This is a genomic window from Methyloversatilis thermotolerans (assembly GCF_000372885.1).
In the GTDB taxonomy this organism is placed as follows: domain Bacteria; phylum Pseudomonadota; class Gammaproteobacteria; order Burkholderiales; family Rhodocyclaceae; genus Methyloversatilis; species Methyloversatilis thermotolerans.
Genome location: NZ_KB889967.1, coordinates 3678954 through 3736624, shown reverse-complemented (window position 1 = coordinate 3736624; position 57671 = coordinate 3678954). Strand labels below are relative to the sequence as shown.

Annotated in this window: 45 protein-coding genes (2 of these 45 cut by a window edge); 17 read left to right on the top strand and 28 right to left on the bottom strand. The window is 66.5% G+C overall.

The genetic code is table 11. The features are described 5' to 3' along the window. The 4 genes in view from A3Q7_RS20050 to A3Q7_RS0116985 are tightly spaced (at most 14 nt apart) and all read right to left on the bottom strand, a layout consistent with a single transcriptional unit that may run on beyond the window. Positions 1-2057, bottom strand: partial view of a putative bifunctional diguanylate cyclase/phosphodiesterase gene (locus A3Q7_RS20050; RefSeq protein ID WP_018413115.1) — the 5' portion only. It extends 34 nt beyond the left edge of the window; the window shows 2057 of its 2091 coding nt (coding positions 1-2057); the start codon lies at positions 2055-2057; its stop codon lies beyond the left edge, outside the window. Beyond that, the gene (locus A3Q7_RS0116995; protein ID WP_232418100.1) at positions 2054-4840 is read right to left on the bottom strand and encodes a response regulator; all 2787 of its coding nucleotides are present in this window, start codon (positions 4838-4840) and stop codon (positions 2054-2056) included. The genes A3Q7_RS20050 and A3Q7_RS0116995 overlap by 4 nt, the downstream gene beginning before the upstream one ends. Positions 4841-4854: 14 nt before the next feature. Continuing rightward, positions 4855-5394, bottom strand: coding sequence for a YfiR family protein (locus A3Q7_RS0116990; RefSeq protein ID WP_018413113.1), 540 nt, complete (start codon positions 5392-5394; stop codon positions 4855-4857). 1 nt (position 5395) lies between these two features. Then, entirely contained in the window at positions 5396-7402 is a 2007-nt protein-coding gene (locus A3Q7_RS0116985) for a TonB-dependent receptor plug domain-containing protein (protein ID WP_018413112.1), read from the bottom strand. Between the two features lie 366 nt (positions 7403-7768). Between A3Q7_RS0116985 and A3Q7_RS0116980 the strand changes: the two genes are divergently transcribed. The 4 genes from A3Q7_RS0116980 (at position 7769) to A3Q7_RS0116965 (ending at position 11930) form a co-directional block, all read left to right on the top strand. Beyond that, complete coding sequence (locus A3Q7_RS0116980) at positions 7769-9832, top strand: M3 family metallopeptidase (RefSeq protein ID WP_018413111.1); 2064 nt, start codon at positions 7769-7771, stop codon at positions 9830-9832. Positions 9833-9842: 10 nt separating this feature from the next. Next, positions 9843-10403 carry a DUF4124 domain-containing protein gene (locus A3Q7_RS0116975; protein WP_018413110.1) on the top strand — a complete coding sequence of 187 codons (561 nt, stop codon included), beginning with the start codon at positions 9843-9845 and terminating at the stop codon, positions 10401-10403. A 109-nt stretch (positions 10404-10512) separates the two neighbouring features. After that, positions 10513-11271 carry an exodeoxyribonuclease III gene (gene xth, locus A3Q7_RS0116970; protein ID WP_018413109.1) on the top strand — a complete coding sequence of 253 codons (759 nt, stop codon included), beginning with the start codon at positions 10513-10515 and terminating at the stop codon, positions 11269-11271. Beyond that, positions 11268-11930: a Crp/Fnr family transcriptional regulator gene (locus A3Q7_RS0116965; protein ID WP_018413108.1), complete on the top strand. Its 663-nt coding sequence runs from the start codon at positions 11268-11270 to the stop codon at positions 11928-11930. The genes xth and A3Q7_RS0116965 overlap by 4 nt, the downstream gene beginning before the upstream one ends. A gap of 339 nt (positions 11931-12269) precedes the next feature. On the opposite strand, the gene A3Q7_RS20040 is transcribed toward A3Q7_RS0116965, so the two are convergent. From A3Q7_RS20040 to A3Q7_RS20030, 4 genes are read right to left on the bottom strand one after another with little or no spacing between them, the layout of a single operon-like run. After that, the gene (locus tag A3Q7_RS20040; protein WP_018413105.1) at positions 12270-12524 is read right to left on the bottom strand and encodes a hypothetical protein; all 255 of its coding nucleotides are present in this window, start codon (positions 12522-12524) and stop codon (positions 12270-12272) included. A gap of 17 nt (positions 12525-12541) precedes the next feature. Continuing rightward, a complete protein-coding gene (locus A3Q7_RS0116950) occupies positions 12542-17473 on the bottom strand; it encodes a filamentous hemagglutinin N-terminal domain-containing protein (protein ID WP_157278219.1) in 4932 nt (1643 codons plus the stop codon). Further along, positions 17470-18180: a peptidylprolyl isomerase gene (locus tag A3Q7_RS20035; protein WP_018413103.1), complete on the bottom strand. Its 711-nt coding sequence runs from the start codon at positions 18178-18180 to the stop codon at positions 17470-17472. Before A3Q7_RS20035 ends, A3Q7_RS0116950 begins: the two co-directional genes overlap by 4 nt. 9 nt (positions 18181-18189) lie before the next feature. Continuing rightward, positions 18190-19806 carry a ShlB/FhaC/HecB family hemolysin secretion/activation protein gene (locus tag A3Q7_RS20030; RefSeq protein ID WP_018413102.1) on the bottom strand — a complete coding sequence of 539 codons (1617 nt, stop codon included), beginning with the start codon at positions 19804-19806 and terminating at the stop codon, positions 18190-18192. Between the two features lie 159 nt (positions 19807-19965). Here A3Q7_RS20030 and A3Q7_RS0116935 point away from each other — a divergent pair, with 159 nt between their 5' ends. Beyond that, positions 19966-20163, top strand: coding sequence for a YgaP family membrane protein (locus A3Q7_RS0116935; protein WP_018413101.1), 198 nt, complete (start codon positions 19966-19968; stop codon positions 20161-20163). Positions 20164-20189: 26 nt separating this feature from the next. On the opposite strand, the gene rsmA is transcribed toward A3Q7_RS0116935, so the two are convergent. The 4 genes from rsmA to A3Q7_RS0116915 are packed head-to-tail and all read right to left on the bottom strand — an operon-like array spanning position 20190 to position 26150. Continuing rightward, the gene (rsmA, locus tag A3Q7_RS0116930) at positions 20190-20978 is read right to left on the bottom strand and encodes a 16S rRNA (adenine(1518)-N(6)/adenine(1519)-N(6))-dimethyltransferase RsmA (protein WP_018413100.1); all 789 of its coding nucleotides are present in this window, start codon (positions 20976-20978) and stop codon (positions 20190-20192) included. 13 nt (positions 20979-20991) lie between these two features. After that, positions 20992-21987 (bottom strand): 4-hydroxythreonine-4-phosphate dehydrogenase PdxA, encoded by a 996-nt coding sequence (pdxA, locus tag A3Q7_RS0116925; RefSeq protein ID WP_018413099.1) that lies wholly within the window; start codon positions 21985-21987, stop codon positions 20992-20994. After that, positions 21984-23315 (bottom strand): peptidylprolyl isomerase, encoded by a 1332-nt coding sequence (locus tag A3Q7_RS0116920; RefSeq protein ID WP_018413098.1) that lies wholly within the window; start codon positions 23313-23315, stop codon positions 21984-21986. The genes pdxA and A3Q7_RS0116920 overlap by 4 nt, the downstream gene beginning before the upstream one ends. A 3-nt stretch (positions 23316-23318) precedes the next feature. Further along, the gene (locus A3Q7_RS0116915; protein ID WP_018413097.1) at positions 23319-26150 is read right to left on the bottom strand and encodes an LPS-assembly protein LptD; all 2832 of its coding nucleotides are present in this window, start codon (positions 26148-26150) and stop codon (positions 23319-23321) included. 171 nt (positions 26151-26321) lie between these two features. Between A3Q7_RS0116915 and A3Q7_RS0116910 the strand changes: the two genes are divergently transcribed. After that, positions 26322-27326, top strand: coding sequence for an aminoglycoside phosphotransferase family protein (locus tag A3Q7_RS0116910; RefSeq protein WP_018413096.1), 1005 nt, complete (start codon positions 26322-26324; stop codon positions 27324-27326). An 11-nt stretch (positions 27327-27337) separates the two neighbouring features. After that, positions 27338-28036: an N-acetylmuramate alpha-1-phosphate uridylyltransferase MurU gene (gene murU / locus A3Q7_RS0116905; RefSeq protein WP_018413095.1), complete on the top strand. Its 699-nt coding sequence runs from the start codon at positions 27338-27340 to the stop codon at positions 28034-28036. Here the strand turns inward: murU and A3Q7_RS0116900 are convergent, their stop codons facing one another. From A3Q7_RS0116900 to A3Q7_RS20025, 7 genes are all read right to left on the bottom strand, one after another. Continuing rightward, positions 28037-29515 (bottom strand): sensor histidine kinase, encoded by a 1479-nt coding sequence (locus tag A3Q7_RS0116900; protein WP_018413094.1) that lies wholly within the window; start codon positions 29513-29515, stop codon positions 28037-28039. Next, positions 29515-30189, bottom strand: coding sequence for a response regulator (locus A3Q7_RS0116895; RefSeq protein ID WP_018413093.1), 675 nt, complete (start codon positions 30187-30189; stop codon positions 29515-29517). Before A3Q7_RS0116895 ends, A3Q7_RS0116900 begins: the two co-directional genes overlap by 1 nt. A 101-nt stretch (positions 30190-30290) precedes the next feature. Further along, a complete protein-coding gene (locus A3Q7_RS0116890; protein WP_018413092.1) occupies positions 30291-30935 on the bottom strand; it encodes a tetratricopeptide repeat protein in 645 nt (214 codons plus the stop codon). Further along, positions 30932-31744, bottom strand: a complete 813-nt coding sequence (locus A3Q7_RS0116885) for an SDR family oxidoreductase (protein WP_018413091.1) — start codon at positions 31742-31744, stop codon at positions 30932-30934. The genes A3Q7_RS0116890 and A3Q7_RS0116885 overlap by 4 nt, the downstream gene beginning before the upstream one ends. Beyond that, positions 31741-32409 carry a TenA family transcriptional regulator gene (locus A3Q7_RS0116880; protein ID WP_018413090.1) on the bottom strand — a complete coding sequence of 223 codons (669 nt, stop codon included), beginning with the start codon at positions 32407-32409 and terminating at the stop codon, positions 31741-31743. The genes A3Q7_RS0116885 and A3Q7_RS0116880 overlap by 4 nt, the downstream gene beginning before the upstream one ends. A 3-nt stretch (positions 32410-32412) precedes the next feature. Beyond that, a complete protein-coding gene (locus A3Q7_RS0116875; protein WP_018413089.1) occupies positions 32413-33873 on the bottom strand; it encodes an AMP-binding protein in 1461 nt (486 codons plus the stop codon). Further along, complete coding sequence (locus A3Q7_RS20025; RefSeq protein WP_018413088.1) at positions 33873-34550, bottom strand: thermostable hemolysin; 678 nt, start codon at positions 34548-34550, stop codon at positions 33873-33875. Before A3Q7_RS20025 ends, A3Q7_RS0116875 begins: the two co-directional genes overlap by 1 nt. 191 nt (positions 34551-34741) lie before the next feature. On the opposite strand from A3Q7_RS20025, the gene A3Q7_RS0116865 reads away from it, so the two are divergent. The 7 genes from A3Q7_RS0116865 (at position 34742) to hemF (ending at position 43098) form a co-directional block, all read left to right on the top strand. Continuing rightward, positions 34742-36055 (top strand): aminopeptidase P N-terminal domain-containing protein, encoded by a 1314-nt coding sequence (locus A3Q7_RS0116865; RefSeq protein WP_018413087.1) that lies wholly within the window; start codon positions 34742-34744, stop codon positions 36053-36055. Beyond that, a complete protein-coding gene (locus A3Q7_RS0116860; RefSeq protein ID WP_018413086.1) occupies positions 36052-37218 on the top strand; it encodes an FAD-dependent oxidoreductase in 1167 nt (388 codons plus the stop codon). The genes A3Q7_RS0116865 and A3Q7_RS0116860 overlap by 4 nt, the downstream gene beginning before the upstream one ends. 142 nt (positions 37219-37360) lie before the next feature. Further along, the gene (gene dusB, locus A3Q7_RS0116855) at positions 37361-38395 is read left to right on the top strand and encodes a tRNA dihydrouridine synthase DusB (RefSeq protein WP_018413085.1); all 1035 of its coding nucleotides are present in this window, start codon (positions 37361-37363) and stop codon (positions 38393-38395) included. Between the two features lie 52 nt (positions 38396-38447). Beyond that, complete coding sequence (locus A3Q7_RS0116850) at positions 38448-38684, top strand: Fis family transcriptional regulator (protein ID WP_018413084.1); 237 nt, start codon at positions 38448-38450, stop codon at positions 38682-38684. 50 nt (positions 38685-38734) lie between these two features. Further along, positions 38735-40324, top strand: a complete 1590-nt coding sequence (gene purH, locus A3Q7_RS0116845) for a bifunctional phosphoribosylaminoimidazolecarboxamide formyltransferase/IMP cyclohydrolase (protein ID WP_018413083.1) — start codon at positions 38735-38737, stop codon at positions 40322-40324. A gap of 588 nt (positions 40325-40912) precedes the next feature. Next, complete coding sequence (gene purD / locus A3Q7_RS0116840) at positions 40913-42175, top strand: phosphoribosylamine--glycine ligase (RefSeq protein ID WP_018413082.1); 1263 nt, start codon at positions 40913-40915, stop codon at positions 42173-42175. Beyond that, positions 42172-43098, top strand: coding sequence for an oxygen-dependent coproporphyrinogen oxidase (gene hemF / locus A3Q7_RS0116835; protein WP_018413081.1), 927 nt, complete (start codon positions 42172-42174; stop codon positions 43096-43098). Before purD ends, hemF begins: the two co-directional genes overlap by 4 nt. 487 nt (positions 43099-43585) lie before the next feature. On the opposite strand, the gene A3Q7_RS0116830 is transcribed toward hemF, so the two are convergent. From A3Q7_RS0116830 to hemC, 7 genes are all read right to left on the bottom strand, one after another. After that, complete coding sequence (locus A3Q7_RS0116830) at positions 43586-44209, bottom strand: OmpW/AlkL family protein (protein ID WP_018413080.1); 624 nt, start codon at positions 44207-44209, stop codon at positions 43586-43588. Positions 44210-44372: 163 nt separating this feature from the next. After that, on the bottom strand, positions 44373-45386 hold the full coding sequence (locus tag A3Q7_RS0116825; protein WP_018413079.1) for a M48 family metallopeptidase: 1014 nt from the start codon (positions 45384-45386) through the stop codon (positions 44373-44375). Continuing rightward, positions 45367-46455, bottom strand: coding sequence for a YjgN family protein (locus tag A3Q7_RS0116820; protein ID WP_018413078.1), 1089 nt, complete (start codon positions 46453-46455; stop codon positions 45367-45369). Before A3Q7_RS0116820 ends, A3Q7_RS0116825 begins: the two co-directional genes overlap by 20 nt. Before the next feature lie 75 nt (positions 46456-46530). After that, the gene (locus tag A3Q7_RS0116815; protein ID WP_018413077.1) at positions 46531-47694 is read right to left on the bottom strand and encodes a heme biosynthesis HemY N-terminal domain-containing protein; all 1164 of its coding nucleotides are present in this window, start codon (positions 47692-47694) and stop codon (positions 46531-46533) included. Then, a complete protein-coding gene (locus tag A3Q7_RS0116810) occupies positions 47694-48782 on the bottom strand; it encodes a uroporphyrinogen-III C-methyltransferase (protein WP_157278454.1) in 1089 nt (362 codons plus the stop codon). Before A3Q7_RS0116810 ends, A3Q7_RS0116815 begins: the two co-directional genes overlap by 1 nt. 19 nt (positions 48783-48801) lie before the next feature. Next, on the bottom strand, positions 48802-49596 hold the full coding sequence (locus tag A3Q7_RS0116805) for a uroporphyrinogen-III synthase (RefSeq protein WP_018413075.1): 795 nt from the start codon (positions 49594-49596) through the stop codon (positions 48802-48804). Further along, the gene (gene hemC, locus A3Q7_RS0116800) at positions 49593-50603 is read right to left on the bottom strand and encodes a hydroxymethylbilane synthase (protein WP_018413074.1); all 1011 of its coding nucleotides are present in this window, start codon (positions 50601-50603) and stop codon (positions 49593-49595) included. The genes A3Q7_RS0116805 and hemC overlap by 4 nt, the downstream gene beginning before the upstream one ends. 166 nt (positions 50604-50769) lie before the next feature. Here hemC and ppc point away from each other — a divergent pair, with 166 nt between their 5' ends. Then, complete coding sequence (gene ppc / locus A3Q7_RS0116795; protein ID WP_077231411.1) at positions 50770-53553, top strand: phosphoenolpyruvate carboxylase; 2784 nt, start codon at positions 50770-50772, stop codon at positions 53551-53553. 204 nt (positions 53554-53757) lie between these two features. Here ppc and A3Q7_RS0116790 read toward each other — a convergent pair whose 3' ends face one another. Together A3Q7_RS0116790 and A3Q7_RS0116785 are read right to left on the bottom strand one after the other, a co-directional pair. After that, complete coding sequence (locus A3Q7_RS0116790; protein ID WP_018413072.1) at positions 53758-54516, bottom strand: LytR/AlgR family response regulator transcription factor; 759 nt, start codon at positions 54514-54516, stop codon at positions 53758-53760. Next, a complete protein-coding gene (locus tag A3Q7_RS0116785) occupies positions 54513-55514 on the bottom strand; it encodes a sensor histidine kinase (protein ID WP_018413071.1) in 1002 nt (333 codons plus the stop codon). The genes A3Q7_RS0116790 and A3Q7_RS0116785 overlap by 4 nt, the downstream gene beginning before the upstream one ends. 77 nt (positions 55515-55591) lie before the next feature. On the opposite strand from A3Q7_RS0116785, the gene argH reads away from it, so the two are divergent. Both argH and A3Q7_RS0116775 read left to right on the top strand, forming a co-directional pair. Continuing rightward, a complete protein-coding gene (argH, locus tag A3Q7_RS0116780; RefSeq protein WP_018413070.1) occupies positions 55592-57025 on the top strand; it encodes an argininosuccinate lyase in 1434 nt (477 codons plus the stop codon). 74 nt (positions 57026-57099) lie between these two features. Further along, positions 57100-57671 carry the start of a protein kinase domain-containing protein gene (locus A3Q7_RS0116775; protein WP_018413069.1) on the top strand. Its footprint extends 721 nt past the window's final position, so only the first 572 of its 1293 coding nucleotides appear in the window; its start codon is at positions 57100-57102; its stop codon lies beyond the right edge, outside the window.

The following is a 57671-nucleotide window of genomic DNA, read 5'->3' as shown; positions in this document are numbered from 1 at the left end:
AAGGCAGGGCCTGGCAGCGGCTTCGAAAACAGATAACCCTGCATCAGTCCGCAGTCGTGGCCCGCCAGGAAGTCCCGCTGCTGCGCGGTCTCCACACCTTCGGCCACCACTCCCAGGTCAAGCGCCCTGGCCAGCGCGAGAATGGCTTCGACGATGGACGCACTGCTCGCGTCGTCGGGCAGATCGCGCACGAAGCTGCGATCGATCTTCAGCAGGTCGATCGGATACTGCTTGAGCGTGGACAGCGACGAATAACCGGTGCCGAAATCGTCGATCGACAGCTTCAGCCCCATCGCCTTCAGCGCTTCGAGGGTGAGCTTGGCCTCCTCGGGCTCCTGCATGATGGCGCTCTCGGTCAGCTCGATATGAAGGTATTGCGGCGGGATACCGGTCGATTCGAGCGCATGGGCAATGGAAGTCAGCAGCGAATCGGAGCGGAAGTTGTGCGCGGACAGATTGACCGCGACCGGTACCGCCGGCACGCCATCGGCGAGCCACTTCGCGATATGCCGGCAGGCGTCGAGCACCACCCATTCGCCGAGCGGACCGATCAGCCCGGTTTCCTCAGCCACGGGAATGAACTGCACGGGGGAAACCATGCCGCGCTCGGGATGCAGCCAGCGCAGCAATGCCTCGGCCGACACGATGCGCCCCGAGGCGGCATCGACCTGCGGCTGATAGTGCAGTTCGAACTGTCCCGATTCGAGCGCACGCGCCAGATCCTGTTCCAGCGACAGCCTCTCCACCGCCTGCAACTGCATGGCCTCGGTAAAGAACTCGTAGGTGTTGCGTCCCCGTTGCTTGGCGGCATACATCGCCATGTCGGCATGTCGCAACAGCGTTTCCGGATCGCCGCCGTTGTCCGGAAAGATGGCGATGCCAACCGATGCGGTCACCACAAGCTCGATATGAGCCACCTGCAGCGGACGGCTCAGTTCGGCGCAGATGCGCGCCGCCACGCGCGCGGCATCGTCCGGCCGCGCCAACTCGGTGAGCAGCACGGTGAATTCATCGCCACCGAGCCGTGCAACGACCTCTTCGTGCGCGCTTTCCTCGCGGGCGATCACATCGGCCGAGCGCAGCGATGAGGTGAGCCGGCTGGCCACCTCGCGCAGAATCTGGTCGCCCAGGGTATGTCCGAAACTGTCGTTGATGCGCTTGAGACGGTCGAGATCCAGGTAGAGCAGCGCGCAACGCTTGCCGGATCGACCGGAGCGGGCAATCGTGTGGTCCAGCATTTCGCGGAACATCTGCCGGTTTGCCAGCCCGGTCAGACTGTCGTGATACGCCAGGAAGCGCATGCGCCGCTCGGCCTGTTCGCGCTCGGTCACATCCTGCGTCACGCCTTCGATGCGCACCACCCGCCCGAACTCGTCTCGCACCGGCAGCGCCTGCTCGTACAGCGTGACCGCATTTCCGTCGCTGCGCTGCACGCGAAAGCTCATCTGGTAGGGCTCGCCCTCCCGCGCGCGCTCCATCGCCTCGCGCAGATGCTGGCGTTCCGGACTCATGACGCGCGACAGCAGGCCGAAGGGCACCGACTGGGCGGACGGACTCACGTCGCCCCACAGTTCCAGGCAGATCGGGCTGCGCTCGCAGCGATCCTCCTCGACATACCAGATCCAGCCGCCCAGGCGCGCCACGCGCTGGGCCACGGCAAGCCGGCGCTCCGACGTTTCCAGGTCGGCCAGGGTGGCCGACGATCGCAAGGCGTACCGCACTCGATAGACGAGCAGCGTCCAGTTCAGCGGCTTGGTGACGAAATCCGTGGCACCGAGCGAATAGGCGCTGTCGATGGAATCGGTGTCGTCCATGCCGGTGAGCATGATGACCGGCACCGATCCACCGCGCGGGTTCTCGCGGATGCGGCGGCATACCTCGAACCCGTCGAGGCCACCGAGACTGACGTCGAGCAGCACCAGCGAAAAAGCATAGTTGTCGAACAGGGCCAGCGCCTGTTCGCCATCCGCCGCCTCCATGACCTCGAAGCCGGCGGCAACCAGCGCCTCGGTCGCCAGCAGGCGCACCATCACGTCATCATCGACCAGCAGTATCAACCGTCCGCTCCCTGAGTCTGCCCGGCATTCTCTGCGTTCGTCTCCGTACGCAGCGCGTCGAGCGCCTCGCAAGTGTGCTGCAGTGCACGCTCCAGTCCAACTTGAAGCACCTCATCGAATTCGCAGCGTCCCTGTCGGGCCGCCAGCTCTATGCGCTTCGCCAGTTCGTATACACGGCGCGCACCGAGCGATCCACTCGCACTCTTCAGACGGTGCGCGGCGGCACCCAGTGCCGCCGCGTCCGACCGCCCGGCGGCCATCTTCATCGCATGAAGCCCGTCCGCAGATTCGCTGCGGAACAACTGCACCATGCGGCCGAGCAGGCCGGATCCCGCCTTGCGGATGCCCGGGACGCTGAAAAGCTGATTGGCGTCAATCAGTGCAATGTCGGCTCCAGACGCCCGCTCCGCACGCTCTGCGGGCGTCGCTGCCGGTACGTCGGCGGCGTGCCGGACATACTTGTCCATCATCTGTCGCAAAGCCCTGAGGGGCAGCGGCTTGGGCAGATAGTCCGTCATGCCCGCCTCGACGCAGCGCTCGCGATCACCGCTGAGCGCATTGGCGGTAAGCGCGATGATGGGCATGGGCGGTCGCCCCTCCAGGCGCTCCATGTCGCGTATGCGCCGGGTCGCCTGATAACCGTCCATCACCGGCATCTGGCAATCCATGAGCAACAGATCGAAGTGCGTATGGTCCAGCAGATCGAGCGCCTGCTGGCCGTTTTCGGCCACACAGACGCGACAGCCCAGCTCTCTCAGCATGTCACAGGAAATTTCCCGGTTTACCGGGTGATCCTCGACCAGCAGTACGCACGGTGCCGGCCCTGCGGCCCCGTCGTCACCGCCCTTTTCCGCAGCGTCCGTCTGCCGCGGCTGCGCGACACGGGCGTTGGCCAGCACGGATTGCAGCTCACCGCGCATGACCGGCTTGTGCAGCGCGAGCGCGCCGCGCTCTCCCGGCTCGGCATCGGCCACATCGAGCAGGTGAAGCACCGGCGGCACCTCCCGGTAGCGCGCGCGCAGATAATCGACCAGAGCCGGGGCGCCGCCCTGTGGCAGACGCTCGGCGCACACCACCGCAGCAAAGGGCAGGCCGCTGAACTGGGCGCGCTCAATGGCAAGCAGCGCACCGGCAACCCCGGTTTCCACCCGCACATCCAGATCCAGCTCGGCCAGCATCGAGGACAGTACCTGGGCGTCCCGGGCATGCGGCTCGATCAGCAGCACGCGCGACATCGCCTCGCGCTCGCGCCGCGCCCGGGCCTGCGCGTCCGCGATCTCAAAAGGCAGCAGGAACCAGAAGCGGGAGCCATACGCGGGCACGCTGCAGAAGCCGATCGCCCCGTGCTGGGCGGTCACCAGTTCGCGCGTGATGGCCAGTCCCAGCCCGGTACCGCCGAAGCGGCGCGTGGTGGAACTGTCCGCCTGCGAGAAAGCATGGAAGACGGATTCGGCGGCGCCTTCCGGAATGCCGGTGCCGGTGTCGATCACGCTCACATGCACGATGGAACAACCGGGCCGCGCTGCGCGGTCGGCATCGGCGACCGACACGTCCATCAGTACCTCGCCATGGGTGGTGAACTTCACCGCATTCGACAGCAGATTGACCAGTATCTGTCGCAGGCGGTGCGGATCGCCGATCAAGGCCACGGGCAGCGCCGGATGAATGCGCAGAGACAGCGCAATGCCCTTGTCGCGCGCCGCATCGGCGAACAGCATGACCACGTCCTCCAGTACCTGGCGCGGATAGAACAGCACGCTCTCGAACGCCAGTTTGCCGGCTTCAATCTTCGAGAAGTCGAGCACGTCGTTGATCACGCGCAGCAGCGATTCGGCCGATCCGGCAATGCCCTGGACGTAGCGTCGCTGCCTGTCGTCCAGCCGGGTGCGTTCCAGCAGGCCCGCCATGCCGATGACGCCATTCATGGGGGTACGGATTTCGTGGCTCATGTTGGCGAGGAAACGGCTCTTCGCCTCGTTCGCGGCTTCTGCCAGCTCCTTCGCCGCGCGCAGCTCGCGAGTGCGCAGATCGACTTCGCTTTCCAGCCGGTCGCGATGCGCCTGCACCTCCATGGTCCGCAGATCGATCTCGCGCAGCATTTCGTTGAACCGGTCGGTGAGCTGCCCGATCTCGTCATTGGCCATGCGCGGCACCGTCACGTCATATCGACGTTCGGTCACCACCCGGCGCGCGGATTCCATGAGCGCATGAACCGGGTCGGTGATCTGCCGCAGCATGCGCGTAGACATGCGGAATGCGATCGTGAAGACGATCAGGGTGACGAAGGCATTGAAAAGAAGGGTGGCCACGGCGCTGGCGAACAACGGCCACAGGTCGACATCGATCACGATGACGCCGATGCGCTGACCGTCTTCGACGACGGGACGGGCCACCCACAGCGACGCGGTGCGCATGCTGCTCACCACCGACAGCGCGGCAATATCCCGGAAGGGCGAGGGTGGAACCACGGAGCCGGGCTGATACGAAGCCAGAATGCCGCCGTCGTTGCGCTGTATCCATGCGCTTCTGACCTGGCCGACGCTCGACAGGGCCGACAAGGTGATCGCGGCCGCGTCCGGATCATTGAACGCGAGCGCGGATGCGCTGTTTGCACTGATGATGCGCGCGGTGGCATCGATCTGATCCACCAGCGCCTGGCGTTCGCCATACAAGCCGGTCAGCGAATACAGCGCAAAATTGAGAATCAGCCCGGCACCGACCGACAGCAGCAGGATGCGGCGCAGCTTCTCGGCCAGCGGCAGATCCGCCGGATCGAACAACATTCTCAGCACGGTCTTCATCGCCCCCGCCCCGACAGATTGCGCGCCAGTTTCAGCAACTGCGAGCTTGCCTTCAGATTGGCCCGCTGCAGGGCAGCATTGTTGATTTCAAACTGAAGCCGATCGCCCACCCGCATCATGGCGATCATTCCGCCGGCTTCCGTGAACCCGTCGATGTCGCTGACGGTGAGTACGCCCTGCACAGGCACCCGGCGCAACACCTCCTCCATCCTGTTCGGCTCCATATCGGACAGCACCACGACATTGCAGGCCGCCACATCGTCCGGAACCGACACGCGGCGCAACTGGAAACTGCGTCCGGACACGGGCCGTCCCTCGAACGACAGCAGCGCACTCGCCATCGCATCGCTCCCCAGCGTGCAGGCAACGACAGGCCCGGTGACGCCGGAAGGCCACTCGACGTACTTGGCGAAGTTGAACACGAACGCCGCCTTGAGCTGTTCCTCGGAAACACCGGCGTCCGCCCTCGATTCCCCGACCACGAGGAGAAGCAGGACGGAACCGAGGCAACGCAGAAAGCCCGCCAGCGTCGTCATGTCAGAAGGACCACACGGCTTTCGCGAATGCGCCGCGCTCTATCAGCACAGCGCTTTCCGGCAAGGTTTCGCTCCGGTACTGCAGGCGTCTGGCGTGCAGCAGATTCTGGCCGGTCAGCGAAAGCTCCAGATCCGGTCTCGCGCGCCAGGCAAGCCGGATGTCCGCATCGGTATACCCTCCGGGTCCCCCCGGTTCCACCTCGCTGACCGCGCGCAGCCACACATCGAACTGCCAGCGCGGCGCGAAATTCCAGAGGGAGCGCAATGACAGCCGATGCCGTGCGTCCCCCGCATAGATGAAGATCGAAGCCAGCGCTTCGCTCGGAAGCGACCGCGTCAGGGCGGTCGCACGCGACCAGGTATAGGCCGCATGCAGCGACCAGTCGGCAGCGACACGGTAATCGGCCGCCAGTTCGAGGCCGTGGGCCCGGCTTTCGTCGATCGATCTGAGTGCGTAGGTGGAGACAGCGGTAGGTTGCGGCAAGGACTGCACCTCGTCGCTCAGCACGATGTACTGGGCCTGATGGCGGTAACGGGTCAGATAGGCAACCGCGTCGAGCGACAACGGGCCGCGGCGAAAACGATAGCCCGCCTCGAGCGAGGTCGCGGTCTCGCTGCGCAACGACTCACCACCTCCGGTGCTGCGCACGATGCGTCCGCCGGCGAAAGCCGGGTCGGAGACCGGCCCGATGGCGACCCGCAGATCGCGCATCGCTCGGGAGGGTTCGCGTGTGGTGCGCGATACCGCCGCCCACAGGCTGTGCCCGCCTTCCGGCGTGTACATGAGCCGCAGCGTGGGCTGCAACTGCGCGCTGTCCTGATTGCCGTCCTCGACACGCAGCCCGATCACCATGTTCAGGCGCTCGGGCGTCAAACTGATGTCATCCTGTATGAATACGCTGGCAAGGGTCGATATCCTGCGCGAAGGAAAAATCTCGCCACCGATGAAATTGACCGATGTGTCGTCCGATGCACGCCGGTAACCCGCGCCCCAGATGAGGTCATGACCGCCGGACACGACCTCGCGGCGCTGGAAGTCGATATCGAGTATCTGCCGGTCGTCGTCGACCGGGCCCGCGGGGTTATCCACGCGGAAGGCGGTATCGGTCAGCGACACCTGCAGTGAATACTCGGCACCCGGGCCGGTCACCGCGCCGTAACGTCCCATCAGATGGTTTTCGCGTGTCTCGATGCGGCCTGTCGTCGGGCGCGCTCCGGACACGAAGCGCGAAAAGTCGAACTCGTTGCCCTGCACGCTCTCGCTCATGCCGCCACTGAGCAGCAGGCGGGCGCCCCCGGCAAGCGCGCCTTCCCAGTTGAAACCGGCCACCGAACCACGGCTGCTGTCGAAGCCATCGCTACCGCCCTCTCGCTCGCCCGCGTCGAGCAGGCGTCGCTTGGCCCAGACGCGGCCGTGCTGGCCCTCGCCGGTGGAAAAACCCTGGCGCGCAGCCAGCCATCCGCGCTGTTCGCTCCCGGCCGCGGCGCTCATCAGGCCACCCTGGGTGTCGGCGGGGCGCCGGGTGATGATGTTGATCACGCCATTCATGGCATTGCTGCCCCACAGCGCCCCCCCCGGGCCGCGCACCACTTCGATGCGCTCGATGTCCTCCAGCATCAGGTCGCGATCGGCCCATACCGTGCCGGAAAAGAGCGGCGTGTAGACGCTGCGACCATCTACCCGCACCTGCAGCTTGTTGGCGAAGCGCCCGTTCGCGCCGCGCAGCGACACCGCCCAGGTGTTCGACGCGATGCGTCCGACCTGCGCGCCGGGCACCATCTGCAGCAGTTCGGGGACGGACGCGGCACCACTGCGCGCGATGTCCTCGCGCGAAATGACGAAGGCTGCCGCCGGCGTGTCGCGCAAGGCCTGTACCTTGCGTGCGGCCGTGCTTACCTCGACCTGCAACAGTTCCTCCAGCTCGAGATCGGCCAGATCCGCGGCAGTTGCAGCGGTAGCCACGCCGAAAGCCGCGACCGAAAAAGACAGCGCTATCCGGATTTTCATTACGTTCCGTTCCGCATCCCCCGCCCGGACGTGCTGTCGTCCCTGGCGCCCCGAGGATGGCGTGAACCCGCTCCCTGTGTTGCACCCCTTCCTGGCGCACGGGTTCACGGTGCACCGCCCAACCTTGCTTTCGGCTTCTGCCGCCCCAACTTGAACGCTAAGGTCCGGACATGGTCTGGAAAGCAGCGCGCACCGTCTTTGCGCCGCGCACTGCGTTACGCTTCACCCTGCGCAGCCGGTGTCAGTCGCCGCCACTCGTGGCACTCTGGACCCGGCACGCTCCGGTGACAGGCCACGATGAACGGCGACCCGGTGCAGCAACGACATCCTGCAGCCACGATATCCAATTGCGAGCGACTTACTGCCATGACGAACAATCCCCTGCTCGACTTCTCCTCATTGCCGCGCTTCGACGCCATACAGCCCGATCACGTGGCGCCGGCGATCGCCGAACTGCTGGGCCGTTACCAGACCTTGATCGACGAACTGACCGCTCGGCCCGACACGCCGACCTGGGACGGTTTTGCCGCCCCGATCACCGACATGGGCGAACAGCTCGGCCGCGCCTGGGGCATCGTGGGCCATCTGCACAGCGTGAACGACGTACCGGCCTGGCGCGATGCCTACAACGCCACGCTGCCCGACATCACGCGCTTCTACAGCACGCTGGGCCAGAATCTGGCGCTGTTCGCCAAATACAAGGCACTGCGCGATTCAACCGAATACGGCCGCCTGTCCGCCGCGCGTCAGCGCATTCTGGACAATGAGGTACGGGATTTCCGCCTGTCCGGTGCCGAACTGCCGGAAGACCGCAAGCCGCGTTTCAAGGAAATCCAGGAAGAACTGGCCGCGCTGTCGACCAAGTTCTCGGAAAACCTGCTCGATGCGACCAATGCGTTCGCCGAGTACGTGACCGACGCATCGCTGCTGGCCGGACTGCCGGAGGACAGCATCGAAGCCGCGCGCGAGGCAGCGCAGCGCGACGACCGCGATGGCTGGAAGTTCACGCTGCACATGCCGTCCTATCTGCCGGTCATGCAGTACGCCGACAGTCGCGCGCTGCGCGAGCGCATGTATCGCGCCTACGCCACCCGTGCATCGGAGTTCGGCGAGCCGGCACGCGACAATTCCCCGCTGATAGACCGCATCCTGGCGCTGCGCGCCGAGGAATCGAGGATGCTCGGCTTCGCAAGCTTCGCCGAACTGTCCATGGTGCCCAAGATGGCGGACTCACCGGACCAGGTGATGGACTTCCTGCGCGATCTGGCGCGCCGTGCCCGGCCGCACGCCCAGCGCGACCTGGACGAATTGCGCGCCTTCGCCCGCAACGAATTCGGCCTGGATGACCTGCAGCCGTGGGACATGGCCTGGGTGTCGGAGAAGCTGCGCGTGCAGCGCTATGCCTTCTCGGAACAGGAAGTGAAGCAGTACTTCCCGGAACACAAGGTGCTCGAAGGCCTGTTCCGCGTGGTGGAGGGCCTGTATGGCGTGTCGATCAAGCCGGACAGCGCGCCGGTCTGGCATCCGGATGTGCGCTTCTTCCGCATCGAGCGCGACGGCGAGCGGGGCCGCGAACTGGTCGGCCAGTTCTACCTCGATCTGTATGCCCGCGACACCAAACGCGGCGGCGCCTGGATGGACGAGGCGATCACGCGCCGCAGCGTGGCGGGCGGAGTGCAGACGCCGGTCGCCTATCTGAACTGCAACTTCCCATCGCCGGTCGGTGGCAAGCCGGCCACCTTCACGCACGACGACGTGATCACGCTGTTCCACGAAACCGGCCACGGCCTGCACCATCTGCTTACCCGGGTCGACGACCTGCCGGTGTCCGGCATCCATGGCGTGGAATGGGACGCGGTAGAACTGCCCAGCCAGTTCATGGAGAACTTCTGCTGGGAATGGGACGTGCTGTCCGGCATGACCGCCCACATCGATACCGGCGCGGCGCTGCCGCGCGCGCTGTACGACAAGATGATCGCCGCCAGGAACTTCCAGAGCGGCATGCAGACCCTGCGCCAGATCGAATTCGCGCTGTTCGATCTGCGCCTGCATCACGACTTCTCGCCCGGCCAGGGCAAGAGCATGCTGCAGATGCTGGAAGAAGTGCGCGACGAAGTGGCGGTGGTGCGCCCGCCGGCCTGGAACCGTTTCCCGCACAGCTTCAGCCACATCTTCGCGGGCGGGTATGCCGCAGGCTATTACAGCTACAAATGGGCGGAAGTGTTGTCGGCCGATGCCTTCGAGGCGTTCGAGGAGGCGCGCGGCATTGCCGGCACCGTGCTCGACACCGCGACCGGCCGCCGCTTCTGGGACGAAATCCTGGCCGTGGGCGGCTCGCGCCCGGCGCTCGAATCGTTCAAGGCCTTCCGCGGCCGCGAACCGCGGCCGGACGCGCTGCTGCGCCACAGCGGCATGGTGGAAACCGCCTGAGGACCATCGCATGAAGCTGTGCTCCCTGTTCTGTCTCGTACTTGGCGCTGCACTGTGCGCGGGCACTGCGCATGCCCAGACCTACAAATGGACCGATGCGCAGGGTCGTACGCACTACAGCGACATTCCACCGCCGCCCGATGTGAAGAAGGTGACCGAGAAGAAGCTGCAGCCGAGCGTGGTCGAACAGGGCGCCAGCTACGCCGAACGCGAAGCGATGAAAAAGGCGCCGGTCACCGTGTGGCTGGCGAACGAATGCGACTCGCTGTGCGAATCGGCGCTCGCCCTGCTCAGGGCGCGCGGCATCGCCTACAGCGAGGAGCGCATCACCAGCGAGGAACAGAAGGCCGCGCTGTCGTCGCGCTTCAAGGTGAAGGAAGCGAGGGTGCCCGCCATCGCGGCGGGTGCCGACCAGCTCATGGGCTTCAGTCCGGATGCCTGGAACCGGCTGCTCGACCGCGCCGGCTACCCGGCCAAGGGCACGGCCAAGCCGCGCCCGCCGTCGGCGCCACCCGCAGCGGACGGTCCGGCGGCAACCGGCAAGGACGAGACTACCGACGCAGAGCCATGATTCCGCCACGCCTCACCGGTAGCGGGCTGTTCAGTCGCCGCCCCGGATGGGACAATCGCCGCGCCCCCGAACCCGACCGGCGACGCGCCGGCGCATGCACAATGACGCGATGAAGATTGCCTGCTGGAACGTCAATTCCCTGAAAGTCCGCCTGCCCCATCTCACCGACTGGCTGGCCGCCGAACAGCCGGACGTGGTGTGCCTGCAGGAAACCAAGACCGAGGACGCGAACTACCCGCGTGCGGAACTCGAAGCCGCCGGCTATCACAGCGCAATCAGCGGCCAGAAGACCTATAACGGTGTGGCCATCCTGTCGAAGTCGCCCGCCAGCGATGTGCAGATCGGCATTCCCGGCTTCGACGACGAACAGAAGCGCGTCATCGCCGCCACCGTCGACGGCCTGCGCATCGTGTGCACCTATTTCCCGAACGGCCAGGCGGTGGGTTCGGACAAGTTCGACTACAAGATGCGCTGGCTCGCCGCGCTGACTGGCTGGCTGCGCGACGAACTTGCCCGTCATCCGCAGCTCGCGCTGCTGGGCGACTACAACATTGCGCCGGAGGACCGCGACGCGCATCCGGACTGGAAGGACGACATCCATGTGTCGCCGCAGGAGCGCGCCGCCTTCGCCGGCCTGATCGCGCTGGGTCTGAGCGATGCGTTCCGGCTGTTCGACCAGCCGGAAAAGACCTGGTCCTGGTGGGACTACCGCGCCGGCGCCTTCCGCCGCAACTTCGGCCTGCGCATCGACCACATCCTGCTGTCGGCGTCACTGGCCGCGCGCTGCACCGCCTGCACGGTGGACAAGGCACCGCGCAAGCTCGAGCGGCCGTCGGACCACGCACCGGTCATCGCGACGCTGTCATGAACACCACCACCGACACGCTCACCACGCTGTACCCGCTGCTGTCGGACCTGTCGGAAGCCGCGCGCGAACGCATCGAGAAAGAAGCCCGCCTGATGGAACTGCCGGCGGGCACGCTCATCTTCGACGAACACCAGCCCTGCGTCGGCTTCCCCTTCGTGCTCGACGGCCAGGTGAAGGTGGCCAAGTCGTCGGCCAATGGCCGCGAACTGCCGCTGTACCGGGTGCACACCGGCGAAACCTGTGTCATATCCAGCGCCTGCCTGCTCGGACAGAGCGACTACAACGCGCACGCAGTGGCCGAAACCGCGGTGAGACTGCTGGTCGTGCCGTCCTGGCTGTTCGACGAACTGATGGCCGAACCCGCCTTCCGCCGCTTCGTATTCGGCCTGTTCGCCGACCGCGTGGCCGACCTGATGCAACTGGTCGAAGCCATCGCCTTCCAGCGCCTGGACCAGCGCCTCGCCGCACTGCTGCTCGGTCACGGCAAGACGCTGCACACCACCCACCAGCAACTGGCCGACGAACTGGGCAGCGTGCGCGAAATCGTGAGCCGGCTGCTGAAGAACTTCGCCGAACAGGGACTGGTGGCACTGGGCAGAAACCAGATCGACATCCTCGATCCGGCGGGGCTGAGGGCGCTGGCGATGGACAGGAAGTAAGTGCCGCCATCCTACTCATTCAACAGCTAATGCGTTAGCGGCTATCGAACCGGGCGTCCTCGGGCAGCCCGGTCTTGAAGCGCATCAATAGGCCGATTTCCAGCAGCTTCATTGCGGCCGGACCAGACAGCCGGAACGGGAAGGTCTGCAGCATGACGACAATCGACTCGTATGCGAGCCCGTACTCGCCTGAATCCTCGATCCACTCGCGAAGCTACGTCAGCTGATCGGCAAAACTCTGAAGGTCAGCCGGAAAGGTTCTACCTACGACAGTTTGGGGACTTAACTCAGAGAGGATGGAAACGAGGTTACTTTCGATTAACTGCTGGTCGGCGTTCATCAGGAATCTTCAGATAGGCGATGAACAAACTCACCTAAGCGAAGCCGAAACTCCCCGCTCAATTCAGGATCAAGCACATCCTCCAACTTCGCCATGTCGTTGACGAAGTCGAGCGTCACCTCGAAGCGATTGAATTCGAATCTGCACCGGTCCCTCTGTTTGAGACCACTGTGCTCATCCACTGCGTCAAGAATCAACTTCCGAACATGTGGAGTTGCCTCCTCGCTCAAGAACTTCAAAAGCAGATCGGACATTTGAGCCACCTATTCGTTCAGAATGGAAACGCGGTTTGAATCACCCCGTGACGTATGTGGACGCGGATTCTGGAGGCGGGTTTACCCGCGATATTCGTCCCAATGATCCGATTGAGGTCGTACTCAACGGTGTATGCCCCTTTGCCCTCATCGATCACCGTCCCCGAGCGTAAAGCCGAATCAACATATCTACTGATGTCCATCATCCGCGTGCCATCGGCGAATCTACTGACATTCGAAAATCCTGAGTCAGGACCATGCCGATACATGATGTGCTCTATGCCTGTCATGAGTCCACCATGCCGATAAGTACTCGCGCCCCATCTAGCCTCGATTTTACGTGGCCCTGGGAGAAGGAGCGTTTGGGGCTCGGCAGCATCTGCAACGCGCCCGTCCCCAAATCGCAACAACTTCTGCCCACCAACCTCGACCACCTGCGCGACGAACTGCCCTGCCTTGGTGGTGAGTACGGCGCCGACTACAAGATCCTCGGGGCCCGGTAGCAAAAGTGATGCGCCTGCTGCCCCGAGCACGACTATCTTGTCCGTGTTCTGGGCAGTGATTGCGCTGACGTACTGGCTGCTGCCCGCACTGGAGAACAGGTAGGACTCGGGGTCCGGTGCGTGGATCTGCCGCACGACTTCCTGCCGCAGCGTGCGCGCCATGAGCTGGTCGTAGAGCTGGAGGTTGTGGGCAATGGCGGCGGCGTTCTGCTGGTCGCTCAGCCAGGGGTTTTCCGGGTCGCGATGGTCGGCGTACTGGGCGCCCATGCCCCAGGGCATGGCCTCGTTCATGAGGCTGTAATAGGTCGTGCAGTAGCCGGTGGCGTCGCACGTCGCGCGTGCATCGGCCAGGTCTTGCTTGTTCGCCTGCGACAGGGCTTCAAAATCGGCATCGACCGAGCGTTCGCAGGCCACGTCACCGCTGCAGGCCGTTTTCGCCTTCGCATAGCGTTCCTGCTCGGGATGCTTGAGGAAGTTGTACAGCGTGACGTTCTGCGCCGCGAGGCCACCGGCCAGAGGATCGCCGCCCGCCGCGCCGGCGGCGGTGGCGCCGGTGATGAGTGACAGAGCGGTCAGCAGGGCGTCGCCGCGCTGGGTGCCGCTCAGCGACAGCGCCCGATCCAGTGGCGTCTCGACCATGACGGCAGTCATTGCGCCGATGGCACCGGACATCGGGTCGCCGCCGCGCGCGGCTTCGGCCAGTGCCCCGAGCGCGCCATGCGCAAGCAGATGGCCTACGCTGCCTGCTTCACCGAACACGCCATCGCCGATGCGACCGGCGCCATGGGCACTGGCCTGGCTCAGGACGGAATCGAACAGCGCCGTTTCAAAGCTGCTGCCAGTCACTTCGCCGATCAGCCCGGCGGTGAGCGCACGGGCCGAGCCTATGGCCCACGGATCATTGAACACCGAGCCGGTCCATTGCGCCGCGCCGGCACTCAGCCCGCCGCCGAGGCCGCGATTGAGTACTGCGGAGAAATCGAGGCTGCCTGTGGCGACCAACTGGCCGGCACCGGAAGCGATGCCCTGCGTGATGAAGGCCGATGCGACGGAGTTGCCCAGGCCGGCGGCACCGGTCGTCGACGCGGCGGCAAAGGTGGAACCGGGCGAGGCCAGCCCGCCGATGAAGCTGGACACATCGGCACCGATGAAGGAGGCCACCAGGAAGGAGGTGGCCAGCCCCATCACGTCACCGAAGCCGAAGTCCTTCTTGAAGCGGACCTTGAGGTCGTCGCGCGCGACTTCGCGGATGAAGCGGTCACCCAGTTCGTCCACCAGCGCCTGCTCGAAGGCGGCCGAGAGCCGCGCCCCCTGCTCCATTGTCTGGCCGCTGACGCGGAATTCGCCGGACAGCGATTCGATGCGATCGACATCGATGGCCCAGTGCGCCGCCTGCATGAAGCCGCCCGGCTGTACCTGGCTGCCTTCGATGACGAGCGTGCCGCCATCGACCTTGAATTCCTCGTGGTAGTAGGCCGACCGCTTGCGGTTGAGCAGTTCGCGCGCGGATACCGACAGCGCACCTTCACTGATCACGAAGCCGGTGTTGTCCACCACGTCGGCGACCAGTGCGATGGCGTCGTCGGCAGCGAGAAGGCCGCCCGGGATGATGGCGAGCTGTTCGCGCCACGACGCCGGCAGGTAGAGCCAGGGCCGCAGAGCGCCCTGCTGCTCGACGTACCAGAGCAGGGGTACGTCGATTGCGGCGCGCTGGTCGGCGCTCAGCGACTGGCCGACGGCGACACCGTGCTGCAGCGCGAAGGCAAAGCCATTGGCCGCCAGTTGCTCGCGTTGCCGGGCATCGGGCGATTGACCGGTCAGCGGGTCCCAGCCCAGGCCGGGCAGTATCCAGGCGCGCTGCGTGGTATCCAGCAGCGCATTGCGGATGGCCACCAGTTCCTGCGCCGGCGTCAGCGCGAATGGCGCGCTGCTGGCGAGTTCATCCGGCAGCAGGCGCATCAGGGTGAGCGGGTCGTACTGACCCGATGCCACGCCGGTACCGCCATAGGTGCCGTGAGCGGCGACATCGATGTCGGCCGGCGGCAGCGCGAGCGCCGCCGTGCGATGGTAGTAGTCGGCGACGACATCGAAGCCGTTGCGGATATCCTGCGCGCGCACGACGATTTCGCCCGCATGCAGGGTACCGGTATTGACGAAGCGCGAGCCGGCGAAGCCGTCGTTCAACTGCCGCTGCAGCGCCGCGATCGGGTCGGCCGGTCCGTCGCTGGCAGCCCCCGTCCCGGCGCTGTCGTTCCCGCCCGAAGGCGGCACACCGCCACCGTCCGAGTCGAAGCGCCCGGCCGCCTGGATGATGCCTGGCAGCACACCCAGTTCGACCTCTCCGCTCGCGGTGCGGCGCCAGTCTATCGGCGTCGCGCAGGGCTCGCCCGGGGTTCCGCCGCAGCCCTCGCCGCCGTCGGTCTGGGCATCGCGGTCTATCAGCCAGTACTCGGCCTGCCAGGTCGCGCCATAGCGCCTGTCCTCGTTCACGGTGTCGGGCGACTGCAGCGCGATATCGCCACCGGCCAGCATGCGGGCACCCCGATTCACGATGCGGTTCGCCTGGATCTGCAGATCGCGGCCGGCAGCCAGGGTAGCCGGCAGGCCGGCGCTTTCCATCACCACGCTGCACCGACCGTCGTACTCGGTGCGGCAGCCCGGGTAATACGGGTAGTCGACGGTGAAGCGCGCACTGCTCACCGGCGTTTCATTCGATACCGCAGCCGCCTCGATGCCGATGTCACGCCCCGATTCCATCACTGAGTGGTTGCTGAAGCGCCCGCTCATCAGTACCCGCATGTCGCGCCCGGCGACCAGTACATCGTGGTTGGCGTAGGCGTACTGGCTCCCGCGCTGGCCAGGAAGCGCCGAGCTTTCGAGGTAGGCGGCCAGCGTCGGTCGGTCGAGAAAGAGCTCGAACGACTCGAACAGCCGGAGATCGCGCCCGGCTGCGAAGGTGCGCGGCCCGTCCGTTGTGGCCGGGGCATCGGATGGCGCGGAAATGAACAGGTCCCGACCCGCCCGGACCTCGCCGGCACCGCGCGAGTCCGGTCGCGTGTCCAGCCACAGGAAAACATCGCCCGCCGCGTATATCCGGCCGCTGTTGTCGCGCAACTGGATGAACAGGCTGTCGTCGGAGCGTATCTGTCCGCGATTGTCGGTGCTGCCGAAATACGCCGGCAGCCCCGGTCCCATCATCGGCGTCGCGGCCGGCCCGGCATCCGCGGCTGCCGGCGGATCATCGATGAGGGCGGTCAGATCCATGCTGCCGCCGGAACGGATGGAACCGGCGTTGTCCAGCAGACCGACCCCGCCCGTCCTGAGCCGGCCGGCGGCATCGATCTGCCCGGCGTTGTGCATCGCCGCCCAGCGGTCCCGGTTGTCGGCGAGGAAGGCCAGGGTCATGTCGCGACCGCTGCGCAACGCTGCTTGCTCGCCAACATCGGCCAGTGAAGTCAGCATGCCGAGGTCGCGCGCCGCACTGGCCTCCGCTGCGAGTCGCACGCCTACCGTGCCGAGGGCATACAGCGACAGGTCTTGCCCCGCCTGCACCGGGGCTTCGACCAGCACGCCCTGGCGCGATGCCAGAAGGATGTCGCTCACAGCCTGCAGTGGCGCCGCCGTGCGCACGCCCAGATGGGGTCCGTGCGCCACCATGCGTATGCTGTCGGCGCGCACCGTCTGCCCGATGTCGATCTGATAGACGTACTCGTCGCGAGCGCCGATGGAGTGATCGCCGATCAGGCTGTCGGCATGCACAAGGCCGTAGCCGGCATTGACACGCAGAGCGCCGGCAAGCTCGATGCGACCTTGCGTGCGGACCTGTCCGGCAATCATGTCCAGACGCTCGGCCAGCGCGCTCAGGCCCGACCGGCCGACTTCGATGCGGCCGCCCTCGACACGGAAGTGGAGCTGCCCGTCCAGCCAGTCCGGCCGCCCGGTGGTGAGCTGAACATGCGAAGTGCCGATGAAGCCGCAGCCATCGCAGGTGATGCCATTCGGATTGGCGATGACCAGGCGCGCCGGCGTACCGGCCACCTCCATCGGCCCGAGCAGGGAGGACGGATCGTTGCCGGTGATCTCGTTGATGATGATGCGGGCAGCCTGGCCCTGCAGCCGCGCATTGGCGGCCAGATCGCCGGCGAGTGCACTGCGCGCTGCGGTCGCGGCGTTGTTGAACACCACGCCGCGCGCCTCGACATTGAAGCGCGTCCAGCCGTTGTGTGACACGCCGGCCGCCGAAGGACGCGCGATCTGCACGACGTCCACATCGTTCTGGCGCAGCAGTTCGGCGCGTTGCCCGGCGCCGGCGGAAGCGTCCGGAACCAGGGCCGGGCCGGCGGCGGATGCCGGTATCTGCGCCACGGCCAGCACCCAGGCAAGCACGCGCCGGGTCGCCCGGCTGATCGACGCCGGGCGTGATCGAGTGTGCGGCCCGGCGCTCATTCGCCCGCACTCCGCAGTTCCATTGCCAGCGCTCGGGCACGCGCACGGAGCGACTCGCGGATGTAGAGGTCGCGCAGCAGCTGCGCCACGTCCTCGAACAACGGAACCCGCGTGTCACGGACCTCATCCAGGCGGACGATGATGAGCGCGTCGCCGATGTCCAGCGGCGCGCTCACCTGCCCCGGGTGCATGCCCGGCAGCGCACGCGCAACCGGCAGCGGCAGGCCGGCGGTCCGGCCCTGTGCTGCCGGCAGCGGAAAGCTGAACCACCCCAGCTCTCCCCCGCGCGAAGCCGATGGCGCACGCGAAAGGATGCGCGCCAGCGTGGCGAAGTCCTCACCCGAGCTCAGGCGTCGATGGGCCATGTGCGCCGCTTCCGCATCCGGAGTGAGCAGCATGCTGAGGCGATACTCGTGCGGCCCCATCTGCGCGACGAGGTCCTGATATCGCGCGCGCAGTGCCTGCTCGGTCGGCTCGTCGGGCTTCAGTCGCGATTCCAGCCAGCGCTCGATCGCGGCGTCAGCCTGCACGTCCGCGGACGCGCGTGCCTCCGCCGCGGCGAAGCCCTCGGCGGAGGCGCGATGCAGCAGTACCGCCCTCGCCTTCTGCCGCGCGTCCGCGACGCCAGCTTCGGCCGGCGTCTGTGCCTGTGTGCAGGACAGTCCCAGGTAGAGCACCGCGATGAGGATATGGATTGGATGACGCATGCCGGAACCTCATATCGAGTAGGCGAACATGAAATGGACCGTCCAGCGATCGCGGGGAAACCGGGACGGCTCTGCCAGCGGCGTGCTGAGCACCGCCTCCCACACCGCGCCACCGGCCTGTCCGCGCATGCCGGCGCCGAAGCTGGACAGAAAATCCGCGCGGTTTCCGACCGCGCGGGCGCGCCCTGCGTCGAGGTGGAGGAACGCACGGAGTGCCGCCTCCAGCGGCCCCTGCCATGCCGGCAGACGCAGTTCCGTCCTCACGTTGTAACCACGGTCTCCGGCCAGCAGGGCCTCGTCGAAACCGCGCACCGAATGCATGCCGCCCAGCACGATCTGTTCGGCTGCGGGCAGCGCCACCTCGGCATGCTGTGCATGCAGACGCAGGTCCAGATCGACCCCGCCTCCGCTCAGCGGCAGCGCACAGGCAACGGTCATTGCAAGCTTGCGAAACTGGTTGTGCACGAAGGTGTCGGGAGTGCCTTTTGCATCGTCGTCCGCGCCGAAACCACGAAGGCCGAGCGACAGCGCCGGCTCGATCAGGAACTGTCCGTCACCCCATGCGCCGCTGCGGGTCCAGGCAAGTCGCAGAACGCTGGTGCGGCGCGTTCTCAACGCAAGGTCCTCCAGCGAGCGGGCGATGCGGCTACGCGTGATCGACAGGTCGAAGGCATCGCGCAGCCGGTCGTTCAGGCCGATCACCCGGTTCCAGCCGAAAACCGCCGTGCGCACCGACGTATCGAGCGCCAGTCCGAGTACATCGACGTCGGAATGCGAGGCTGCGTACGTGGCGCTCCAGGTGGAATAGCCGGAGGGCAGCGCGAACGACGCGATGGTGGCCTCGGAGCCGGCGCTGTGCACCCGGGCGAACTGCATGTCCTCGAACAGGCCGAACAGGTCGCTCGCGTGCAGGCCTGCACGCAGTCGGCTGCGGCCGGTTGCCGCATTGCCGAGATTGTCCACGCCCGCTGACGCGCCGACCGAGGCGGCGCCCGACACATCGATGTCGAGCACGCTGTCTCCCGGGCGGGCACCGGGCAGTATCTGCACACTGGCCTGGCGGGTACGCAGGCGATTGATCTGCTGCACCCCCTGTTCCAGCGCCATCTGATCGAGCACATCGCCTTCCCTGACCGGAAAGGCGCGCCCCAGGGCACGCCGGTCGGCGGATTCGGAACGGATTGCCGCAACGCGCCCCGGCACGACGGCAATCTCGATCACCTGCCGCTCCGGATCGACGGTACGCACATGGGCATGCGAGGTGACCAGGCCACGCAACACCAGCGCTGCATCGATGCGACGCAACAGCAGTGACAGCCTCGCCATGCCCAGGTCGATTTCGCGATACGGCGCGAGCAGCGCGCGCATGTCCGCTTCGTCGAGCAAACCGGCGTCATCCAGCACGATGCGGTAGCCGCGCAATACCTCCCCGCTCTCGCTCACCGACGCCGGCGGCACATCCAGAGCCGGTTCGGCTGCGACCGGCGGGACAGGGCTTTCGCGCCGCATGAGTTGCCGCTCGCGCTGCAGTTGCTGCTCGTCGAGCAGACGGTCGGCGGGCTCGCGCGCCGCCGCCGGCGCGATGACGGCCAGTCCGGAAAGCACCAGGGCGAGGGAGCGATGCACGATGAGGTCATCCGCCGCAAAAACCCCGAAACTATTCTTTTGTCATGAACAGATCAAGAGGGGTGGCCGCCCGCAGCGTGTGTAACCTCGGTCACAGACCCCGCGGCGCGCCTTGCGGATGATGATTGCCGTCATCATCCAGCAAGCGAGGGCATCATCATGAAATCCAATGTGGGCGGCATCGACAAGATTCTGCGCATCGTCGTCGGCATCGCGCTGATCGCGCTGGCCGCCATGGGCACCATAGGCGTGTGGGGATATATCGGCGTGGTGCCGCTGCTGACCGGGCTGTTCAATTTCTGCCCGGTCTATCCGCTGCTCGGCATCAATACCTGCGGCGTACGCAAGGACGCCTGAACCGTCCCGCCCTGGCGGCGGGTCGTTCAGCCGCGCGACGCGGCGCGATCGGCGCAGTGGTTGGCGATGCGCACGTAGTCGGCGACTTCGAGGGTTTCGCCGCGGCGTGCCGGGTCGATGCCCAGCGCGTCCCAGTCGGCGGCGTCGAGGTATGCGCGCAAGGTGTTGCGCAGCGTCTTGCGGCGCTGACCGAAGGCGGCCTTGACGATGGCGGACATGAGCAGCGGATCGCGCGCGCCGAGCTGTTCGAGCGGGCGCGGACGCAGATGCACGATGGCCGACATCACCTTGGGTGCGGGCCTGAAGGCGCCGGGCGGCACGTCGAACAGGTGGGCGCATTCGAAGCGGTACTGCAGCATGACCGACAGCCGGCCATACTCGTCGCTGTCCGGTGCGGCGACGATGCGGTCCACCACTTCCTTCTGCAGCATGAAAGTCATGTCGCGGATGCGCTCGGCGTGCTCCGCGAGATGAAAAAGCAGCGGGCTGGAAATGTTGTACGGCAGATTGCCGATCACGCGCAGATCCGGCCCCAGCGCAGCAAAGTCGAACTTCAGCGCGTCGGTTTCGTGAATCTCCAGCCTGGACGCCAGATCGCCCTCGCGCAGCCGCGCGGCAAGGTCGCGGTCGATCTCGACCACGTGCATGCGCGCCAGCCCTTCGCTGACCGGCCGCGTCATCGCCCCCAGACCGGGACCGATTTCGACGATGACCTGATCCGGCTTCGGATCGATGGCCGCCACGATCTTGCGGATGATGTTGCCATCGACCAGGAAGTTCTGGCCGAAGCGCTTGCGCGCGCGATGACCGTCCATCACCGGATATCCATCAGTGCGTCGCCATCGCGATGGCCGCCTCGACCGCCTCTACCAGACTGCCGGCGTCGGCACGACCGGTGCCGGCAAGGTCCAGCGCGGTGCCGTGATCGACCGAGGTGCGGATGATGGGCAGCCCCAGCGTGATATTGATGCCATGGCCAAAGGTGGCGTACTTGAGCACCGGCAGTCCCTGGTCGTGGAACATGGCCAGCACCGCGTCCGCGCCGGCAAGATGGCGCGGCACGAACAGCGTGTCCGCCGGCAGCGGGCCTTCGAGCTGCATGCCCTCGCCGCGCAGTGCGTCGAGCACCGGCGCGATCACGTCGATTTCTTCGCGCCCCATATGCCCGCCTTCACCGGCGTGCGGATTGAGGCCGGCGACGACGATGCGTGGCTGGTCAATGCCGAAGCGCCGCTGCAGATCATGGTGAAGGATGCGCAGCGTGGCGGTCAGCGACTCACGCGTAATGGCCGGGGGCACGGCGGCCAGCGGCAGATGGGTGGTCGCCAGCGCAACGCGCAGCCAGGGTCCGTCACCGGCGGCACCGGTGCGCCCTGCCAGCATCATCACCACCTGCGGCGTGCCGGTGGTATCGGCAAGATATTCGGTATGGCCGGTGAAAGGAATGCCTGCGTCGTTGATCACGCCCTTGTGCAGCGGCGCGGTGACCATGGCGGCGAATTCGCCAGCGAGGCAGCCGTCGCGCGCGCGGTCGAGCAGCGACAGGACGTAAGGCGCATTGAGCGGATCCAGGCGTCCGGCGATCGCCGATCGGGCAAGCGGGACATGCAGCACATCGAGCGTACCGCACTCGGCCGGCTGCCCGGCGCGATACTCGCGCACCCGGAGCGGCACACCCACGCTGCGCGCCCGCTCGGCAATCAGTGCGGCGTCGCCGAGCACCACGATGCGTGCGGCAAACTGCCGCGCGGCAAGTGCCGCACACAACTCAGGTCCGATGCCCGCCGGCTCGCCGCTGGTCAGCGCGATGCAGGGCTGCTTCACCTGTCCTCGGCCACGCGCAGTTCGACATAGGCGCGATCGCGCAACTGGCGGACCCAGTCCTGATAGACCTCCTCCGCCTTGCGTTCGCGCAGCGCCAGTCGCGCGGCAGCGCGCTGCCGCTCCATCGACACATCCTCCACCCGGCGTTCCACCACCTGGATGAGGTGCCAGCCAAAAGGCGTCTGTACCGGATCGCTCACCTTGCCCGGCTGCAGGGCATTCATCGCTCGTTCGAACTCGGGCACCGTATCGCCGGGATAGAGCCAGCCGAGGTCACCGCCTTTGGCGGCCGACAGGTCCTGGGAATTCGAGCGCGCCAGCTCGGCAAAATCGGCGCCATTGTCCAGACGTTCCTTGATCGAGGTCAGTCGTCGGCGAGCCTCGGCATCGTTCAGCACCTCCGAGGTCTTGATCAGGATGTGCCGCGCATGCGTCTGACTGACGCGGGCATCGTCGGCACCGGTTCCGCCGCGCTTGTCGACCAGCTTCACGATGTGGAAACCGGCGGGGCTGCGCAGGATGTCGCTGACCTCGCCGGGCTTCATCGAAGGCATCAGATCGGCGAAGAGCTGGGGCATGCGATCGAGCGGACGCCATCCGAGGCTGCCACCGGACAGCGCGTCCTGGGCGTCCGAGTAGGACGCTGCGACACGCGCGAAATCGTCGCCGCGCCTGAGCTGTTCGAGCGCTGCATCGGCACGCGCCTTCAGCCGCAGCAGCACATCCGGCCCGGCGCCTTCCGGCACCCGCAGCAGGATGTGCGACACATTGTATTCCTCACGCTGTTCCGCCTTGCGCTCCGGATTGGCGATGTAGTGGTCGATCTCGCCTTCGGTCACCACCACCCGGCTGTCCACTTCGCGGTCGCGCAGGCGGGTCAGGATGATTTCCTTCCGGATATCCTCTCGGAACCGGCTCCAGGAAATGCCGTCGCGTTCCACCGCGGAACGCAGTTGTGTCACATTCATGTTGTTGCTTTCGGCGATGCGCCCGAGCGCCGCGTCGAGCACACGGTCATCCACGCGCATCTGCGTCTCGTCCGCATACTGGAGCTGGACCTTCTCGTAGATCATGCGTTCGAGCACCTGGCGCTCGAATTCCTCGCGCGGCGGTGGCGTCACATTGCGCGAACGCAACTGGGCGATGGCCTGATCGGTGCGCGAGCGCAGTTCGTAAAGCGTGATCGCATCGGTATTCACCACTGCGACGATGCGGTCGACCTCGACGGTATCGGTCGGCTCTTCCTGCGCCCCGGCCGGGGCATTGAGGAACAGGGACAGGACGAGCAGCGCGAATGGCCGGGCCAGGAACTTCTGCATGATGGACATCCGTCAGTAGCTTTCGCCGAAGATGGGATCGGCGACACTCTGGTTGATCTGGCCATAGCCAGGAATGCTGCGCTTGAGCGCGTCGAGCGGGTTCGAGCCTATGCTCGAGAAATCGCTCAGTTCGAGCTGGAAGAACAGCGCGGTCCGCGTGCGCGACACATTGGTGGCGATGCGCTGGAATACCACGCGTCCCACCCAGCACCCGCCGTTGTATTCGACACCGGCCAGACCTTCCACCAGGCGTCGTTCGGCGATCGAGTAATTGTGCCGTGCCACGCCATACCACCGGTTGGTGATCGGCCATTGTGCCGACACGTCGATGTCGCGGATGTCGGAAACGCCCGAAGTGGTGGAACGACGGAAGCGGTAGGCCGTATTCAGCACATGCGCCTCGCGCGGATTCCAGCGCGCCGAAACGCTGTAACGCTCGGTCTGCGACAGGTCGGTATTGTACTGGACGGCTGCATCCACCCAGGTATCGGGCAAAAGCTGGCCGGACACGGCTGCGAGCGTGCTGGCAATGCTTCCGGTGCGCCGCTGGCCGCCCGGCAGCGTTACGTCCTGGTTGGCGAAGTAGACGCGCTGCCCCAGAGCGAGACGCGCCTTCTCGGCACCATTCGTGGGGTCGATGAAGCGTGAAATCGCGGCGGCGGTGAGCTGGTTGGCGTCGGCGATGCGGTCCTGGCCCGAGAACACGTTCTCGGAAAAGATCTGCGCGAAATTGAAGTCCGCCAGCGCGGTGTCGAACACCGGAAAATCCGATTGATCCCGATAGGGCGCGTACAGGTAGTACAGACGCGGTTCCAGCGTCTGGACCATGCCCTGACCGAACATGTCCGCCTCACGCTCGAACACGGTGCTGGTATCCAGGCTGACGATGGGCACCGCGCGTGACAACGAGGACCGTTCGCCGGCATTGGCGGTGCCGCGGGTGAGATCGTAATTGGTCAGATGTACACCGATCTTTGGCGTGAAGGACAGAAAGGACGTCTGCATGGGCAGCGAAAGCTGCGGATACACCCAGGTACGACGCCCTTCGTCGCGGCTCACATCGTCGATGCGGAATTCGGTGAAATTGCCGCTCAGCCGGAAGGCCAGGCCGGCAGGCAGATCCGCCCGATAGGCGCTGAGCGTGACCGATGGAATCTGCGAATAGGTGGAAGGACGATTCGCCAGCGCCTGGTATTCCGTTGCGCCTGCAACCAGTGACCACCAGTCGCCGCTGTAGCTCAGGGTGCCGCTCCGCGGCAGATAGCTTACCGACGTGATGGCAAGCCGACTGCCCAGATCGGTGTAGTAGTCGACATCGGAAACCGAATTGACGTCGATGCTCGCGTTCAGGCGGTTGGTGACGCGCTGTTTGTGCTGGAAACTGAACGCATAGCGATCCCGCTCGGCGATGCGGTCGCTGGGCAGGTAATCCAGCCTGAGCTGGCCCGAATAGTCGTAATCGAGATAGCGGAACTCGTTGCTCAACATGAGGCCCCGCGTACCCAGTATGCGGGCGGCGAAGGTCGCGTCCATGTTCGGGGCGATGTTCCAGTAGTAGGGCAGCAGCAGGTCGAAACCGGTCCGGTTGGTGACGCCGAAGGTGGGCGTCAGGAAGCCCGACTTGCGGCGGTTGTTCAACGAGAAATCCAGCCAGGGCGAATACAGCACCGGAACACCCTTGAAAACGATCTTGCCATTGCGACCATCACCGACATCGGAATCGAAATCGAGATTGAGCGTATCCGCCTGCGCATACCAGTCCGGATTGTCCGGACCGCAGGTCGAATAGGTCGCACCTTCCATGCGCACCCGGCTGTCGCTGAGGAATTCCATGATGCTCGCCTCGCCGCGCCCGGTCGTGGTGCGCAGGTTCTCGCCGGTCTGCAGATTGCGCCGTATCGTGTAGCGCGGCTTGTCGAACACCCCTTCGCCGCGCCCGAGCTTGTAGCGCAGCGCCGGACCTTCCACCACATCCTCGCCCCGCACAAGACGGACATTGCCAGTCGCCACCAGTTCATCGGTGGGCGGCTGGTACACCACCTCATCTGCGGTCAGAGACGTTCCCGGCTTGCGCAGTTCGGCCGAGCCGGTCGCGCGCATCACTTCGTCGGTCGTGCCGGTGAGCTCGTCCCCGGCAATCAGGGTCGCGCGCGACCCCGGATTGCGTTCCACGTACTCGGACAGCGTGATCGCCCCACGCAGCACCTGCGACTCGTCATCCTCCTGCACGACCGGTGGCAATGCGCCGCCCTCCTCGGTGCCTGAGGTCGCGGCGACCGCCGAATCCACCACGACCGGTTCAGCGGGCGCAGGAACCTTGCGCCGGGCTACCGGCGGCGTGCCCATCAACGCAGGATCCACCTTGAGCGGCGGCAGATTCCGGGCGGTCGTCACATTGCGATACGGCGGTGCTTCGTCGACCGATCGATCGGTGCCAGCGGCTGCGGTCGAGGCCGGCGCGACAGCACGGGACGCGGGCGCCGCAGCCGGTAGCGCCGCAGCCTTGCCCGGCGCCTTCGCTTCCGCCTTCGTGTCGCCGGACCGTGCCGGCGCAGACTGCGGCGGCGTGACCGGAAAACCCTGGGCGGCCGGCGTGCGGGTCGGCGCCTCGCCAGTTCCGGTATCGGCGGTCTGCCCGGGCACTGCGCTCGCATCCTGCGCCATGCCATCCGCAGCATTCTCGCCCGCCGGTGCGGCGTCCGTCCGAGTCGTGTCCGCCTTCTTCGCAGGCTTCTTCGACTGCGGAAGCAGGGCCGGATCAACCTTCAGGGGCTCCATGGCGTCGGCCGCCTGCGCCGACCAGGACAGGAACAACAGGGAAAGGATGACGGAACGCCGCAGCACGAATGGAAAACGGAACAGGCTAAGGGTTGGACAGGCCCGCGACCGCCACGGAGGATGCCGGGCCGGCGGAGACCGCGTTATAGAATCGCGCATCTTATCAAACGGCACCCGTCCGCCGGCCGGCCGGCGCAACAAATTGCTGCCGCTCCGGCCACCGACCCGCTTTCCGAAATGACCGCCGACGTCCGACTTGCCCTGCTGTCCGAATGGCTGCGCGAGCAGTTTCCCGGTTTCGACCTGGATATCCGCCCGGCCTCGGCCGACGCCAGCTTCCGCCGCTATTTCCGCATCACCCTGCCCGATGGTGCCACGCACATCGCGATGGACGCGCCACCGCCACAGGAGGACTGCCGCCCCTTCGTCGCGGTGCAGACGCTGTTCGCCGGAGCGGGCGCCCACGTCCCTGCGGTGCGGGCGCAGGACCTGCAGCGCGGCTTCCTGCTGCTGTCCGATCTGGGCAGCACCACCTATCTGGACGTGCTGGACGGCGAGAACGCCGCCGCACTCTATTTCGATGCGACAACGGCGCTGGTGGACATCCAGCGCGCCAGCCGTCCCGGTGTGCTCCCCGAGTACGACCGCGACCGGCTGCTCGCCGAAATGGAACTGTTCCCGGTCTGGTACATCGGCCGCCATCTCACGGCGGTAATGAGCGACGCCGAAACGACGGCGCTGTACGAGGTGTTCGACCGCATCCTGGACGTGAACACCGCGGAGCCGCAGGTCTTCGTCCACCGCGACTACCACAGCCGCAACCTGATGGTGACGCATCCGAACCCGGGCGTACTGGATTTCCAGGACGCGGTGTACGGGCCGATCAGCTACGACCTGGCAAGTCTGTTCAAGGACGCCTACATCGCATGGGACGAGGAACGGACGCTGGACTGGCTCATCCGCTACTGGCAGGACGCGCGCCGCGCCGGGCTGCCGGTGCGCGCCAACTTCGCGGATTTTCACCGCGACTATGAATTCATGGGCGCGCAGCGCCATCTGAAAGTGCTGGGCATCTTTGCGCGGCTGTATCACCGCGACGGCAAGGACGGCTATCTGAAGGACATGCCGCGCGTGATGAAGCATCTGCGTGCCACCGCGCAGCGCTATCGCGAACTGGCGCCGCTGGCGCATCTGCTCGACCGGCTGGAAGGCAGCGCGCCCCAGGTCGGCTACACCTTCTAGACTGCATCCGAATGAAGGCGATGATACTGGCCGCCGGACGCGGCGAACGCATGCGGCCGCTGACCGACCGCTGCCCCAAGCCACTGCTGGAGGTCGGGGGCAAGCCGCTCATCGTGTGGCATATCGAGCGATTGCGCGATGCCGGGGTGCGCGAACTGGTGATCAACCATGCCCACCTGGGACAGATGCTGTTGGATGCCCTGGGCGACGGCGCTGGCCTGGGCGTGACCATCGCCTGGTCGCCGGAACCGCCTGGCGCACTCGAAACCGCCGGCGGCATCGCCCACGCGCGTCCGCTGCTCGGGGACGCGCCCTTCATCGTCGTCAATGGCGACATCTGGTGCGACGCCGATTTCAGCACGCTTGCCAACCGCGCGACGGCGCTCGCCCGCGACGGCGATGTCGCGTGGCTGCTGCTGGTGCCGAATCCGGCACACCACCCGGACGGAGATTTCCTGCTCGAAGACGGACGCGTGCTGGATGCGGACGGCAAGCGCCTGACGTTTTCCGGCGTCGCCGCCTACCATCCCGCCCTGTTCGACGGCGTCGATCCGGACCGGCCCGCGAAGCTCGCGCCATTGCTGCGCGACGCGATGCGGCGTGCCCGCGTCGGCGGCGGCGCGCACACGGGTCACTGGCACGACGTCGGTACGCCCGAACGCCTGGTCGAAGTGGACCGGCTGGCGCGGCTGTCGGCACCGGACGGATAATCAGACCGGAAGCCGGTCGGCCAGCGGCATGCGGATGTCCACGTTCAGGCCGCCCCCGGGTGAGGTGCCGAGCAATATCCGTCCGCCGAGCCGCGACACGATTTCGTGCACGATGGCCAAGCCCAGACCGGTGCCGCTGCCGGGTGTGCCGGGGATGCGGAAATAGGGTTCGAACACGCGCTCGCGCATGTCCTCGGGAATGCCGGGTCCATGGTCGCTCACGCTCAGCCAGGCCTCGCCCCCCTCACGCCCCACCGACACCTCGATCGCCGTTCCACGCGGCGCATATCGCTGCGCATTGTCGACCAGATTGCCCACCATGCTGGACAGCGCACTGGCATCGCCGATCAGCGTCAACACGTCGTCGCAGTCGTGCAGGTGCAGCGCATGTCCGCTCGCCGCGCAGGCGGCGGTGCGCTGCTGCACCACGTCGCGCACCACGTCGCGCAAGGACACCGGCGCGTCATTCACCGAGCGCCCGGCACGGCTGTGCGCCAGCATCTGTTCGGCGAGGTGCACGCTGCGCGCCACGCCGTCGAGCAGGCGGTCGAGCGATTGGTCGCGCTTTTCGTCGCTGTCGGCGCGCCGCGCATTCTGCGCATGCACACGCAACGCGGCGAGCGGCGTGCGCAATTCGTGCGCGGCCGAATCGATGAAGCGGCGCTCGCGCTCCAGCATGTCGCGCACGCGCGCGAACAGCGCATTGAGCGCGCGCAGCAGTGGCGCCACCTCGACCGGCACGCGCGACAATTCCAGCGGCCGGTCGTCGTTCGGGCAGCGCGCCGAAATGCGCTCGGCCATTTCCGACAGCGGCGCCAGCGCATAGCCGATCAGCAGGCTGGTCAGAACAAGCAGCAATATCAGTCCGAGCACGAGCGGTGCGCCGGTTGCCCAGGCCAGCTTTGCCGACAGTTCCTCGCGCGCGTCGGTACGCTCGGCAACCTGTATCCACACCTCGCCCGAATGCAGCGCGAACACCCGCCAGCGGCCATCGCTCAGATCGTGATCGCTGAAGCCGGCCAGCATCGGTGCAAAGGGCCGTTCCGGCGCCGACGAGGAGCGCGCCAGCAGGCGCATGCCGAGCGCCGAGCGCTCGCCCTCGTCGTCATGCCACACCTGATAGGCGATATGCGTCTCGTACTCGTGCCCGAGCGGCGTCTGTACATCATGGTGACCGAACAGCCAGTCCTGCAGTCTGTCCGACCAGGACTCGTTTCGCGGAGGCTTGAACGCGCGCAGAACAGGACCGGGCAGACTCATGACCAGCGGCGCATTGATGGTCGCGTGCTCGACCTGACGCGCCATCAGGCTGTCCAGCACGCGCGCCGATGTCGCCAGGCGGGCGTCGAACAGTTCGCCGGCTTCGTCGAGTCCCGCCTGCACTGCGAGCAGCGCGGTGGACCCCAGCACGCACAACAGCACCAGCGCGGTGCCACCCAGCAGCAGCACGCGTATCGACAGCCGTCGCCACACGCGCATCAGCCTGCCTGCCGGGGCAAGGGATCGATCACATAGCCGACGCCACGCACCGTCCGTATCAGTTCGGGATAGAACTTCTTGCGCAGGTTGTGGATGTGCACATCCAGCGCATTGCTCTCCAGATCGCTGTCCCAGCCGTAAATGTTCTCGACCAGTTGCTGCCGGCTCAACACATGGCCCACGTTCTCGAGCAGGCGCCGCAGCACCATGAATTCGCGCCGCTGCAGATCCACCGTGCGCTCGTTCATGCTCACCGTGAGCGCCGACGTGTCGAGCGCGATCGGACCGTAGCGAATCAGGTTGACCACCGCGCCACGGGTGCGGCGTTCCAGCACGCGCAACCTTGCCAGCAACTCATCGACATCGAAGGGCTTGACCAGGTAGTCGTCGGCGCCGGCATCCAGCCCGCCGATGCGCTGTGCCGTCGTGTCGCGTGCACTCAGCACCAGCACCGGCGTACCGACGCCGGCTTCACGCGCGCGGCGCAGCACGTCCATGCCGTCGATACGCGGCAGGCCGAGATCGAGCACCGCGATGTCTAAGCCCTCGCCCTTCAGCGCGGCGAGCGCCTGCGCGCCGTCGCGCACCCATTCCACCGTATAGCGCGCGCGTTCGAGCGCATCGCAGATGCCGCTGCCCAGCAGTTCGTCGTCTTCGACCAGCAGGACTTTCATCGGGCGCGAGAGGCCGTAGTGGAAAGTCCTCATTGTCGCTCCACGAGCGGGCGATTGCACCTCTGCCGGCGACCGGGTGCGGCGCTTCGCGACCATGCCATTCAGCGTGTCTTTTCGCGGATCCGTGCCAGCAGCGTTTCGATTTCCTTGCGCCGACCCTCGTCCGCCAGGGGACGCGTCGGCCGGGGCGGCGCCTGCAGGGCGGTTTCGAGGGCGGCCCTGGCCTTGTCATACTCACCGTTGCGGAACAGGAAGTCGCCCATGAAGTAGTTGGCGTCGATGCCGCGCGGATTGATGGCCAGCGCCTTGCCCAGGTACTCGCGCGCCTTGTCCTTGTCGCCGAAGCCGATCGGCCAGCCCGGCACCTGGTAGTAGAGCGATCCCAGGCTGGTGTAGGCGGAACCATCGAGCGCATTCGGGTTCTTCGCGAGGGCCTTCTCGAATGCCGCCCGCGCGTCCTTCACCAGCGACAGCGCGCCCAGGCCGCCCTTTGCGCCAGCGTGGCTGGCGACCACGATACCGTACCAGATGTCGGCTTCCGCCCGGTCCGGATACTCGCCGCGCACCTGTGCGGCCTCCTTGCTCAGCGCCTCGAAGGCCTGCTCCTGCTTGTCAGCGGGCTGGCGGTACTTGATCTGTTCCCATTCGGACTGAAGTCTGGCGATCGATTCCTCGACACCGGCGAAGGCCGGAGAAATCGCCAGCGCGGCGAACAATGCGCAGGAGGCGCGGATGAATGCGTTCACGGTTTCACTCCCTGTTGTGCGTGACGACGGATGACTGCGAGTTGCTTGGCGAGGCTGGCATCGACCAGCCGCGGCAGCAGGCGATTGATGCGGACGAACAGTTTCTCCGGCCATCCGAGATGGCGCTCCGGCCGCGCACCGTCGAGCAGGGCCAGCAGTTCGACGGCGACCTGTTCGGGGGCGTCGCTCGCCACACCGAGTTCGGCATTCAGCGCGTTCTGCGCCGGACTGTTCAGTTCGGTGCGCGTGGCGCGCGGCGCCAGGTACTGCAGCCGGATGCGACTGCCGGCCAGTTCGCGGCGCAGTGCTTCGGTGAATCCCCGCAGCGCGAACTTGCTGGCGCAATAGGCCACGCTGCCCGGATGACCGATGTCACCCAGAATGGATCCGACATTGATCACCCGCGCGGCCGGTTGCCGATGCAGCGCCGGCAGCATCCGGTGCGTGAGCAGCATGGTAGCCACCAGATTGGTCTGTACGATGCGTTCGATATCCTGAGCCGTCTGTTCCTCGAACCAGGCCAGCGCGCCGACACCGGCGTTGTTGATCAGCACGTTGATGCCGTCCCGGACCAGGTCGGCCGCATCCGCGACCGCGCTCCGTCCGGCTTCGCTCGCCAGGTCGGCCGCGACCGTGCGCACGTCGACGTCCGGCGACACGGCAAGCAGTTCGTCGCGCAGCGCCCGCAGCTTGCCGGCGTCGCGCCCGACCAGCAGCAGTGTGCGGGCACGCGGCAGAAGAGCGCGGGCCACGGCCCGTCCGATGCCGCCGGTGGCACCGGTGAGCAGGATGCGCTGATCGGCCTTCATGCCGCCAAAGCCGCTTCAGCGGCCGGCAATGCGCGGAAAATATCGCCGTACAGGCGGTACATGACGCGCGCAACATGAATGACCGCCGCCTGGTCGTCCGCATCGTCCAGGCCATCCATCAGCGTGGCGAAGAAGCGCACATGATCCTGGTCCAGCGTGCCATGCGAATTCAGGTAGCTGAAGGCGGCCGGGGGCAGGCCCAGCACGCGCGCGATGCGGTCGGCCGCTGCGCTGGCAATCTGCACGCTGGTGCCTTCGAGCACGTGCACCATGCCGAAGAAGCCGACCGGATTGTTGCGGGCGATCCAGTCGTAGGCATACGCCACCATGAGTTCGGCTTCCAGGCCCGGCGCCGACGCACGCACCGCGTCCTTGTCACCGCCGCAGACCGCGATGTCATTCAGTATCCATTCCTCATGGCCGATCTCTTCCTCGATGTACTCGGCGACGGCGCGTCTCAGCCCTTCATGCCGGGCCGGCAGGCGCGCGCCGCACGCCATGAGCAGCGGTACCGTGTGGCGCACGTGATGGAAGGCCTGGGTCAGGAAGGCCTGGTACTGATGCAGCGTCACGCGGCCGGCGAGCGCATCCTGGATGATGGGGGCGGACAGCAGATGAGCGCGTTCGGCAGCGGTCTCCCGCTGCAGGCGGTCGTGGAAGGACATGGTTCAGATCTCCGTGGTCGAGGTGGGTGCGCCATCGAGGGCGGCGTACAGGGCGGCGATACGGTCGCCGTAGTGGGCCCATACCGCGTCGCGGCGCACGCGACCGTTGTCGGTTGCCAGGCCGTTGCTCGCTGAAAAGGGCTGCGCGGCGCGCACATGCACACCGATGCGCGCGTAGTCGGGCAGGCGTTCATTGGACCGACGCACCGCATGGTCAAGCTGCGCGTCATCAACACCGGGGCGGGCGACGATGACCGCGGACAATGTCGGACGCGCCTCGCCGAACACCGCGACCTGGCCGATGGCGGGCTCGGCCAGCAGCTCGGACTCCGGCCACTCAGGCGACACATTGCGACCGAAGCTGGTGATGAGCTGGTGCTTCAGCCGGCCGGTCACATGCAAGCGCCCCTGTGCATCGAAATGACCCAGATCACCGGTATGCAGCGGACCATCCGGCAGGGGTGGTGCCCCCAGATAGGCAGCCTGGCGCAGGCCGTGCACCAGGATTTCCTTGCGTGCCGACAGGGTGACCGACAGATGTGGCAACACCCTGCCCACCGCGCCGGGCGCATCGTCCGGCCGGTTCAGCGCGACCACCGATCCCGCCTCCGACAAGCCATAGCCCTCGCACGCGGGAAAGCCGAGCGCGCGCGCCTTCTCGATGAGACCCGGCGCCACGCGCGCACCGCCGACCGCGACCAGCTTCAGGCCACGCGGCACCGGCACGCCCGCCTCGGCCACCGCCACCAGAGCGGTCAGCATCTGCGGCAGCAGGATGAGACTGTCCGGGCGCCACCGGACAATGGCCGACAAGGCGACGCGCGGATCGAACTGGCTGGAACCGGTCACGCCCACCGCGGCCAGCGGCGGAACCACGCATTCCGCCCCGGTCAGCGCCGCGGTATCCGCCCCGGCCACGTTCTCGAGCAGAACCGCCAGCGGCAGCATGCACAGATGGCGACGGATGCCCAGCTCGCGAGCCAGTGCGGCGAGCGAGCCGCTGACCGCCTGCAGCGTTTCGCCGGTCAGGCATACGCCCTTGGGCTGGCCTGTGGTGCCGGACGTGAAGGTGATCTTCGCGGTGCACGGCGGCAGCGCGCGCCGCGGTATGTTGCTGCGGCACAGGTACAGCGGTCCGGCATCGATACGCTCCGGCACGGCGAAGCCCAGCGAGCCGGCGCGCAGCCTGTCATCGACCAGCATGTGGGCGGCGCCCGCCGCCTCGATCGCGTAACGGCATTGCGCATCGGTGAAGAAGGTGGGCAGAGGCAGCACGGTGGCGCCGGCCGAACGCAGCGCGCGATCGGCGATCAGCCAATGCGGACTGTTGTCGGCCAGCAGCGCGACCACCTGATCGCGCAGCGTGGAGAGCGCCGTGCTCCAGGCGGCGATCCGCCGGACGATGTCCGCATCGTCAAGCACCGCCGCATCGTCGGCAAGCATGGACCAGAGCGGCGCATCCATCAGGCGGCCTCCAGTCCGATCAATGGCAGGCCGTGCCCGATGCGGCCGACCATGACAGTGGGACCGTTGCGGTAATAGCTACCCCAGGCGCCCTCGCCATCCTTCAGTCGCGCCGGGTCGGCGCGCGCGACCGCGTGTACCCGCAAGCCCAGTCGCGTGAAGGAATTGGCCAGCGCACGGGTGGCGGTGAACACCACGTAATCGAGACCGCGCGCATACAGATGAGCGGTGGCCATCGCGATCAGCCGCCTGCCCATGCCGGCCGAGATGGCGGCCATATTGCCGACCTCGGCCATGGCGCCGCGCGCCACCGGTTCACCCAGCACCGAGGACAGCGCTCTTTCCAGGGGAAGGTCGAGATACTGCTCGACGAACACCTCGGCACGCGTGGCGGGCAGGGTGTAGCCGAGTGCCGCCTGCCAGCGCCCGTGCGCATCGCGCACGCCGAGCAAGGTGTCGGCGAAGTGCGAAATGGTTGCGCCATAGCTGCGCAGGAAACACCGGGCGATGAAACGTTCGATATCGGCACGTTCCGGATGACCGTGACCGAGGACTTCCAGAGAACCGGCATCCCGCCCGGGCCAGACCAGCCCGCCCAGGCTGGCTTGCAGGGTGGCTTCCGCCGGTGGCTGGGCATGCGGGGAGTGAAGCGGGATCAGGGCGGCAGTGTGCGGCATGAGCGATCTCCAGTGCGATGAGGGGATGCTCTGCCCGCCGGATTAAGCGAAACTTAAGAAAATCGCCCTGAACACCGGGTGGACCGCAGGTGAAGGTTTCGGAACGTTTCACGCGCCGCGCCGTCAGGACAGGCGTCTGGCCCACGCTCCAGCCGGCACCGGCCGCCCCCCCCATTCGACACGGACCCGACATGCACCCCTATTCAGAACGCCGCGCCCGACTGGCCGAACGCATGGTCTCCGGCGTAGCCGTCATTGCGACCGCGCCGGAGCGCACGCGCAACCGCGACACCCACTACGGCTACCGCTACGACAGCTATTTCCATTACCTGACCGGTTTTTCCGAACCGGAGTCGGTGCTTGTGCTGGTGGCCGGCGACACGCCACGCAGCATCCTGTTCTGCCGCGAGAAGAACCTCGAGCGGGAAATCTGGGACGGCTGGCGCCACGGGCCGGACGCGGCACGCGAGAAGTTCGGGTTCGACGAAGCTCATACGATAGGTGAACTGGATGCGAAGCTGCCGGAACTGATCGCCGACCAGCCGCGACTGCATTTCGTGATCGGCGAAGACCCGGCATGGGACCAGCGCATGATGAGCGCGCTGAACGCGGTGCGCGCCCAGGTGCGGGCCGGACGACGCGCGCCCTCCGAGCTGCTGGACATCCGCCAGCCGCTGGATGACATGCGACTGATCAAGGACCTGCACGAACAGACACTCATGCGTCAGGCGGCCGACATATCGGCGCGTGCCCATCGCCGGGCCATGCTGGCCACCCGGCCGGGCGCGATGGAATACGAGATCGAAGCCGAACTGCTGCACGAATTCCGCCGCAGCGGTTCGGAGGCGCCGGCCTACGGGTCCATCGTGGCCGGCGGTCCCAATGCCTGCGTGCTGCACTATGTGTCGAACGACGCGCCATTGCGCGACGGCGACCTGCTGCTGATCGACGCCGGCTGCGAACTGCACGGCTACGCCTCGGACATCACGCGCACATGGCCGGTGAATGGCCGTTTCAGCGGTGCCCAGCGCGATGTGTACCAGCTCGTGCTCGATGCGCAGACAGCCGCCTTTTCCGCAGTCAAGCCGGGCGCACGCTTCATCGATTACCACGACGCGGCGGTCCGCGTGCTCGCCCAGGGCATGCTGGATGTCGGTCTGCTCAAGGGCACGCTGGACGAGGTGATGGAAAAGGGCGACTACCGTCGTCACTACATGCACCGCACCGGCCACTGGCTGGGCATGGATGTGCATGATGCCGGCGAATACCGCCCGCGTGACGGCGGACCGACCGAGTGGCGCACGCTGGAACCGGGCATGGTGCTGACCGTGGAACCGGGGTGCTATATCCGCCCGGCCGACGACACGCCGGAAGCATTCTGGAACATCGGCATCCGCATCGAGGACGACGTGATCGTGACCGCCGACGGCTGCGACATCTACACCTCTGCGGCGCCGAAAACCATTGCCGACATTGAAAGCCTGATGGCGGAGGCGCGTGCATGAACCCGGAGGTCGCTTCGGTGAGCGATGTGCTGGTGATCGGCGCCGGCCCGGTCGGGCTGGCGGCTGCATGCATGCTGCGCGAGGCCGGTCAGGCGGTCACCGTGGTCGATGCAGGCCCTGCCGCACGCGCGCAGCAGGACCGGCGCATCATCGCGCTGTCGGCCGGCTCACGCGACATCCTGCAAGGACTTGGCGCGTGGCCGGGCGGCGACATGACGCCGATCGGCACCATCCACATCTCGCAACGCGGTCACTTCGGACGCACCGAATTGCGCGCGTCGGATTTCGCGGTCGATGCACTGGGACATGTGGCCCCTGCCGGGGTGATCGCAAGCGCCCTGCTCCGGCGCGCGGAGTCGCTGGGCGTGGACATCCGCCACAACTGCCCGGCCACCGCGCCCGACGCCTGGCAGGCGCGCATCGCGACGCCGCAGGGCGACATGAGCGCGCAGGTGCTGCTCTGGTGCGAAGGCCGTATCGACGGCGAGGACGCATTGTCCCGCTCGCGCGAGTACGACCAGCACGCGATCGTGACGCTGGCCGCGCCGGCGAAGCCGCACGGTCACGTGGCTTACGAGCGCTTCACGCCGCATGGCCCGGTCGCACTGCTGCCCTGCGGTCGCGACTACGCGGTGGTCTACACCTGCAGGCAACAGGAACTTGATGCACTGATGTCCGAAAGCGACGCTGCCTTCATGCGCCGCCTGAGCGGCGCGCTGGGCGAGCGCGTGCAGTTTTCATCGATCGCCCCGCGCGCAAGCTGGCCGCTGGTGCTGCGCATGCGCGCCGACATCGTACGCGGACGGCAGGTGTGGCTGGGCAATGCCGCACAGACGCTGCACCCGGTGGCCGGCCAGGGCCTCAACCTGGCGCTGCGTGACGTGGCCCAGCTCGCCGACAGCCTGCTGCCCGCGCTGTCGCGCGGCGAGCCGGAGACCGAATCCGCGCTGCGGCGCTATGCGGCACGACGCCGGCTGGACCGCCAGGCGACCGGCAGTTTCACCGATCTGCTCGCCCAGGCATTCACGCTGGGTGCTGAGCGGCCGTTTCTCGGGCCGCTGGCCGGTCACGTGCGGGGCGCTGCACTGGCCCTGCTCGATGCCTGTCCGCCCGCCCGTGCCTTCCTGGGCAGACGCATGATGTACGGCGCACGCGGCTGGTAGAGGCAGCCGCTCCGCCGGCTGCACGTGGCGGGAACGCGCTCTGTGCAGCATGCCGCGCCGGGCGATCCGCACAAGGTTTCGCCCAGCCGCTCCATCGGAGTAGAATCGCGCCCCTGCCTGTCCGAAATCCCCCTTGCCCATCATGCAGTTCGTCGGATTCACGCTGCGAAACAACCTTTTCGTCGCACCCATGGCCGGTGTGACCGACCGCCCCTTCCGCCAGCTCTGCAAGAAGCTGGGCGCCGGGCTCGCGGTGTCCGAAATGGTGACATCGAATTCGCTGCTCTATGGCAGCGCCAAAACCCAGCGGCGCGCCAACCACGACGGCGAGGTCGCGCCGATTTCGGTGCAGATCGCCGGTGCCGATCCGAAGATGATGGCTGACGCAGCCCGCCACAACGTGGATCGCGGTGCGCAGATCATCGACATCAACATGGGCTGTCCGGCGAAGAAGATCTGCAATGTGATGGCCGGCTCCGCGCTGATGCAGGACGAACCGCTGGTGTCCCGGATACTTGAAGCGGTGGTGCAGGCGGTACCGGACACCCCGGTCACGCTGAAAATGCGTACCGGCTGGAACCGCGACAACAAGAACGCCCCGCTGCTGGCACGTGTGGCCGAACAGTGCGGCATCCGCGCGCTGGCGATTCACGGCCGCACGCGGGCGGACCAATACACCGGCCACGCCGAATACGACACCATACGTGCGGTAAAGCAGGCGGTTGCCATCCCGGTCATTGCCAATGGCGACATCACGACGCCGCACAAGGCAAAGGATGTGCTCGACATCAGCGGTGCCGACGGCGTCATGATAGGTCGCGCCGCCCAGGGCCGGCCCTGGATATTCCGCGAGATCGAGCACTATCTGGCCACCGGCGAACTGCTGGCGCCGCCAGAGGTTTCCGAGATCCATCGCGTCTGCCGCGAACACGTCGAGGATCTGTACGGCTTCTACGGCAGCGACTCGGGTCTGCGCATCGCCCGCAAGCACATTTCCTGGTACACGAAGGGCCTGGTCGGTTCTGCCGCGTTCAGGCACGCGATGAACCGGCTTGAAAGCACCGAAGCGCAACTCGCGGCGATAGACGAATTCTTCGGCCGCATGGCGGCCGACAACGACAGGCTCGCCTACGAGCCGGACTCCACCGAAGACGCAGAGCAGGAACTGGCCGCCTGAGCGCCCTCACCCGGGCAAGCTCGACAGATCGGACCATCAGGGAGAGGCCGCCATGAGCGGACGCAGTGATATCGCCGAGTGCGTCAAGCACTCGCTGGAACGTTATTTTCGCGATCTCGACGGCGAAGCGCCGAGCGGGCTTTACGACATGGTGCTCAAGCAGATGGAGCGACCCATGCTCGAAGTGGTCATGCGCGAAGCCGCCGGCAACCAGACACGCGCGGCCGACATGCTGGGCATGAACCGCAACACCTTGCGCCGCAAGCTCAGCGACCACGGCATGATTTGAGCGGCACCAGACGCCGCGGCACCGATCCCCAAAACTTCCCGGAACATGGCATGAAAGTTCAGCGCGCATTGATCAGCGTGTCCGACAAGACCGGCATCGTCGAGTTCGCCGCCGCGCTGGCGGACCTCGGCGTCGAGTTGCTGTCGACCGGCGGCACCGCGCAACTGCTGGCCCAGGCCGGCCTCAAGGTGACCGAGGTCGCCGACCATACCGGCTTTCCGGAAATGCTCGACGGCCGCGTCAAGACGCTGCACCCGCGCATCCACGGCGGGCTGCTGGCGCGGCGTGAAGTCGAGGCTCACATGCAGGCGCTGCGCGAGCATGGCATCCCGACCATAGATCTGCTGGTGGTGAACCTCTATCCCTTCGAAGCCACCGTGGCAAAGCCCGGTTGCACGCTGGACGAGGCGATCGAGAACATCGATATCGGCGGTCCGGCCATGGTGCGCTCCGCCGCCAAGAACTGGCGCGGTGTGGCCGTGCTGACCGATGCGGCGCAATACGCCGGCGTGCTCGCCGAACTGCGCAACGGCGGCGCGTTGTCCGACGCCACCCGCTTCGCGCTGTCGGTCGCCGCGTTCAACCGCATCGCCAACTACGACGCCGCGATCAGCGACTACCTGTCGGCGCTGAACGCGGACGGATCGCGCAATGAATTCCCGGCGCAGTCCAACGGTCGCTTCGTGAAGATCCAGGATCTGCGCTATGGCGAGAATCCGCATCAGCGCGCCGCCTTCTACCGCGACCTGTATCCGGCCCCGGGCTCGCTGGTGAGCGCCAAGCAGTTGCAGGGCAAGGAACTGTCGTACAACAACATCGCCGACGGCGATGCCGCCTGGGAATGCGTCAAGAGTTTCGAAGCGGGCGCCTGCGTCATCGTGAAACATGCCAACCCGTGCGGCGTGGCGCTGGGCGCAACGCCGCTGGATGCGTATCGCAAGGCATTCGCGACCGATCCGACCTCCGCCTTTGGCGGCATCATCGCGTTCAACCGGCCGGTCGATCTGGCCGCGGCTGAAGCGGTTGCCGGCCAGTTCGTCGAGGTGCTGATCGCACCGGCTTTTTCGGCCGACGCACTGAAGCTGCTGGCGGGCAAACCGAATGTGCGCGTACTCGAAATCCCGCTCGATGGCGTCGATACCGAGGGCGCCAGCGCCTGGGCGCGCGGACGCAATATGCACGACGTGAAACGCGTGGGCTCAGGCCTGCTGATCCAGAGCGCCGATGAACCGGAAGCGCTGGAAGGCCGCCTCAAGGTGGTCACCAAGCGCGCCCCGAGCGCGCAGGAACTGGCCGACCTCAGCTTCGCCTGGCGCGTGGCGATGTACGTGAAATCCAACGCCATCGTTTACTGCCGGGACGGCGCAACAGTCGGTGTCGGCGCCGGACAGATGAGCCGCGTCGATTCGACGCGCATCGCGAAGATCAAGGCGGAGAACGCCGGTCTGACGATCGCCGGTTCGGTGGTTGCCTCCGACGCCTTCTTCCCGTTCCGCGACGGCGTCGATGTGCTGGCCGAAGCGGGCGCGCGCGCCATCATCCAGCCGGGTGGCAGCATGCGTGACGAAGAAGTGATCGCGGCCGCCGATGAACATGGTCTGGCCATGGTGTTCACTGGCATGCGTCATTTCCGTCATTGAGATGAGTGCCCCCACGCTCACTGCGTTCGCTGCCCCCCGAGGGGGCTGCGCCGCCCTTGGGGCGGCCCGGCGGGCGACGCGTGCTTCCACGCTCACTGCGTTCGCACAGGGACGGCTTTGCACAGCCGTCCCGTTCGACCGGCGCGGCGCATCCGCCACGCAACCCCGGCTTCACCCCCACCGAGGGGGCTGCGCTCGTCCCACGGTCGGTTTTGCACAGCCGACCGGTTACGCGGGCGACGAGCAGTGCTCGCCGAAACCCCCGCTACACCCTTGGGGCGGCCCGGCGGGCGACGCGTGCTTCCACGCTCACTGCGTTCGCACAGGGACGGCTTTGCACAGCCGTCCCGTTCAGCTGGCGCGGCGCATGCGCCACGCAACCCCGGCTTCACCCCCACCGAGGGGGCTGCGCTCGTCCCATGGTCGGTTTTGCACAGCCGACCGGTTACGCCGGGCGGCGAGCAGTGCTCGCCGAAACCCCCGCTACACCCTTGGGGCGGCCCGGCGGGCGACGCGGTGGACAACGGAAGACAGACAGGCAAGGATTTCCGGCCGCAGCTTGGCCTACGCATTGAACAAGGACGCAACATGAAACTGCTGGTCATCGGTGCGGGCGGACGCGAACATGCGATCGCCTGGAAGCTTGCGCAGAGCCCGCGCATCCAGAAGGTGTATGTGGCGCCCGGCAACGCCGGTACCGCGCTGGAGCCGGGCGTCGAGAATCTGCCGATCACTGATTTCGCGGAGCTGATCAGCTTCGTCGAAAACGAGAACATCGCCTTCACCGTGGTCGGTCCGGAAGCGCCGCTGGCAGCCGGCGTGGTCGATGCCTTCCGGGTGCGCGGGCTGAAGATTTTCGGCCCCACGCGCAAGGCGGCCCAGCTCGAAAGCTCGAAGGACTTCGCCAAGCAGTTCATGGTGAAGCATGACATCCCGACCGCGCATTACCAGACCTTCACCGATGCGGCCGCGGCACGCGCCTATGTCGACGAGAAGGGCGCGCCCATCGTGATCAAGGCGGACGGGCTGGCCGCCGGCAAGGGTGTCGTGGTGGCGATGACGCTGACCGAAGCGCACGCGGCCATCGGCGCCATGCTGCCGGGTGACGATGGCGGCAGGTCACGCGTCGTGATCGAGGAATTCCTCGCGGGTGAAGAAGCCAGCTTCATCGTCATGTGCGACGGCCAGACCGCGCTGCCGCTGGCGACCAGTCAGGACCACAAGCGCCTGCTCGATGGCGATGCCGGCCCCAACACCGGCGGCATGGGCGCCTATTCGCCGGCGCCGGTCGTGACGCCGGAAATCCACGCCCGCGTCATGCGCGAAGTGATACAGCCGGTACTCACCGGCATGGCGCTCGATGGCCTGCCCTACACCGGCTTTCTGTACGCCGGCCTGATGATTTCGCAGGATGGCGGCATCAAGGTGCTGGAGTTCAATTGCCGCATGGGCGACCCGGAGACCCAGCCCATCATGATGCGGCTCAAGACCGATCTGGTGGATCTGATGGAAGCCGCGCTGGAGACCCGGCTATCCGAAACCAGCACCGACTGGGACCGGCGTGTCGCCCTCGGTGTGGTGATGGCGGCGGCCGGCTACCCGGATGCACCACGCAAGGGCGACGAAATTGTCGGACTTGCGCCGGCTGCAGCGGACAGCCATGTATTCCACGCGGGCACCGCACTGCGCGACGGCAAGGTCGTGACCCACGGTGGCCGCGTGCTGTGTGTCACGGCCTTGGGCGACACCGTGAAGCAGGCACAGCGTTCCGCCTATGCGTTGTGCGACACCCTGCGTTTCGATGGCGCGCAGTTCCGGCGCGACATCGGTCACCGCGCGGTGCGGCGATGAGCAGCCGCGCCGACGCGGTCCGCAACGGGCTGCTGGATCTGCAGGACCGCATCATCGCCGGTCTTGAGTCCGCAGACGGACAGCCATTCATGACCGATGCCTGGCAGCGCGGTCCGCAGGAGACGCTGCAGGGCGATGGCCGCACGCGGCTGATCGAGGAAGGCGGCGTGTTCGAGCGCGGCGGCTGCAATTTTTCGCATGTGCGCGGTGACCGCCTGCCGCCGTCGGCATCGGCCAACCGGCCCGACCTGGCCGGTGCATCCTTCGAAGCGATGGGCGTATCGCTGGTGCTGCATCCGCGCAATCCCTATGTGCCGACGGTGCACCTGAACGTGCGTTTCTTCATCGCCGAGCCGCCTCAGGGCGAGGCGGTGTGGTGGTTCGGCGGCGGCATGGATCTGACGCCTTACTATGGCTTCGCGGAAGACGCCGCGCATTTCCACCGCACCTGCCGCGACGCGCTGGCCCCGTTCGGCGACGACGTATGGCCGCGCTACAAGAAGTGGTGCGACGAGTATTTTTATCTCAAGCACCGCAAGGAAGCACGCGGCATCGGTGGCGTGTTCTTCGATGATCTGGGCGCCGACGGCGACATCGATTTCGACACGGCCTGGGCGCTGACCCAGGCCGTCGGCAATGCCTTCCTCGAGGCCTATCTGCCCATCGTCGAGCGTCGACGCGCGCTGCCTTACGGCGAGCGTGAACGCGACTTCCAGGCCTACCGCCGTGGCCGCTATGTCGAATTCAACCTGGTGTTCGACCGCGGCACCCTGTTCGGACTGCAATCGGGTGGCCGCACTGAATCCATCCTGATGTCCATGCCGCCCATCGTGAAGTGGCGTTACGCCTGGCACCCCGAGGCAGGTTCGCCGGAAGAAAAGCTCTACACCGACTTCCTCCCCCCGAAAGACTGGTTGGTGTAGCGGGGGTTTCGCGAGGCATTGCCTCGCGCCCGCGGAACAGGTCGGCTGTGCAAAGCCGGCCCCGGTCGTCAGGGGGTTTCGCGAAGCACTCCCCCGCGCTCGCGGAACAGGCCGGCTGTGCAAATGGGGCCCGCGCCCAGCATACGCCGCGTCGCGACCCTGGGGTCGCTCCAACAAGCGCTCACCTTGACCGCGAGCGGAGCCGGGTTGTCGTAGGAGCGAGCACCGCTCGCGACCCTACCCTTGAACGGAGCCGCCGGCCCGTGTTTGCCGCTGCCCCTCACCCGGCGCTTCGCGCCACACTCTCCCACATCAGTGGGAGAGGGGCCGGGGGTGAGGGCAAGCGGGCGAGGGTCAGCGACACGAACAGCTCGCAAAAAAAAAACGGGCACCCAATGGGTGCCCGAACCGGGACTGCAGGAAGAACTTGCATGCTTGCCCGCCGGTCGTCAGGCTTGTGGCCCTGGACCGGCGAACCCGCAATGACTCAGAAGCGGTAACCGATACCCACCGAGAACAGCAGCGGATTGATATCCAGCTTGGTTACCTTGGTATCGTTTGCCTTGACGTAGATGTCGGTGTCGATGGTCACGTACTTCAGATCGACGTTGAAGAACCACTGCGGTGCGAGCTGGTAGTCAGCGCCTACCTGGACCGCCCAACCCCAGCTGTCGCGATCGATCTTCAGCGGCGTGGTGCCACCGACGTTCAGATCGACGCTGGAAAAGCGCGTGTAGTTCACACCCAGACCGGCGTACGGGCGGATGGTGCCGGTCGGATTGAAGTGATACTGCAGCGTGAGCGTCGGCGGCAGATGCTTGATGGATCCGATATCGGAACCCGCCAGCTCGACGTCATGCTTCTGCGGATAGGTCAGGATGAGTTCGGCCGCGATGTTGGGCGTGAAGAAGTAGGTCACATCGACCTCCGGGAACACCTTGTTCTCCGCCTCGACCTTGCCCAGCGCGCCATTCAGTCCGCCGCTGTTGTCGTTATCGACATTCATGTACAGGGCGCGGGCACGAACCATCCAGTTGCCCTCGTCGGCCGCCTGCGCAGCACCTGCCACGGCAGCCAGTGCTGCCACGCCAACCCACTTGATCGCCTTCATTTTTCTTCGCTCCAGATGATTGATACCGCGTTTGGTGCATGCAGTATCCCGGAGGGGTGCGGAGTGGCTGTTGACCAAGGTCAATGGATGCGCAGGTCGGCTGCGCGCCCGTTCGCCGCCGGACCGGCACATGTGCGCCGTTGCGCGACGGGCATGCTCCGGCTCAGCGTGGCGCGCTTCGTTCGCGCAAGGCGGCAACCCGCTCTGCCACGTCCGGGTGACTGGACAGCCAGCCGGACGGCCCGTCTCCTCCATCGCGATGCGCGGAAGCCAGGCGCTCCAGCATGTCGGCAAGCACAGCCGGCGAACGCCCCTGGGCGAGCAGCTTGCGTCGTGCGTAATCATCGGCTTCACGCTCCATGTCCCGTGAGTATCCGGACTGGATGATGTACGTGGGCGCAGTGGCGAGCAGGTTGCTGACGTCGCCGAAGTACCCGGTCATGATCAGCGCCACCGCCGACCCCTGAAGCATCATGCGCAGACCATGCCGGAGTTCGACATGCCCCAGTTCGTGCATCAGCACCGCGATCACCGCTTCGTCATCGGGTGCCAGGGCGACCAGTTCGTCGGTCACGATGAGCGCACCATCGGGTAGTGCAAAGGCGTTGGCGCCGACCGGTCCGCCACTGCGGAAGTACAGGCGGTGCGGCACATCGGTCCGCGCGGCAAGCGTTTCCGCGAGACGCGCCGTGACGTCGGCATCGAGCGTGCTCGGCTCGAGCAAGCGCTCGTCGATCAGCGCGAGTGCCTGCGTCGACATGGCCTCGACCGCCAGCCGCGGTACCAGCGGCGCCACGCGCTCGGCCGCCCAGGGCAGGCCCCAGCGCCCCCCTGCCCACACCAGCAGCAGCAACAGCCCCACGCTTGCCAGTACCCAGCGCGCATCGAAGGCAAAGCGCACCGTGGCGCGGTCGACGTGTCCGGACTGCTGCAGCAGGCGGGCGAACTGTTCGTGCGCCCGTATCTCGGCATGCGCACCATCGGGAAAGCTCACCAGTCGCGGCGCACGGCCCATGGGCTCCGACACGCGCAGTGACATCACTGGATCGCTGCGCGACAGATCCGCCGCTTCCAGCCTCAGCACATCGCCTTCCAGCCACAGCTGCGCGGCATGCGGACGCGCGCTGCGACCGTCGAAGTACAGGGCGGGAATCGCTTCAGAGCGCGATGTCGACATCGAACAGGTCCGCGGTTTCCTCGCCCGTCGCCGCGACGTCCTGCCCCGGAGCGGCAAGGAAATCATCCAGCGGACCGCCGGCCAGCAGCGTCACGCTTTCGATGCGATAGCGCAGCAGACGGATGGTTGCGAAGGGCATGAACAGGCCCAGCGTGAATACGGTGGCCAGAAGATTGGTGAAGGTGATGAGATAGAGCGTGCGTACCCTGACCGCCGACTGGAAGCGATGTGGTCCCAGCGTCAGGTTGTTCCACACCAGGTTCTGCAGGCGCGCCGACACATAGGGCCATACCAGCAGCGCCAGCAGCAGCCACATCAGACCGACCACCGCCAAACCCAGCATGAGGGGCGTGGCGCGCCCCTCGCCCAGGGTTCCCGCCGCGGCGACCACGCCAACGGTCGCCACCAGCGCCAGCAGGAACGCCGCCATGCCGACCAGCAGCGCCACACCATAGATCTTGTAGAAGGAGGATTCCCTGAGCTGGATGGCAAAGCGGGTGGCACCGAAGCGCGCGTGCCTGAACTGATAGGTCTTCAGCCTCTGGTGCCAGATCGGCGCCAGCAGGTAGGCGGTAAACACCGACAGCACCGGCCACAGCAGGAAAACCGAATACGCTTCGCGCAGGCCGCCATCGAACCCGAATCTCAGACCGCGCCAGCTCGTGTTTCGCGCGCGAAATCGCAGCGAGCGCATGAGCAGGCGCGGCATCACGATGGCCAGCAGCAGCAGGGTTACGATGCCCAGCCACAGTGACACGTCGAAGGACAGGTTGTAGGCCAGCAGCAGGACGAGGCCGATGATGCGGCCCTTCAGTATCGCGCGCGGATCGCCGTGGTAATCGAAGGCGCTGCCGGCCAGCGAGGTGTTGCGATGAAAGTACTGCAGCCGCCTCACCTTGGCCCAGGCCGAGTAAATGCCCAGCGTGACGACCGACAGCACGAGGTTCACGATCCAGATGCCGAAATACTCGCGGCCCCGTCCGGTGAAGGTCAGCGGCTCCCGCCGCGGCGTCCCGGCGATGAAAGGATCAGGCTCGGGCGGTGCCACGGCCAGGAAAGGATTATCCATGCGATGCGTCAGGGTCGGATCAGCCGCGCATCATGGCATAGGCACAAGGGAAGCGTCGCGCGGCATCCCGGACGTTCACTTCATCAGCGCGGCGGCCCGGAAATGCGCTTGCGCCTCGTCCGATCGCTGCAGATGTTCCGCCAGCAACGCCAGCTCCACATGAACGACGCGCGAGGGTTGCACCGCCAGCGCGGCCTCCAGATAGCTCTGCGCCTTGCCCCAGAGCTGCTGCACGCGACACAGGCGGCCCAGCGCAAGCAGCAGTTCCGCATCGTCCTGATGGTCGCGCAGCCATGCCTCGGCACGCGCGATGCGCGCCAGCGCGTCACTGCCATCGCACTGCGCGTACAGTGGCATGAGTGACGGCTCCCAGGCCCGCTCGATCTGCGCCTCGATCAGCTTGCGGGCTTGCGCGTGCTGGCCTGCATGCACCAGCGCATCGCACATCGCACGCACCACCTGGGCGTCCTCCCGCTCGGCGGCAGGCAAAGCCTTCCAGTAGGCCTCGAGCGCACCCGGATCGACATCGTGCAGCGCGCCAAGATGGGCCTGGCGCCGCACCGGCGCCGCCTGCTCGGGCGTCAGCGCGCGATGCTTCTGCAACAGCCTGACCACGCGCAGCAGACCGGCCCAGTCGCCGAGGCCGCGCCGAGCGCGCATGGCCAGTCGCAAGGCGGCCACATGGCGCTGGCCGCCGGACTGCAGGGTGTCGATGCGCTCGAGCGCTTCGGCGTACTCACGACGATCGCTCAGGATGTCGGCCTCGGTCATCAGCCGGGCCACTCGCAATTCCTCGTGGCGGGAGGCCTCGTGCAACCACTCGTCGGTACGCGCGGTCTCGCGCATCGCGTGGGCGGCGCGCGCGCCGATCAGCGTGGCCAGCCCGGGCGATTCGCCGCCGTCCGCCGCCTCACGGGCACTGCGCTGGGCGTGGCCATAACGGCCTTCGAAGTACAGTCGCGCGGCATCGCGCAGCGCGGCGACCGCGCGACGACGCTTCTGCCGCGCGCGATAACGCGCCGCGCGCGCCGGCATGCGCATCAATCCATCGATGAAGTGGAACAGCGTATACAGCGCCGCCACCCCGAGCAGCAGCGTCACGATGAACAGGTTCAGCGACAGTTCGATCCGCCACGGAGCGACCTGGATCAGCACGAAGCCGTCGTTGTGGCGAGCCCCTGTCACCAGCCCGACAGCCAGCGCGAACAGCCCGAGCAGCCACAGCAGCAGCCTGACCATCAGCGCTTCTCCTTCTGCACCACCGGGAGGCGCTGACGCTGGGCCTTGAGCTGGGCAAGCGCGCTTATCGACTCGTTGAGCCCGGGCAAGGCCTCCCCTGGGTCGAGCATGGCAAGCTGGCGCAGCGTGGTCAGTGCATTGTCGGTCTGACGCGCGTGCAGATCGAAATAGCGTTCCAGCCAGGTGCGCGCGAGCGTGATGTCGTTACGCCAGACCACGCCATTGCGCTGCAGCAGCGCCACCCGTGCATTGATCAGGCGAAGCTTCAGGTTTTCGCGCAGGAATACCGCATGTTCCGGCGCCAGCAGGGCGGGATCGGGGCGATCCAGGCGCTCGACCCGCACCAGTTGCCGGACTTCGCTCCATACCTCCGCCGCCAGTCGTTCGACCAGTGTGGGCGCGGTGCCTCCGGCCCCGGCAACAGCCGGTTTGCGCGCGTCCGGATCGCGACCCGGCGAGCGTTCGAATGCCAGGGGCAGGCTGTCTACGCTGCCTATCAGGGTATCGATGCGCAGCGCCTGGCCGGACAGATCGGCCATGGGCGAACGACGCAGCCTTTCCATGTCGTTGGCCATGGCACGGCGCAATGGCAGAAAACGGCCGGTATCCACCCGCGCCAGACGGATTTCCGCGGTCGACAGTGCATTCAGGGCGAGCTTGGCGTCACCGGCGAGCTGCAGTTGCTGCTGCCCCAGTATCAGCGCGTGCTCGACCTCGGCAAGCAGTTGTTCGTCGTAGCTGCGCACCAGATCGTCGGCGAGGAACTCGAACGCGTCGATTCGTGCCCGCATCTCCGACAACTGGGCATCCACGCCAGCCGCGATCGGCGGCGAGGAGGCCATCTGCGTCATCGGCGCCACACCCGTCGCGTCCGGCGCCTCGCTGCGCTGCAACGCGGCCTCCAGCGCCTGCATGCGCTTGTACATCCAGGCACCGCCGGCGGCGGCCACGACGAGCAGTGCGACGACGAGCGCCCACAGAAGTGCCGGCGACGAATCCCGCGACGAAGAAACGTTCGCGGCTCCTGCGGCAACATCGGCCTTGCGGCCGTGCGACGATGGTTGATCGCCAGTATTCGGTGTATCCATATCCATCAGTACATGAGCGTCAGCACAGATTCCTCAGCGAGGAAGAAAAATAGGCGACCAGACCTTTCATCAGGCCGGCATCGGCAGGATCCGTTTCGATCACGCAACTGAAGCCGGCGGCGCGTGCCTGCTCCGCAATGCGCGCATGCGGGGCGAACACCGGCAACGCGCGCAGCGCATCCAGGCAATCCAGCCCCGGTAGATGGCACAGATTGCGCACCGCTTCCGACGAGGTGACGGTCAGCGCGTGCAGACGGCCCTGTGCCAGCGCGCGACACAGCGGCGCACCGTCGGCTGGCGGCACACGACGGTAACAGGTCACCGGAACCACGCGCGCGCCACGCGCGCGCAAGGTATCGACCATCAGCTCGCGGCCACCGTCCCCTCGGAAGACAAGCACCGTCCGGCCGGCCACCCGTTCGTCCGACAGCTCGGGCAGTGCGAGCAGCGCTTCCGAATCGAAACGCCCTTGCGGCACGATGACGCCGGGCAGACCGCGAGCCCGCAAGGCGGCTGCCGACTGTTCGCCGACGGTCGCGGCGGCAAGCGACGGCGGCCAGCCGCGCCGGCCCAGGATGTAATCGAGCGCGTAACTGACCGCGTTGCCGCTGACAAAGATGGCAAGCGCGGCGCCATCAAGCTCGTCCATGGCTGCTTTCAGTTCGTCGCTGTGCGCCGGCGGCTCGATGTCGATCAACGGGAATGCCAGGGGCTGGCCGCCCTCGGCAAGGATGGCGGCACTGAGCGAAGCCGCCTGCGCGCGCGGCCTGCTCACCAGAATCCAGAGGCCGTCGAGCACGCCGGCCGGGGTCATCGGGGCGCCAGGTCGTCGAGTATGGCCTGCGCACCTTCGGCCCGCAGCGCCGCCACGCATTCCGCAGCGACCGCTTCGGGGTCGCTGCGCTCGCCCTTCACCTCGGCAGCGGCGATGCGGCTGCCATCGGGCAGCGCAACCCGGGCACGCAGCCACAGCCGGTCGTGGTCGATCACCGCGTAGGCGGCCAGCGGCACTTCGCAGGAGCCGGCCAGCGCACGCGACACGGCGCGCTCGGCGCGCACGCAGGCATCGGTTTCCGCGCATACCAGAGGCGCCAGCCAGGCCGCCACCTCGGGGCGCGAAGACAGCGCCTCGATACCCAGCGCGCCCTGTCCAGCCGCCGGCAAAGACAGCTCCACCGGCAGCAGCGCGCGGATGCGGTCGCCCAGACCGAGCCGCTTCAGGCCGGCCGCCGCCAGGATGATGGCGTCGTACTGACCTTCGTCCAGCTTGCGCAGCCGGGTATCGAGGTTGCCGCGCAGGCTGCTCACCGCCAGATAGGGGAAATTCGCCCGTAACTGCGCTTCCCGTCGCAGGCTTGATGTGCCCACCACGGCGCCCGGCGGCATGTCCTCCAGGCAGGCATAGCGTGCCGACACCAAGGCGTCCTGCGGCACTTCGCGCTCGAGCGTGGCAACCAGGGCGAACTCATCGGCCAGCGTCATCGGCACATCCTTCATCGAATGCACCGCGAGGTCTGCACGGCCATCCAGCAGCGCCGCCTCCAGTTCCTTGACGAACAGACCCTTGCCGCCGACCTTGGCCAGCGGCCGGTCGAGAATCTGGTCGCCGCGCGTCGTCATGCCGAGGATGTCCACCGTCGTGCCGGGGTGCAGCAATGACAGTCTGTCACGCACATGTTCCGCCTGCCACATCGCCAGCCGCGACTCGCGCGAGGCGATCACGATGCGCCCGGGCTTCGGGTAAGCTTGGGTTTCCTGCTGCGGAACCGTCTGCGCGCGCACCGCCGCAACACGATCCGCCGGGCCGGCCGGATGATCCATATGGAAGAAAGGCGTGAGGTGGACACACCGCGCGCCAGCGTGAGCTCATGCCTACAGGCAGCGCGCGAATCGGCCCGAATTCTAGCAGCCCCGGATAAGAACATCGCAGCGCCAGTGCCGGCCGGCGATGCGCGGACAACAGATTTTCATTCTGGAAGGATTGCAAGTGAATCAACAGGCCCAGACGCCGGTTGCAGTGCACGATCGCGCTGCCGACGACAAGGACAAGCCACTGTTCGACGACATCCGCCTGCTCGGCCGCATGCTGGGCGACGTGGTGCGCGAGCAGGAAGGCAGCCGCATGTTCGATCTGATCGAGAACGTGCGCCAGCTTTGCGTGCGCTTCCGCCGCGACGACGACCACGACGCCCGGGCCGAACTGGCCAAGCTGCTCAACAGCCTGTCCGACGATGATGCGATCATCGTGGTGCGTGCATTCAGCTACTTCCTGCATCTGGCCAACATCGCCGAGGACCAGCACCATATCCGCCGCGCACGCGCCCACGCCATTGCCGGCGACCCGCCGCGACCCGGCACGCTGGCCAATGCGCTGGGCAAGGCGCTCGAAGCCGGGGTGCCGGCCGACGAAATCCTCGCCTTCTTCCGCGACGGGCTGGTGGTGCCGGTGCTGACCGCCCACCCGACCGAGGTACAGCGCAAGAGCATACTGAGCCAGGAAATGAAGATCGCACGGCTGATCGACGAACGCGACCGCATGCGGCTCACGCCGGCCGAGCTGGAAGAGCGCGACGAAGCGGTCCGCCGCACGGTCACCTCGCTGTGGCAGACGCGCATGCTGCGCCGCACCCGGCTTTCAGTGGGCGACGAAGTGGTCAACGGACTGTCCTTCTACGACTACACCTTCCTGCGCGAACTGCCACGCGTCTATAACGTGGTCGAAGACCAGCTCGCCGCCGCCTTCCCGGAACACAAGCGGGATATCGGCAGCTTCCTGCGCATGGGATCGTGGATAGGCGGCGACCGCGACGGCAACCCCTTCGTGACGGCCGATGTGCTGCGCGCCACGCTGCGCGTGCAGTCGGCCAAGGCGCTCGACTACTATCTGACCCAGGTCCATATTCTCGATACCGACCTGTCGCCCACCACGCTGCTGAACAACGCGAGCGACGAACTGCGCGTGCTGGCCGCGACCGCGCCGGACAAGTCGCCGCACCGCGAGGACGAGCTATACCGGCGCGCACTGGCCGGCATCTACGCACGCCTCGCCGTCACCGCGCGCAACCTCGACCAGCACGAACCCTTGTGGAAGGCGGTGGGCGAAGCCGACCCCTATCCGGATGCCGCGGAATTCGTGCGCGATCTCGACGTGATCCACGACTCTCTCGTGGCGCACAAGTCGGCGCTGATCGCGCGTGGCCGGCTGCGCCGGCTGCGGCACGCCGCCCGCGTGTTCGGCTTCCATCTGGCGGCACTGGATCTGCGGCAGAACTCCGATGTGCATGAGCGGGTGGTTGCCGAATTGCTGGCCAACGCCCACGTGTGCCCGAACTACCTCGAACTGCGCGAGGAACAGCGCATCGAGGTGCTGATCAACGAACTGGGAACCCCGCGCCCGCTCACATCGAGCTTCATGCAGTTCTCGGCGGAAACCGAGGGGGAACTGGCGATCGCGCGCACTGCGGCGGAAATGCACACGCTCTATGGCGAGGCTGCGCTGCCCAATTACATCATTTCCAAGACCGATGGCGTATCGGACATGCTGGAGGTGGCGCTCATCCTGAAGGAAGTCGGCCTGGTGAACGTGCATGAACGGCGGGCGGCGATGAACATCATCCCGCTGTTCGAAACCATAGGCGATCTGCGCAATGCGCCGCGCATCATGGACCGGCTGTTCACCATTCCTATCTGGCGCGTGCTGCTCGACGCGCGCAGCACCACGCAGGAGGTGATGCTGGGCTATTCGGATTCCAACAAGGATGGCGGCTTCCTCACCTCGGGCTGGGAGCTTTACAAGGCGGAAACAAGGCTGGTGCAGGTGTTCAAGCGCCACAGCGTGAGATTGCGCCTGTTCCACGGGCGCGGCGGTTCGGTGGGCCGCGGCGGCGGACCGAGCTACCAGGCCATCCTGGCGCAACCGGGCGGCGCGGTTCAGGGACAGATCCGCATCACCGAGCAGGGTGAAGTCATCGCCTCGAAGTATTCCAATCCGGAAGTGGGGCGGCGCAACCTCGAGGTGCTCGCGGCAGCCACTTTCGAAGCCACCTTGCTCGGCAAGCGGGAAGCCGCAGTGCCGCCTGAGTTCACCGACGCAATGGAAGAACTGTCCGGGTACGCCTTCCGCGCGTACCGGAACCTGGTCTATGAAACCCCCGGGTTCGAGAAATATTTCTGGGATTCCACCGTCATCACGGAAATCGCCGAACTGAACATCGGTTCGCGTCCGGCGTCGCGCAAGAAAGGCCAACGCATCGATGACCTGCGCGCCATCCCCTGGGTGTTCTCGTGGTCACAATGCCGGCTCATGCTGCCCGGCTGGTTCGGCTTCGGCAGCGCAGTCCAGGAGTACCGTGCCAAACATGCTGACGGGCTCGCACGTCTGCAGACCATGCTGCACGAATGGCCCTTCTTTGCCACCCTGGTGTCCAACATGGACATGGTGCTGTCCAAGACCGACATCGCCATCGCCAGCCGTTACGCCGAACTGGTGGACGACGTGGCGCTGCGCGAAGCCATCTTCGGACGCATACGCGCGGAATGGGAAGCCACGATAGACGCGGTCGGCCAGATCAGCGGCACACGCGACCTGCTGTCGACCAACCCGCTGCTGGCGCGCTCGATCCGCAACCGCTTCCCCTACATGGAGCCGCTGAACCACCTGCAGGTCGAACTGTTGCGCCGCTTCCGCAGCGGCAACCGCCACGAACGCACCCGCCGCTCCATCCACCTCACCATCAACGGCATCGCCGCCGCCCTGCGAAACAGTGGGTGAGACAGGGGTTGCGCAGCGCAATGCGCTGCGCCTGTCGAACCGGTTTGCCATGCAGGGCAAACCGTGGGTGAAGCAGGGGTTTCGCGAAGCACTGCTTCGCGCCTGCGTAACCGGTTTGCCATGCAGGGCAAACCGTGGACGAAGCAGGGGTTTCGCAAAGCATCGCTTCGCGCCGGCTGAACGGGCTGGCTGTGCCAAGCCGTCCTACCCTCCCTTGCCAAGGTCGGCAAACCCGGCCTTGACCTGGGCCCATTGCCGGCGGCTGACCGGCAGTTTCTCTTCCAGCCCCTTCAACAGCACGACCCAGTGGCCCTCGGCACTGTCGCGCACATGTTCGAAACCGGCGACCGCGTCGCGCGCAACCAGACAGTTACGATGGATGCGCACGAAGCGCGCGGCGAATTCCTGCTCCAGCGAGGCCAGCGCCTCCTCGATCAGGTATTCGCGTTCGACGGTACGCGCGGTCACATACTTCAGTTCCGCCCTCAGATAGAGGATGTCGGCCACCGCGACGCGCTGGATGCGACCGCGTTCGCTGCATGACAGATAGACGCGCCCCCCCAGTGCAGCCACCGACTGGCGCTCCGGCACCCGGCGCAGGGCATCGAGCAGACGTGCCGCACGCACCGGCTTGACCAGGTAATCGACCGCCTTCAGTTCGAAGGCCCGCAGCGCGTACTCGTCGTACGCGGTGCAGAACACCAGTACCGGCGGACGCGACAGCGCGGACAGACGCTCCGCCAGTTCGACGCCGTCGCAACCGGGCATGCGGATGTCCGCCAGCACCACATCCGCCCTATCGTCGCCCGCCAGAGCGGTGAGCGCCTGGACCGCCTCGACGCCATTGCTCGCCTCGCCCACCACCCGGGTCGGCAGTTCGCCCTCGATGTCGGACAGCAGCGCACGCAGCCGCAGCCGCGCCGGTGCCTCGTCATCGGCGATGAACACCCGCAGCGGTCTCATGTCACCACCCGGTAAGGAAAGCGGATACGCACGCGATAGACGCCGTCCTGCAACCCCGCGTCCAGTTGCGCCTCCAGATCGAAGAACAGCATCAGGCGTTCACGGATATTGTCCAGAGCCATGCGATTGCCCCCCGCTTGACCGGTGCGGACCATGGACGGATCCGGCGCCGGATTGTCGATCGCGATCACCACATCACGCCCGGCCCGCTCGACCCGGACGCGCACCTCGCCGCGCCCCGGCAACGGCTCGACGCCGTGATAGACCGCATTCTCGAGCAAGGGCTGCAGCATGAGCGGCGGGACCCGCGCGTCATCCGGACAGCCCTCGGTGTCCCAGATGACGTTCAGGCGTTCGCCCAGCCTGAGCTTTTCCAGCTCGATGTACTGGCGACACAGCGCCAGTTCGTCGCCCAGTGTGACCAGATCGCGATTTTCGCGCATCAGCACGCGGAACAGGTCGGACAGCTCCTCGAGCGCGCGTTCGGCGCGCCGGGTATCGCTGCGCATGATGCCCAGAACCGCGTTCAGGCTGTTGAACAGGAAATGCGGCCGGATGCGCGCCGACAGCGCCATCATGCGGGCCTGGGCGATGGCCGGACCGAGCGCACGCTCCTGCACGGTGAAATAGACCATCACCGCCAGAGCCGCAAGCTGCGACCACAGCAGCTCGCGCACCGGCAGGCCGGTACCGGTGGAGGCATCCCAGGCGTTGAGCAGATCCGACCCCAGCGCAGCCGCCAGCGACACCAGCGCAACCAGCGCCCAACCAGCGCGCACGCCGAGCCGCGCGAACACCGGCGCCAGCACGAACAGGGTGAGCAAGGCCAGCAACAGCGCCGGCTCGATGCGGGCAGCCAGTTCCAGCGCATCGAGCGGCAACAGGTTCCAGTTGCGGTTGCGTGCCAGCAGGGCCGGCAACGCGAGCGCATTGACCAGCAGCACCACGCGCAGCATCACGCCCAGATTGCGCCAGTCCGGCGTGCGGGCGGGCCTCATCCCGCCCTCCTGTCGGGCCGTTCACCGGGGTAGCCTATAATTGCGGGTTTTCCGCCGTACATCACCGCGCGTCCATCATGAGCCAACCTTCTCAGTCCGAGCCGACCAAGGCGTGGTCGGGCCGATTTTCCGAACCCGTGTCCGATCTGGTGAAGCGTTATACCGCGTCGGTGTTCTTCGACCAACGCATGTGGCGCCAGGACATCCAGGGCTCGCTTGCCCACGCGGCCATGCTGACGAAGCAGGGCATCATCGCCCAGGCCGACCTGGATGCGATCCGCGCAGGCATGGCGCAGATCGCGCAGGAAATCGAGAACGGTACATTCGACTGGAATCTTGACGACGAGGATGTCCATCTCAATATCGAGAAGCGGCTCACCACGCTGGTAGGCGATGCAGGCAAGCGGCTGCACACGGGCCGCAGCCGCAATGACCAGGTGGCGACCGACATCCGCCTGTGGCTGCGCGATGCCATCGACACGATTCTCGGCCTGATCCGCGATTTCCAGTCCGCACTGCTCGATCTCGCGGAACACCATGCGGCGACGCCGCTGCCCGGCTTCACCCACCTGCAGGTGGCGCAACCGGTCACCTTCGGCCACCACCTCATGGCGTACTTCGAAATGCTGCGCCGCGACGCCGAACGCTTCGCCGACTGCCGCAAGCGGCTTAACCGCCTTCCTCTCGGCTCAGCCGCCCTGGCGGGCACCACCTTCCCGATAGACCGTGAATTCGTGGCGCGCGAACTCGGCTTCGACGAGGTGTGCCAGAACTCGCTGGATGCCGTATCGGACCGCGACTTCGCGATCGAATTCTGCGCCGCGGCCAGCCTGCTGATGACCCATCTGTCGCGCCTGTCGGAGGAACTGATCCTGTGGATGAGCCCGCGCGTGGGTTTCATCGATCTGGCCGACCGCTTCTGCACCGGTTCGTCCATCATGCCGCAGAAGAAGAACCCGGATGTGCCGGAACTGGTGCGCGGCAAGACCGGCCGCGTCAATGGCAGCCTGGTGTCGCTGCTCACGCTGATGAAGGGCCAGCCGCTGGCCTACAACAAGGACAACCAGGAAGACAAGGAGCCGCTGTTCGACGCCGCCGACACGGTGATCGACACCTTGCGCATCTATGCCGACATGATGGGCAGCAACACCGCCGCGGACGGCAGTCGCGTGTTCAACGTGCGCGTGAAGGCGGACGCGATGAAGAGCGCGCTGCGCCAGGGCTATGCCACCGCCACCGACCTCGCCGACTGGTTGGTCAAGCGCGGCCTGCCTTTCCGCGATGCGCACGAGGCGGTGGCCCGGGCGGTGCGACTCGCCGAACAGAAGGGCTGCGACGTGTCGGAACTCACGCTGGACGAACTCAAGTCCTTTTCCGCACTGGTCGATGACACGGTGTACGCGGTACTGACAGTGGACGGCTCGCTGTCGGCCCGCAACCATGTGGGCGGCACGGCACCGGAACAGGTGCGCGCCGCCATCGCCCGCGCGCGAGCGCGGATCGCCGGCTGAAGCGGGCGGCGGCGCCCGGCCGGGTACCGCCGCCGCGACAACGCCACCCAGCCCCTGACTACGCCCGGACATCCATGGACCTGATCGGAAAGTACCGCATCGTGCGCCTGCTGGGCGAGGGCGCGACCTCCAGGGTCTATCTGGCACATGATTCGTTCGGCCGGCGCGACGTGGCGATCAAGATCGTGTCACGCAAGGAGGGTGATGGCGACGGAAAATCGGAACGCTACCAGCGCAAGTTCTTCGTCGCGGAGGCCTCGCTTGCCGGCAAGCTCACCCATCCGCACATCGTGCAGATCTACGACGCCGTGGCCGATGCCGATCCGGCCTACCTCGTCATGGAGTATGTGCGCGGCGGCACGCTGGAAGCGCACACCCAGCCGGGCTCCTTGCTGCCTGTCGGGGATGTGCTGGAAATCATCTTCAAGTGCACGCGCGCGCTGGATTTCGCGTGGCGACTGGGTGTCATCCATCGTGACCTGAAGCCGGCCAACCTCATGCGGGCGGATGAGGGTGCAGCGGCCGGCACCAGCGTAAAGGTTTCGGATTTCGGCGCCGCAATGTCGGTGTCAGCGACCGAAACGCAGGTATCCGGCGTCGGCTCTCCGGCCTATATGAGTCCACAGCAGATCAAGGAACATCCGCT

Bases quoted from the DNA above. Each gene is read 5' to 3' on its own strand.
- A3Q7_RS0116995 (WP_232418100.1), bottom strand. From the start codon at position 4,840: ATGTTGTTCGATCCGGCGGATCTGCCGCTGGCCGAGAAGCTGCGCCGC.
- A3Q7_RS0116990 (WP_018413113.1), bottom strand. From the start codon at position 5,394: ATGACGACGCTGGCGGGCTTTCTGCGTTGCCTCGGTTCCGTCCTGCTT.
- A3Q7_RS0116985 (WP_018413112.1), bottom strand. From the start codon at position 7,402: ATGAAAATCCGGATAGCGCTGTCTTTTTCGGTCGCGGCTTTCGGCGTG.
- A3Q7_RS0116980 (WP_018413111.1), top strand. From the start codon at position 7,769: ATGACGAACAATCCCCTGCTCGACTTCTCCTCATTGCCGCGCTTCGAC.
- A3Q7_RS0116975 (WP_018413110.1), top strand. From the start codon at position 9,843: ATGAAGCTGTGCTCCCTGTTCTGTCTCGTACTTGGCGCTGCACTGTGC.
- xth (WP_018413109.1), top strand. From the start codon at position 10,513: ATGAAGATTGCCTGCTGGAACGTCAATTCCCTGAAAGTCCGCCTGCCC.
- A3Q7_RS0116965 (WP_018413108.1), top strand. From the start codon at position 11,268: ATGAACACCACCACCGACACGCTCACCACGCTGTACCCGCTGCTGTCG.
- A3Q7_RS20040 (WP_018413105.1), bottom strand. From the start codon at position 12,524: ATGTCCGATCTGCTTTTGAAGTTCTTGAGCGAGGAGGCAACTCCACAT.
- A3Q7_RS0116950 (WP_157278219.1), bottom strand. From the start codon at position 17,473: ATGAGCGCCGGGCCGCACACTCGATCACGCCCGGCGTCGATCAGCCGG.
- A3Q7_RS20035 (WP_018413103.1), bottom strand. From the start codon at position 18,180: ATGCGTCATCCAATCCATATCCTCATCGCGGTGCTCTACCTGGGACTG.
- A3Q7_RS0116935 (WP_018413101.1), top strand. From the start codon at position 19,966: ATGAAATCCAATGTGGGCGGCATCGACAAGATTCTGCGCATCGTCGTC.
- rsmA (WP_018413100.1), bottom strand. From the start codon at position 20,978: ATGGACGGTCATCGCGCGCGCAAGCGCTTCGGCCAGAACTTCCTGGTC.
- A3Q7_RS0116920 (WP_018413098.1), bottom strand. From the start codon at position 23,315: ATGTCCATCATGCAGAAGTTCCTGGCCCGGCCATTCGCGCTGCTCGTC.
- A3Q7_RS0116910 (WP_018413096.1), top strand. From the start codon at position 26,322: ATGACCGCCGACGTCCGACTTGCCCTGCTGTCCGAATGGCTGCGCGAG.
- murU (WP_018413095.1), top strand. From the start codon at position 27,338: ATGAAGGCGATGATACTGGCCGCCGGACGCGGCGAACGCATGCGGCCG.
- A3Q7_RS0116900 (WP_018413094.1), bottom strand. From the start codon at position 29,515: ATGCGCGTGTGGCGACGGCTGTCGATACGCGTGCTGCTGCTGGGTGGC.
- A3Q7_RS0116895 (WP_018413093.1), bottom strand. From the start codon at position 30,189: ATGAAAGTCCTGCTGGTCGAAGACGACGAACTGCTGGGCAGCGGCATC.
- A3Q7_RS0116885 (WP_018413091.1), bottom strand. From the start codon at position 31,744: ATGAAGGCCGATCAGCGCATCCTGCTCACCGGTGCCACCGGCGGCATC.
- A3Q7_RS0116880 (WP_018413090.1), bottom strand. From the start codon at position 32,409: ATGTCCTTCCACGACCGCCTGCAGCGGGAGACCGCTGCCGAACGCGCT.
- A3Q7_RS0116875 (WP_018413089.1), bottom strand. From the start codon at position 33,873: ATGGATGCGCCGCTCTGGTCCATGCTTGCCGACGATGCGGCGGTGCTT.
- A3Q7_RS20025 (WP_018413088.1), bottom strand. From the start codon at position 34,550: ATGCCGCACACTGCCGCCCTGATCCCGCTTCACTCCCCGCATGCCCAG.
- A3Q7_RS0116865 (WP_018413087.1), top strand. From the start codon at position 34,742: ATGCACCCCTATTCAGAACGCCGCGCCCGACTGGCCGAACGCATGGTC.
- A3Q7_RS0116860 (WP_018413086.1), top strand. From the start codon at position 36,052: ATGAACCCGGAGGTCGCTTCGGTGAGCGATGTGCTGGTGATCGGCGCC.
- dusB (WP_018413085.1), top strand. From the start codon at position 37,361: ATGCAGTTCGTCGGATTCACGCTGCGAAACAACCTTTTCGTCGCACCC.
- A3Q7_RS0116850 (WP_018413084.1), top strand. From the start codon at position 38,448: ATGAGCGGACGCAGTGATATCGCCGAGTGCGTCAAGCACTCGCTGGAA.
- purH (WP_018413083.1), top strand. From the start codon at position 38,735: ATGAAAGTTCAGCGCGCATTGATCAGCGTGTCCGACAAGACCGGCATC.
- purD (WP_018413082.1), top strand. From the start codon at position 40,913: ATGAAACTGCTGGTCATCGGTGCGGGCGGACGCGAACATGCGATCGCC.
- hemF (WP_018413081.1), top strand. From the start codon at position 42,172: ATGAGCAGCCGCGCCGACGCGGTCCGCAACGGGCTGCTGGATCTGCAG.
- A3Q7_RS0116830 (WP_018413080.1), bottom strand. From the start codon at position 44,209: ATGAAGGCGATCAAGTGGGTTGGCGTGGCAGCACTGGCTGCCGTGGCA.
- A3Q7_RS0116825 (WP_018413079.1), bottom strand. From the start codon at position 45,386: ATGTCGACATCGCGCTCTGAAGCGATTCCCGCCCTGTACTTCGACGGT.
- A3Q7_RS0116820 (WP_018413078.1), bottom strand. From the start codon at position 46,455: ATGGATAATCCTTTCCTGGCCGTGGCACCGCCCGAGCCTGATCCTTTC.
- A3Q7_RS0116815 (WP_018413077.1), bottom strand. From the start codon at position 47,694: ATGGTCAGGCTGCTGCTGTGGCTGCTCGGGCTGTTCGCGCTGGCTGTC.
- A3Q7_RS0116810 (WP_157278454.1), bottom strand. From the start codon at position 48,782: ATGGATACACCGAATACTGGCGATCAACCATCGTCGCACGGCCGCAAG.
- A3Q7_RS0116805 (WP_018413075.1), bottom strand. From the start codon at position 49,596: ATGACCCCGGCCGGCGTGCTCGACGGCCTCTGGATTCTGGTGAGCAGG.
- hemC (WP_018413074.1), bottom strand. From the start codon at position 50,603: ATGGATCATCCGGCCGGCCCGGCGGATCGTGTTGCGGCGGTGCGCGCG.
- A3Q7_RS0116790 (WP_018413072.1), bottom strand. From the start codon at position 54,516: ATGAGACCGCTGCGGGTGTTCATCGCCGATGACGAGGCACCGGCGCGG.
- A3Q7_RS0116785 (WP_018413071.1), bottom strand. From the start codon at position 55,514: ATGAGGCCCGCCCGCACGCCGGACTGGCGCAATCTGGGCGTGATGCTG.
- argH (WP_018413070.1), top strand. From the start codon at position 55,592: ATGAGCCAACCTTCTCAGTCCGAGCCGACCAAGGCGTGGTCGGGCCGA.